This is a genomic window from Methylocella sp., assembly GCF_044226135.1.
Lineage (GTDB): Bacteria > Pseudomonadota > Alphaproteobacteria > Rhizobiales > Beijerinckiaceae > Methylocapsa.
On sequence record NZ_JBGAHM010000001.1, the window covers coordinates 165,087 to 220,353 of the forward strand.

53 protein-coding genes and 4 tRNA genes (2 of these 57 only partly in view) are annotated in these 55,267 nt (G+C 65.2%); 32 read left to right on the forward strand and 25 right to left on the reverse strand.

The window, feature by feature from the left end; genetic code table 11:
* The 3 genes from ACILRB_RS00820 to ACILRB_RS00830 form a co-directional block, all read left to right on the forward strand.
* Positions 1-17, forward strand: the final stretch of a protein-coding gene (locus ACILRB_RS00820; RefSeq protein ID WP_395664404.1) for an alpha/beta hydrolase. It extends 874 nt beyond the left edge of the window; 17 of the gene's 891 nt are visible here — the last part of the coding sequence; its start codon lies beyond the left edge, outside the window; its stop codon occupies positions 15-17.
* Positions 18-372: 355 nt separating this feature from the next.
* Complete coding sequence (locus ACILRB_RS00825; RefSeq protein WP_395664405.1) at positions 373-525, forward strand: hypothetical protein; 153 nt, start codon at positions 373-375, stop codon at positions 523-525.
* Positions 526-1,119: 594 nt separating this feature from the next.
* Entirely contained in the window at positions 1,120-1,407 is a 288-nt protein-coding gene (locus ACILRB_RS00830; protein WP_395664406.1) for a hypothetical protein, read from the forward strand.
* Positions 1,408-1,794: 387 nt separating this feature from the next.
* Here ACILRB_RS00830 and ACILRB_RS00835 read toward each other — a convergent pair whose 3' ends face one another.
* Positions 1,795-2,217 carry a MarR family winged helix-turn-helix transcriptional regulator gene (locus ACILRB_RS00835; protein WP_395664407.1) on the reverse strand — a complete coding sequence of 141 codons (423 nt, stop codon included), beginning with the start codon at positions 2,215-2,217 and terminating at the stop codon, positions 1,795-1,797.
* An 86-nt stretch (positions 2,218-2,303) separates the two neighbouring features.
* On the opposite strand from ACILRB_RS00835, the gene ACILRB_RS00840 reads away from it, so the two are divergent.
* The 4 genes from ACILRB_RS00840 (at position 2,304) to ACILRB_RS00855 (ending at position 3,975) form a co-directional block, all read left to right on the forward strand.
* Positions 2,304-2,675 (forward strand): VOC family protein, encoded by a 372-nt coding sequence (locus ACILRB_RS00840; protein ID WP_395664408.1) that lies wholly within the window; start codon positions 2,304-2,306, stop codon positions 2,673-2,675.
* A gap of 73 nt (positions 2,676-2,748) precedes the next feature.
* Positions 2,749-3,264, forward strand: coding sequence for a hypothetical protein (locus tag ACILRB_RS00845; RefSeq protein ID WP_395664409.1), 516 nt, complete (start codon positions 2,749-2,751; stop codon positions 3,262-3,264).
* A gap of 22 nt (positions 3,265-3,286) precedes the next feature.
* On the forward strand, positions 3,287-3,517 hold the full coding sequence (locus ACILRB_RS00850) for a hypothetical protein (protein WP_395664410.1): 231 nt from the start codon (positions 3,287-3,289) through the stop codon (positions 3,515-3,517).
* A gap of 11 nt (positions 3,518-3,528) precedes the next feature.
* Entirely contained in the window at positions 3,529-3,975 is a 447-nt protein-coding gene (locus tag ACILRB_RS00855; RefSeq protein WP_395664411.1) for an EVE domain-containing protein, read from the forward strand.
* Positions 3,976-4,351: 376 nt separating this feature from the next.
* On the opposite strand, the gene ACILRB_RS00860 is transcribed toward ACILRB_RS00855, so the two are convergent.
* Positions 4,352-4,441: transfer RNA gene (locus ACILRB_RS00860), tRNA-Ser, on the reverse strand.
* Positions 4,442-4,630: 189 nt separating this feature from the next.
* Between ACILRB_RS00860 and ACILRB_RS00865 the strand changes: the two genes are divergently transcribed.
* The 3 genes from ACILRB_RS00865 to rimO all read left to right on the forward strand — a co-directional run bounded on the left by ACILRB_RS00865 (position 4,631) and on the right by rimO (position 8,024).
* The gene (locus tag ACILRB_RS00865) at positions 4,631-5,365 is read left to right on the forward strand and encodes an outer membrane protein (RefSeq protein ID WP_395664412.1); all 735 of its coding nucleotides are present in this window, start codon (positions 4,631-4,633) and stop codon (positions 5,363-5,365) included.
* Between the two features lie 389 nt (positions 5,366-5,754).
* Entirely contained in the window at positions 5,755-6,537 is a 783-nt protein-coding gene (locus tag ACILRB_RS00870) for an outer membrane protein (protein ID WP_395664413.1), read from the forward strand.
* A gap of 128 nt (positions 6,538-6,665) precedes the next feature.
* Entirely contained in the window at positions 6,666-8,024 is a 1,359-nt protein-coding gene (gene rimO / locus ACILRB_RS00875) for a 30S ribosomal protein S12 methylthiotransferase RimO (RefSeq protein WP_395664414.1), read from the forward strand.
* A gap of 31 nt (positions 8,025-8,055) precedes the next feature.
* Here rimO and mltG read toward each other — a convergent pair whose 3' ends face one another.
* The 5 genes from mltG to fabD form a co-directional block, all read right to left on the reverse strand.
* Positions 8,056-9,966, reverse strand: coding sequence for an endolytic transglycosylase MltG (mltG, locus tag ACILRB_RS00880; protein WP_395664415.1), 1,911 nt, complete (start codon positions 9,964-9,966; stop codon positions 8,056-8,058).
* 218 nt (positions 9,967-10,184) lie between these two features.
* Positions 10,185-11,447, reverse strand: a complete 1,263-nt coding sequence (gene fabF / locus ACILRB_RS00885) for a beta-ketoacyl-ACP synthase II (protein ID WP_395664416.1) — start codon at positions 11,445-11,447, stop codon at positions 10,185-10,187.
* Between the two features lie 245 nt (positions 11,448-11,692).
* Positions 11,693-11,932: an acyl carrier protein gene (locus tag ACILRB_RS00890; protein ID WP_012589934.1), complete on the reverse strand. Its 240-nt coding sequence runs from the start codon at positions 11,930-11,932 to the stop codon at positions 11,693-11,695.
* Positions 11,933-12,186: 254 nt separating this feature from the next.
* Positions 12,187-12,924 (reverse strand): 3-oxoacyl-[acyl-carrier-protein] reductase, encoded by a 738-nt coding sequence (gene fabG / locus ACILRB_RS00895; RefSeq protein WP_395664417.1) that lies wholly within the window; start codon positions 12,922-12,924, stop codon positions 12,187-12,189.
* 20 nt (positions 12,925-12,944) lie between these two features.
* Complete coding sequence (gene fabD, locus ACILRB_RS00900; protein ID WP_395664418.1) at positions 12,945-13,907, reverse strand: ACP S-malonyltransferase; 963 nt, start codon at positions 13,905-13,907, stop codon at positions 12,945-12,947.
* Between the two features lie 400 nt (positions 13,908-14,307).
* Here fabD and rpsF point away from each other — a divergent pair, with 400 nt between their 5' ends.
* The 4 genes from rpsF (at position 14,308) to rplI (ending at position 16,769) form a co-directional block, all read left to right on the forward strand.
* Entirely contained in the window at positions 14,308-14,745 is a 438-nt protein-coding gene (gene rpsF, locus ACILRB_RS00905; RefSeq protein WP_395664419.1) for a 30S ribosomal protein S6, read from the forward strand.
* Positions 14,742-14,984: a 30S ribosomal protein S18 gene (gene rpsR, locus ACILRB_RS00910; protein ID WP_395664483.1), complete on the forward strand. Its 243-nt coding sequence runs from the start codon at positions 14,742-14,744 to the stop codon at positions 14,982-14,984. Before rpsF ends, rpsR begins: the two co-directional genes overlap by 4 nt.
* Before the next feature lie 197 nt (positions 14,985-15,181).
* Complete coding sequence (locus ACILRB_RS00915) at positions 15,182-16,165, forward strand: hypothetical protein (RefSeq protein ID WP_395664420.1); 984 nt, start codon at positions 15,182-15,184, stop codon at positions 16,163-16,165.
* Positions 16,166-16,199: 34 nt separating this feature from the next.
* The gene (gene rplI, locus ACILRB_RS00920) at positions 16,200-16,769 is read left to right on the forward strand and encodes a 50S ribosomal protein L9 (RefSeq protein ID WP_395664421.1); all 570 of its coding nucleotides are present in this window, start codon (positions 16,200-16,202) and stop codon (positions 16,767-16,769) included.
* Positions 16,770-17,049: 280 nt separating this feature from the next.
* Here the strand turns inward: rplI and ACILRB_RS00925 are convergent, their stop codons facing one another.
* Positions 17,050-18,705: a porin gene (locus tag ACILRB_RS00925; protein ID WP_395664422.1), complete on the reverse strand. Its 1,656-nt coding sequence runs from the start codon at positions 18,703-18,705 to the stop codon at positions 17,050-17,052.
* Between the two features lie 382 nt (positions 18,706-19,087).
* Here ACILRB_RS00925 and ACILRB_RS00930 point away from each other — a divergent pair.
* The 5 genes from ACILRB_RS00930 (at position 19,088) to ACILRB_RS00950 (ending at position 20,955) form a co-directional block, all read left to right on the forward strand.
* Positions 19,088-19,181, forward strand: a tRNA-Ser gene (locus ACILRB_RS00930).
* A gap of 157 nt (positions 19,182-19,338) precedes the next feature.
* Positions 19,339-19,962, forward strand: a complete 624-nt coding sequence (locus tag ACILRB_RS00935) for a hypothetical protein (protein ID WP_395664423.1) — start codon at positions 19,339-19,341, stop codon at positions 19,960-19,962.
* Between the two features lie 24 nt (positions 19,963-19,986).
* Positions 19,987-20,406 carry a hypothetical protein gene (locus ACILRB_RS00940; protein ID WP_395664484.1) on the forward strand — a complete coding sequence of 140 codons (420 nt, stop codon included), beginning with the start codon at positions 19,987-19,989 and terminating at the stop codon, positions 20,404-20,406.
* Positions 20,403-20,660: a hypothetical protein gene (locus ACILRB_RS00945; RefSeq protein ID WP_395664424.1), complete on the forward strand. Its 258-nt coding sequence runs from the start codon at positions 20,403-20,405 to the stop codon at positions 20,658-20,660. Before ACILRB_RS00940 ends, ACILRB_RS00945 begins: the two co-directional genes overlap by 4 nt.
* Positions 20,661-20,799: 139 nt before the next feature.
* Complete coding sequence (locus tag ACILRB_RS00950; RefSeq protein ID WP_395664425.1) at positions 20,800-20,955, forward strand: hypothetical protein; 156 nt, start codon at positions 20,800-20,802, stop codon at positions 20,953-20,955.
* 220 nt (positions 20,956-21,175) lie between these two features.
* Here the strand turns inward: ACILRB_RS00950 and ACILRB_RS00955 are convergent, their stop codons facing one another.
* Positions 21,176-21,397, reverse strand: a complete 222-nt coding sequence (locus ACILRB_RS00955; protein WP_395664426.1) for a hypothetical protein — start codon at positions 21,395-21,397, stop codon at positions 21,176-21,178.
* Between the two features lies 1 nt (position 21,398).
* Positions 21,399-22,061: a DNA methyltransferase gene (locus ACILRB_RS00960; protein ID WP_395664427.1), complete on the reverse strand. Its 663-nt coding sequence runs from the start codon at positions 22,059-22,061 to the stop codon at positions 21,399-21,401.
* A 381-nt stretch (positions 22,062-22,442) separates the two neighbouring features.
* Here ACILRB_RS00960 and ACILRB_RS00965 point away from each other — a divergent pair, with 381 nt between their 5' ends.
* Positions 22,443-22,973 carry a hypothetical protein gene (locus tag ACILRB_RS00965; RefSeq protein ID WP_395664428.1) on the forward strand — a complete coding sequence of 177 codons (531 nt, stop codon included), beginning with the start codon at positions 22,443-22,445 and terminating at the stop codon, positions 22,971-22,973.
* A gap of 2 nt (positions 22,974-22,975) precedes the next feature.
* Here ACILRB_RS00965 and ACILRB_RS00970 read toward each other — a convergent pair whose 3' ends face one another.
* From ACILRB_RS00970 to ACILRB_RS00990, 5 genes are read right to left on the reverse strand one after another with little or no spacing between them, the layout of a single operon-like run.
* Positions 22,976-23,209 carry a hypothetical protein gene (locus ACILRB_RS00970; RefSeq protein WP_395664429.1) on the reverse strand — a complete coding sequence of 78 codons (234 nt, stop codon included), beginning with the start codon at positions 23,207-23,209 and terminating at the stop codon, positions 22,976-22,978.
* Complete coding sequence (locus ACILRB_RS00975; protein WP_395664430.1) at positions 23,209-24,003, reverse strand: hypothetical protein; 795 nt, start codon at positions 24,001-24,003, stop codon at positions 23,209-23,211. Before ACILRB_RS00975 ends, ACILRB_RS00970 begins: the two co-directional genes overlap by 1 nt.
* The gene (locus ACILRB_RS00980; RefSeq protein ID WP_395664431.1) at positions 24,000-24,791 is read right to left on the reverse strand and encodes an AbiJ-NTD4 domain-containing protein; all 792 of its coding nucleotides are present in this window, start codon (positions 24,789-24,791) and stop codon (positions 24,000-24,002) included. The genes ACILRB_RS00975 and ACILRB_RS00980 overlap by 4 nt, the downstream gene beginning before the upstream one ends.
* Before the next feature lie 16 nt (positions 24,792-24,807).
* Positions 24,808-28,002 (reverse strand): SIR2 family protein, encoded by a 3,195-nt coding sequence (locus ACILRB_RS00985; RefSeq protein WP_395664432.1) that lies wholly within the window; start codon positions 28,000-28,002, stop codon positions 24,808-24,810.
* Positions 27,999-30,158 carry an AAA family ATPase gene (locus ACILRB_RS00990; protein WP_395664433.1) on the reverse strand — a complete coding sequence of 720 codons (2,160 nt, stop codon included), beginning with the start codon at positions 30,156-30,158 and terminating at the stop codon, positions 27,999-28,001. Before ACILRB_RS00990 ends, ACILRB_RS00985 begins: the two co-directional genes overlap by 4 nt.
* A 2,175-nt stretch (positions 30,159-32,333) precedes the next feature.
* Here ACILRB_RS00990 and ACILRB_RS00995 point away from each other — a divergent pair.
* The gene (locus tag ACILRB_RS00995) at positions 32,334-32,708 is read left to right on the forward strand and encodes a hypothetical protein (RefSeq protein ID WP_395664434.1); all 375 of its coding nucleotides are present in this window, start codon (positions 32,334-32,336) and stop codon (positions 32,706-32,708) included.
* 674 nt (positions 32,709-33,382) lie between these two features.
* On the opposite strand, the gene ACILRB_RS01000 is transcribed toward ACILRB_RS00995, so the two are convergent.
* On the reverse strand, positions 33,383-33,955 hold the full coding sequence (locus ACILRB_RS01000; protein ID WP_395664435.1) for a recombinase family protein: 573 nt from the start codon (positions 33,953-33,955) through the stop codon (positions 33,383-33,385).
* Positions 33,956-34,141: 186 nt separating this feature from the next.
* Between ACILRB_RS01000 and ACILRB_RS01005 the strand changes: the two genes are divergently transcribed.
* The 3 genes from ACILRB_RS01005 to ACILRB_RS01015 are packed head-to-tail and all read left to right on the forward strand — an operon-like array spanning position 34,142 to position 36,379.
* Positions 34,142-34,729: a hypothetical protein gene (locus tag ACILRB_RS01005; protein WP_395664436.1), complete on the forward strand. Its 588-nt coding sequence runs from the start codon at positions 34,142-34,144 to the stop codon at positions 34,727-34,729.
* Positions 34,704-36,137 (forward strand): type IV secretory system conjugative DNA transfer family protein, encoded by a 1,434-nt coding sequence (locus ACILRB_RS01010; protein ID WP_395664437.1) that lies wholly within the window; start codon positions 34,704-34,706, stop codon positions 36,135-36,137. The genes ACILRB_RS01005 and ACILRB_RS01010 overlap by 26 nt, the downstream gene beginning before the upstream one ends.
* Before the next feature lie 5 nt (positions 36,138-36,142).
* Positions 36,143-36,379, forward strand: a complete 237-nt coding sequence (locus ACILRB_RS01015) for a hypothetical protein (protein WP_395664438.1) — start codon at positions 36,143-36,145, stop codon at positions 36,377-36,379.
* A 7-nt stretch (positions 36,380-36,386) separates the two neighbouring features.
* On the opposite strand, the gene ACILRB_RS01020 is transcribed toward ACILRB_RS01015, so the two are convergent.
* Positions 36,387-36,620, reverse strand: coding sequence for a hypothetical protein (locus ACILRB_RS01020; protein ID WP_395664439.1), 234 nt, complete (start codon positions 36,618-36,620; stop codon positions 36,387-36,389).
* Positions 36,621-36,681: 61 nt separating this feature from the next.
* On the opposite strand from ACILRB_RS01020, the gene ACILRB_RS01025 reads away from it, so the two are divergent.
* From ACILRB_RS01025 to ACILRB_RS01035, 3 genes are all read left to right on the forward strand, one after another.
* A complete protein-coding gene (locus tag ACILRB_RS01025; RefSeq protein ID WP_395664440.1) occupies positions 36,682-37,152 on the forward strand; it encodes a hypothetical protein in 471 nt (156 codons plus the stop codon).
* A 123-nt stretch (positions 37,153-37,275) separates the two neighbouring features.
* A complete protein-coding gene (locus ACILRB_RS01030; protein WP_395664441.1) occupies positions 37,276-37,650 on the forward strand; it encodes a hypothetical protein in 375 nt (124 codons plus the stop codon).
* Positions 37,647-39,227, forward strand: coding sequence for a recombinase family protein (locus ACILRB_RS01035; protein WP_395664485.1), 1,581 nt, complete (start codon positions 37,647-37,649; stop codon positions 39,225-39,227). The genes ACILRB_RS01030 and ACILRB_RS01035 overlap by 4 nt, the downstream gene beginning before the upstream one ends.
* Here ACILRB_RS01035 and ACILRB_RS01040 read toward each other — a convergent pair.
* Both ACILRB_RS01040 and ACILRB_RS01045 read right to left on the reverse strand, forming a co-directional pair.
* Positions 39,178-39,254: transfer RNA gene (locus ACILRB_RS01040), tRNA-Arg, on the reverse strand. The genes ACILRB_RS01035 and ACILRB_RS01040 overlap by 50 nt on opposite strands.
* Before the next feature lie 299 nt (positions 39,255-39,553).
* Positions 39,554-40,570 carry a transporter gene (locus tag ACILRB_RS01045; protein ID WP_395664442.1) on the reverse strand — a complete coding sequence of 339 codons (1,017 nt, stop codon included), beginning with the start codon at positions 40,568-40,570 and terminating at the stop codon, positions 39,554-39,556.
* Between the two features lie 248 nt (positions 40,571-40,818).
* Between ACILRB_RS01045 and gshB the strand changes: the two genes are divergently transcribed.
* The 5 genes from gshB (at position 40,819) to ACILRB_RS01070 (ending at position 46,959) form a co-directional block, all read left to right on the forward strand.
* Positions 40,819-41,775 (forward strand): glutathione synthase, encoded by a 957-nt coding sequence (gene gshB, locus ACILRB_RS01050; protein ID WP_395664443.1) that lies wholly within the window; start codon positions 40,819-40,821, stop codon positions 41,773-41,775.
* 140 nt (positions 41,776-41,915) lie between these two features.
* Positions 41,916-44,642 (forward strand): [protein-PII] uridylyltransferase, encoded by a 2,727-nt coding sequence (locus ACILRB_RS01055; protein WP_407070195.1) that lies wholly within the window; start codon positions 41,916-41,918, stop codon positions 44,640-44,642.
* Between the two features lie 116 nt (positions 44,643-44,758).
* Positions 44,759-45,328, forward strand: coding sequence for a nucleotide exchange factor GrpE (gene grpE, locus ACILRB_RS01060; RefSeq protein WP_395664445.1), 570 nt, complete (start codon positions 44,759-44,761; stop codon positions 45,326-45,328).
* Positions 45,329-45,427: 99 nt separating this feature from the next.
* Positions 45,428-45,583: a hypothetical protein gene (locus ACILRB_RS01065; protein ID WP_395664446.1), complete on the forward strand. Its 156-nt coding sequence runs from the start codon at positions 45,428-45,430 to the stop codon at positions 45,581-45,583.
* 191 nt (positions 45,584-45,774) lie between these two features.
* Positions 45,775-46,959 (forward strand): glycosyltransferase, encoded by a 1,185-nt coding sequence (locus tag ACILRB_RS01070; protein WP_395664447.1) that lies wholly within the window; start codon positions 45,775-45,777, stop codon positions 46,957-46,959.
* Between the two features lie 128 nt (positions 46,960-47,087).
* On the opposite strand, the gene ACILRB_RS01075 is transcribed toward ACILRB_RS01070, so the two are convergent.
* The 6 genes from ACILRB_RS01075 to selB form a co-directional block, all read right to left on the reverse strand.
* The gene (locus tag ACILRB_RS01075) at positions 47,088-47,717 is read right to left on the reverse strand and encodes an ABC-type transport auxiliary lipoprotein family protein (RefSeq protein ID WP_395664448.1); all 630 of its coding nucleotides are present in this window, start codon (positions 47,715-47,717) and stop codon (positions 47,088-47,090) included.
* A gap of 172 nt (positions 47,718-47,889) precedes the next feature.
* A complete protein-coding gene (locus ACILRB_RS01080) occupies positions 47,890-51,057 on the reverse strand; it encodes a multidrug efflux RND transporter permease subunit (protein ID WP_395664449.1) in 3,168 nt (1,055 codons plus the stop codon).
* A 142-nt stretch (positions 51,058-51,199) separates the two neighbouring features.
* Positions 51,200-52,453 carry an efflux RND transporter periplasmic adaptor subunit gene (locus ACILRB_RS01085; RefSeq protein WP_395664450.1) on the reverse strand — a complete coding sequence of 418 codons (1,254 nt, stop codon included), beginning with the start codon at positions 52,451-52,453 and terminating at the stop codon, positions 51,200-51,202.
* Positions 52,454-53,663: 1,210 nt separating this feature from the next.
* Positions 53,664-54,224 (reverse strand): GNAT family N-acetyltransferase, encoded by a 561-nt coding sequence (locus tag ACILRB_RS01090; protein ID WP_395664451.1) that lies wholly within the window; start codon positions 54,222-54,224, stop codon positions 53,664-53,666.
* A gap of 199 nt (positions 54,225-54,423) precedes the next feature.
* Positions 54,424-54,519, reverse strand: a tRNA-Sec gene (locus tag ACILRB_RS01095).
* Between the two features lie 8 nt (positions 54,520-54,527).
* A protein-coding gene (selB, locus tag ACILRB_RS01100; protein WP_395664452.1) for a selenocysteine-specific translation elongation factor crosses the window boundary here: on the reverse strand, positions 54,528-55,267 show its 3' end. 1,219 nt of this gene lie beyond the right edge of the window; the window shows 740 of its 1,959 coding nt (coding positions 1,220-1,959); its start codon lies beyond the right edge, outside the window — the gene reads right to left on this strand; it ends in the stop codon at positions 54,528-54,530.

Consider the following 55,267-nt stretch of genomic DNA (forward strand, 5'->3'; position numbering starts at 1 on the left):
TCCGCAGGCGTCTTTGAAGGCCCGGCGTCGCGCCGGCCCCAGGGCCGAAACGCGTCCGCCCGCCGCGCCCCGCCCTTTTTCCGCCGCGCGGATGGCGATATGACGCTTCCGGCCATGGGCCGAACGAACGTGCGAGCTTTTCTTTTCATGCGCCCAGCGCCTTTCGCCCCGGCAACGGGTCTCGCACGGCTTTTCCGCCGGCTCGTCCCGGCCGCCCTTCCGCTCGTCGCCCTCCTTGCGGCGGCTTCGGCCGCGCGCGCGCAGGGCGTGGCCGATCCATCGACCGCGCCCATGCCTCCGCGACGGCCGGCGAGCCTTGGCCGCGCGCCCGCGCCCGCCCCGCCGCAGGAGCCGGCAATCGGACCAAACGACATGATCGACGACGGCCGCGCCTTCCGCCCCCTGCCCGCAGCGCCGCGCGCGCGCATGCGGGCCTGCGGCGAGGAATGGCGCACGATGAAGCGCGACGGCGCCGCCCGCGACAAGAACTGGCGCGACTTCGCCGAGACCTGCCTGAAGCGATAGGCGCGGGGCCGGCGCGCCAGCCTGACGGGCGCCGGCGTCGCACGCCGGCTTCAGAGCGCCGAATGGCGGTCGCGCGCCATTGCCGCGCCTGCGCCAATTAACCGCGGCCCGACGTTCTTTCGCCAGCTTGAACATAAGGGTAAATACCGGTGTGGCGTGCATTGAACGCGACGCTGGCGCGGCTGGCTTCCGGTACGACCGAGGCCAGCCGGCCTGCCCACACTCTCCCGGGCGCCGACGAACAGCCTGCGCGTCACGCCGGACGCGTCTCCTCCCCCATATCCGCAGCCGTTCAGGCCGGGCTCGACGCTGGCGTCCTGGCCCGATCGCACTTTTCACGATCGGGCGGACCCCTTACGACAGAGGCGAAAGTCTCGCGTCAGGGCCACGCATGCTGCGGCTTGATCCTATCCGTCTCGCCCTCGCCGCCGCATGCGGCCGCTTCGACACGGGCGAGACGCCTTGCGTCTTTCCGCGCCGCGGGCCGAAGGGCTTCGCGGCGTTTTGCAAGCGCGCCGTCGGCAAGATCGACGGCGCCTGCGTCAAACGCCGCGTCGCTTTCGATGTCGGCGAAGCGCCGCCGCGGCCCGCGCCATGAGCGCGGCGTCGCATCTCGCCGAGGTCGTCGCCGGGATCGACCCCGTGATCGCGCTGGGCGTCGTCTTCGCCACCGCCGCCACCGACGCCGTCTATGTCATGTTCACATCGGCGGTGGTGCGACGCCGGCGCTTCGCCGCGGCGAACTGGTCGAGCTGCTGGTATCTGCTCTCGTCCTTCGCGGTCATCAGCTACACGGAAAACTGGGCCTATGTCGCCTTCGCGGCGCTCGGCTCCTGGCTTGGGGCTTTCATCACCCTGACCTTCCTGAGGCGGCCGGAATAGACCCGCGCTCCGACGCGACACGCGGGCCGACACGCGCTCAAGCAGCGCCCGCCGGCGGCAAGCCGTTTGCAGAACAGGGGATTTAAGACAAGGCGGCGGACGGCGCCTGACGAAGACGAGCCCTATGAGATCGCCATAAGCCTTTGATGATTATGGAGACACCCGACATTATGCGGCTATTGGCGGGTTTCGGCGGCGTTTGGGTGGCAAACGGCGGCCGTTTCGGATGTTTGACGGGGGCATTTCCCACTTCGCCCGCTGATCGCCATCATGCGGCGGCTCCCTGAATGCGCCCGCTCGTCCATCCTGCGTGACGGCTCGACCCAACCTCGGCGACCGGGACTCTTCCGTCTGGCTGCTCTTGCTCGCCAGTCGGGAAAGCCGCCGCTATCGGAGGGCGTTTGCCAGCCGCATGAGCATGGTTGCGACAAGCTCGGGATCGAGCGGCGCCGCCGCCTCGACAAGGCGCTGTTCGGCGTCGGCGACGATGGCGGACGCCGCCTCCAGGACCTGATCCCCCGCAGGCGTCAATTCGGTTTGCTGAACGCGTCCGTGCGCCGGATGCGGCGTACGCTTGATGTAGCCTGACTTCTCGAGCGTGACGAGAATCGCCTGCATCGTTTGGGGCGTGACGAAAGCGTGGCGCGCCAGCGCGGCGTTCGAGGCTCCCGGTTCGGCCTTCAAGTAGACGAGCACCGCATATTGCGGCGTGGTCAGGCCGATCTGGCGCAACTGCGCATCCATGCGCGTCCGGAGCGCCTGTTGGGCCTGCTTCAGCGCAAAACCGATCGTGGCGTAGGGGTCGTCCATCAGCAAGCCCGCATTAACATATCAGTGTCCTTATATCATATAAGTACACTGATATTATGGAATCCGGCAATCAAGGGAAACCCGTCATGCCGCATCTGATCGGACCCGATTTCATTGGCGTTCAAGTCAAAGACCTTGATGCCGCGCGCGCCTTCTACACCGATGTCGTCGGGCTCCAGCCCGCGCCGATGAGCCCGCCGGGAGCCGTCGTGTTCGAGACCAAGCCGGTTCCCTTCGCCGTCCGCACGCCTGCCGTAGATCTGAGCGCGACCGATAAGCTCGGCTGGGGCATCGCCCTCTGGTTCGGCTGTGACGACGCCGATGCGCTGCACGATCATCTCGTCAATCAAGGCGTCGAAATCGAGTTTGCGCCGAAGGACGGGCCGTTCGGCCGCTATTTCGCGTTCCGCGATCCGTTCGGCTACGCCATCACGGCCCATACGGTCGTGAAGTCCTGATTTTTGCACCGTTGGTCGAAGCTTGAGACGCTATGCCTAGCAGCGCAAACTTCGCTTTCGCGTGGAGGACGTGATGCGCAAGCTCCCTAATGCATATCTTGTTCTGGCAACCGGGTTCGTTCTGACGGCCCCAGCCAGCGCACAAACGATCTCTTTCGTATCAGAAGCCCTGTATGATAACTTTCTCAAATATGATTATGCAGAAACGAAAGATCTAGCAAAGAGCTTCCTGACATTGACGTCTGCAATCTTGGTATTCTCTCTGACCTTCGCTGAGAAAATAGTCGACTTCCAAAAATCATCACTCCGGATAAAGTCTTTAATGCTAGCCGCGTGGGGTATGTTCATCATAACAATAAGCCTTGCAGGCTTATCAATATGCTTTATTGCACTTGCTGGTGGGAGCGCTGCTTATCGACAGCCAGTATATCTCGATCAAGCCACTTCTGCTTGGATGCTATTGGTTGTTGCTGGTGCAATATTCGTACTTGGTCTCCTCACGCTCGTGATCGCAGCTGGCTTGTCAGCGTTTGCTCCGAAGCCCAACACAATTAGTTCGGATGCCCCACCGGCGGTGCATAAATCTTGATTTGGCGACCGAGGAAAACGACATGACAAACGCCAGCCAGCCCCGGCTGTTTGTCACCGGCTCGACCGGAAAGCTCGACCGCCTCGTGATCGCAGAACTCATCAAGAGAGTTCCGGCGAACCGCATCGTTGCGGGCGTCCGGTCGGTTGGCTTCCGGCTCAACGCGCTGATTGACCGCCCGACGACCGATGATCGTCAGGTGGCTGGAAAGACTGTCCGTGACCTCGCACAATTTCACCCAGCCGGCGCCTGAGGGATTGGATCATGACGTTCTGGATGGGTGTCGCATCGGCGGAGCACGCGCGCGGCGGTCGTGACGGCGGCTTTGCCCAACTTGGGCATGGCAAGCACATCGCGGTGAAGGCTCTCAGGAAAGGCGACTGGATCGTCTATTACTCTCCGCGCGAGGGCATGGGCAAAGGCGCGACGGCGCAGGCGTTCACGACAATCGGCCGCGTCACTTCGGACGCGCCATACCGCTTCGAACAGGCGATGGGCTTCAATCCGTACCGCGTCGACATGGACTATCTGAAGACCGCCAGGGCGGCCCCGATCAGGCCGCTTCTGGGCGAGTTGCGGCGAACGCGCGATCGCGGCGCCAATTGGGGCGTTGTGATGCGTGGTCCGAAGCGGCCGCTGCACGAGGAGGACATGCGCCGAATCGCGGAGGCCATGGGCGTTTTGTCGGAATTCGACGCTCGCCAAGCCTGACGTCGCACAGAGCGGCCGTAGGCAGATCAATGCGACGCCTTGCCCTTCTCACAGAAGCCGGTCAGGACGTGCAGCGCGGTGTCGTCCTTGAAGGTCAGCGTCGGACTGCCGCCGCCGGCGACTGAGACGGCATCGTAATCATCGACCGAGTTCGTGCTGATCGGGAGCGCGCCCTTGAGCGTCGCTCCGAACCCCGGATGATGCGCGAAGCCAAGACTGATGAGATCGTCGCTACAGGCGTCGCCAGGAGGCGCGGATCGCCCGGCGCGTCGAGGTCGCCGATGGCGAGGTTCGGATCAGGGGATCGAAGACCCGGCCGCTTCAGGCGCTTACCGGAAAAAGAGGCGTAAACTCAGTGCCCACTCAGGGACTGAAGTGGCGGAAGGGGTGGGATTCGAACCCACGGCAGGCTTGCGCCTGCGGCGGTTTTCAAGACCGCTGCCTTAAACCACTCGGCCACCCTTCCCTGCGGCGCGCGCCCTCATGCTGCGTCGCGCGGCCAACCCTTAACCTCTCGTTAGGCATGTTTCGAGAGCCTTTCGTAAATTTTGAGTTTTATTCGGAGGCTCATGGCGAACGCCGGCCCATGCCCCGGGCCGCCGCGGCCCGGCGTCGCGCCCCCGCGCGTCCCGGACCGCTTCAAGGAGGTGAAACAATGCTCCGCAGAGCGCTTCTGACGACTCTCGCCCCCCTTTGCGCCGGTCCCTTTTGCGCCGCCGCGCTTTGCGTCGGCGCGGCGCAGGCCGCGGACCTGCCCTATGGAAGCGAGCCGTCCTATGCGCCGGCGCCGCTGTTCACCTGGACCGGCTTTTATATCGGCGGCCAGATCGGCTACGCCTGGGGCCAGGACGACATCAACGGCTGGAGCCCCTATTACGCCTTTTCGGGCGTCAGCTATTCGCCGAGCGGCGTCGTGGGCGGCGCGCATGTCGGCTACAATTACCAGATCAACCGGTTCGTGCTGGGCCTCGAAGGCGACGTCGAAGGCTCCGGCCTCTCGAAGAACTACGCCTTTGGCGGCGTGATCTACGGGACGTCGATTCCGGTGCAGGGCGGCGTCCGCGGCCGCCTTGGCGTCAGCTTCGACAAGGCGCTCCTCTATGTGACCGGCGGCGCGGCCTTCGCCGGCGTCGACACGACCTATCAGTCCTGGTCCGGCTATACGTCGCAGACGTCGACGCGCGCCGGCTGGACGGTGGGCGGCGGGCTTGAATATGCGATCACGCCGAACTGGTCGGCGCGCGCCGAGTATCGCTACGCCGATCTCGGCTCCTTCACGAACCAGGTCTATGCGGCCGGCGTCGGCGCGAGCGTGAACCATCATCCGACGACGCAGACCGTGCGTCTCGGCTTCAGCTATCGCTTCGGTTCGACGCCGTTCTGGCAATGACGGAAAAAAAGAGGCGGCGCGGCGCGTAAACGTTGCTGCGAGGCCACACCCCTCATGAATAACGCGTCCCATGCCCGCATTTTTCGCCCGCGCGCGTTTGTCGGCGGTCCGAATCCGGTTAAATTGGACGCAGCTAACGCCTAGCCGGGATGAGAGAAGACCCTACCCAAAGGCGGCGGCATAAAGCCCGGCTATTCGCGCCGGGCTTTACTTTAAGAAATCAGTAATAACTTCCGGTCCTCTCACGGAAGCTTGAAATCGACTGTGACAATCGCGCCACGGTCGGAGGAATAGAGGGATCTTCGCCGGTCTGATCGTCGAAGATTGGTTGCGCCGCTGACGAAACGCGGTAGCTTGCGAAAGCTTTAGATCCAAGGGAGAAAGCAAAAATGTTACGTCGTGTGCTTCTGGCTTCGGTCGGCGCTGTCGCGCTCGCTGGAACCGCTATGGCCGCCGACCTGCCGTCGCGCGCCGCTCCGCCGGTTTATGTCCCGCCGGCTCCGATCTTCACCTGGACCGGCGTCTATATCGGCGGCCAGATCGGCTATGGTTGGGGCACCTCGAACACCACCGTCGGCGACGCTCTCGGCGGCTACACGAGCTTCAGCACCAACAACAACGGCGTCATCGGCGGCGCCCATGTCGGCTATAACCTGCAGCTCAACCAGTTCGTCGTCGGCCTCGAAGGCTCGGTCGACGGCTCGAGCATGTCGAAGTCGGCCAGCGGCGGCTATTACATCCCGGCCGTCGACGCCTCCTTCCCGGTCACCGTCAGCGGCAACATGAACATCCAGGGCTCGATCCGTGGCCGCGTCGGCTACGCTTGGGACCGTGTTCTGGTCTACGCCACCGGCGGCGTCGCCTTCGCCGGCGTCAATGGTTCGGTCCAGACCCCGTTCGGCTACACCAGCACCTCGACCACCCGCGTCGGCTACACCGTCGGCGGCGGCATCGAATACGCCGTCACCAACAACTGGTCGATCCGCGCCGAGTACCGCTACAGCCAGTTCGGCACGTCGAACATGTACGCCACCAATTTCTACATGGACCCGGTGCTCTCGACCATCGGCGCCTATGGCCGCCGCACCATCAACCAGAACCAGGTCCAGGTCGGCTTCAGCTACAAGTTCGACATGGCTCCCCCGCCGGCTCCGGTCGTCGCCAAGTACTGATCTTAAGACGCCTCGCGTCTTATGCGGAAAGCCCGGCGCAAGCCGGGCTTTTCTGTTTCGGCCCCGGCCTGTGCGGCTCCTGCGTCCTGCGCCCTTGAAATCCGCCGCGCGTCATGGCACTCGGCGGCATGATCACGACCGACGACGCCAACCGCCCCGCCCCGCCCGCTGTCCCGGGCGAAGCGCCGAAAATCGCCTTCGTCTCGCTCGGCTGCCCCAAGGCGCTCGTCGACAGCGAGCAGATCGTCAGCCGGCTGCGCGCCGAAGGCTATGAGATCTCCAAAAACTACGAGGGCGCGGCCGCGGTCATCGTCAACACCTGCGGCTTTCTCGACAGCGCCAAGGCCGAATCGCTCGAGGCGATCGGCGCGGCCCAGGCCGTCAATGGCAAGATCATCGTCACCGGCTGCATGGGCGCCGAGCGCGCCGACATCGACGCGCGCTTTCCCGACCTCTTCCGCATCACCGGCCCGCAGGATTTCGACGCGGTGATGCAGGCGGTGCACGCCGCGGCGCCGCAACCGCATGATCCGCGTTTCGACCTCATCCCGCCGCAGGGCGTCAAGCTGACGCCGCGCCATTACGCCTATCTCAAGATCTCGGAAGGCTGCCGCAACCGCTGCAGCTTCTGCATCATCCCGAAGCTGCGCGGCGACCTTGTCTCGCGGCCGGCGGGCGACGTCCTGCGCGAGGCCGAAAAGCTCGTCGCCGCCGGCGTGCGCGAGCTGCTCGTGGTGTCGCAGGACACGAGCGCCTACGGGCTCGACCTGCGCTACGCCGAGAGCCCGTTCCACGACCGCGCCGTGCGGGCGAAATTCGTCGACCTCGCGCGCGAGCTCGGCGGCCTCGGCGCCTGGGTGCGGCTGCACTACGTCTACCCCTATCCGCATGTCGACGACGTCATCGAACTGATGACTCAGGGGCTCGTCCTGCCCTATCTCGACATCCCCTTTCAGCATGCGAGCCCGAAGGTGCTGCGCGCCATGCGCCGGCCGGGCGACCAGGACAAGACGCTGGAGCGCATCCGCTCATGGCGCGCGGCCTGCCCCGAGCTCGCCATCCGCTCGACCTTCATCGTCGGCTTCCCCGGCGAGACGGAGGAGGATTTCGAGCTGCTGCTCGACTGGCTCGAAGAGGCGAAGCTCGATCGCGTCGGCGCGTTCAAATATGAGCCGGTCATGGGGGCGGACGCCAACACGCTCGGGCTTCCCCCGGTCCCGCCCGAGGTTCAGGAGCGCCGCCATCGCCGCTTCATGGAGGCGGCGCAGAAGATCAGCGCGCGCCGGCTGAAGGAAAAGGTCGGCCGCAGGCTTCAGGCGATCGTCGACGTCGGCGGCAAAGACGCGGTTGGCCGCGGCAAGGCCGACGCGCCGGAGATCGACGGCAAGATCTTCATGTCCGCGCGCCGGCCGCTGCGCGTCGGCGAAATCGTGAACGTCAGAATCGAGCGCGCCGACGCCTACGACCTTCACGGCGTCGCCGTGTGAGCGCGCCGGCGAACAGGCGCGGGCGGGCCGGTCAGTTCGGCAGCATCATCTGCTTCGCCGTCGGGACCGTCTTCGCATAGTTCAGGTCGTAGGTCTTGTCTTTCAGCGGATCGAGCGCCGTGCCTTCGGACACGTCATAGATCTTTGGCCGAAGCGCGCCGCCTTCCGCCTGCGCCGGCAGGGAAAGATCAAGCGCGGGCTCGACGCGCGCCGTCTGCGCGGACCGCGGCTCGACCGGCGCCGGCGTCTCGGGCGCCGCCGCGAGCGCGGCGTTGAGAGCGATTTCCGGGTCCGCGCGATCTGAAACGACGCCTGGCGCGTCGGAGTCCGCGGGCGCGGGGCTCGCCGGGGCCACGCCCCGCCGCGCCGCGCCAAAGGGATCCGGCGCCGTTCTGTCGCGCGCGGCGAGGGTTTCCGCGGGCGCAGCTTCGTCGGAGCCGTCGAGCACGGCCTCTGCCGGCGCGCCGCGCAGCGTGAGCCCCAGTTCATCGAGCCCCGGCCCCAGCGCAAGGCCCGTCTCCGCGCCCGCAAATCCGCCGTCGTGGCCGCGTTTGCCCGTGCGCGATTTGGTGGCGAGCCTGAGATTGGCGCTCCAGGGCGCGTTGAGCGACAGCGGGTCGCCGACGACGCTGAAGGCGCGTTCGAACTCCGACGGCGCCGCGGCGGCCTGCGTGGATCGCTCGGGCAGCGCGCCATAGATGGAGCCGCCGCCCTTCGCGCCGCGCTGGTCGGGTTTCGGCGCGGCGCGCCCGGCCGGAGCGGCCGGCGCCGCCTGCTCGTCGTCCGGCGTCGCGCCCGCCTTGTCCTTCGAATCGCGCTCGATCTGGCGCCAGCGCTGCACATTGCGGCTGTGCTGGCCGAGCGTCTCCGAGAACACATGGCCGCCCGTTCCATCGGCCACGAAATAGAGATCCTGCGTGCGCGACGGATTGGCGACGGCCTCGAGCGCGGCGCGGCCGGGATTGGCGATCGGCCCGGGCGGCAGGCCGTCGATCGTATAGGTGTTGTAGGGCGTCGGCCGTTCGAGCTCGCTGCGGGTGATGCCGCGCCCGAGCGTGCCCTTGCCGCCGACGAGGCCGTAGACGATCGTCGGATCGGACTGGAGCCGCATGCGCTTCGACAGGCGGTTCATGAAGACGCTCGCCACGCGCGGCCGTTCGTCGGCTTTGCCGGTCTCCTTCTCGACGATCGAGGCCAGGATCACCATCTCATAAGGCGAATGCAGCGGCAGGTTCGAGGTGCGCTTCGCCCAGATCTGGTCGACCGCCTTCTTCTGGTCGTCCTGCATCTTCTTCAGGAGATCGCCGCGCGACCATCCGCGCGTCACCTTGTAGGTGTCGGGCATCAGGCTGCCTTCCTTCGGCGTCTCGCGCACCTCGCCGGTGAGCACGTCGCTTTCCAGCAGGCGTTCGACGATCTGCAGGCTGGTGAGCCCCTCGGGAATGGTGATCGCGTGCAGCACCTGCTTGCCGCTGACGAGCGTGTCCATCACTTCGCGCAGGCTCGCGCCCTGCTTGAAGAGATATTCGCCGGCCTTGACCTTGGAGCGCTTGCCTTCGACGAGCAGCGCGACGTTGAACAGGAAGGGGCTGTCGATCACGCCCTGCCGGTCGAGCTCGCCGATGATCTCGGGCAGGTCGGTGCCCGGCACGATATAGAGCACCTTGTCGGCGGCGAGCGGCCCCGGCGCCTTGATGCGCTGCTCGCTCCACACCACGCCGAGGACGCCGGCGAGCGCCACGATGAGCAGGAAGGACAGAAAGCCGCTGACCGCCGACATGATCGGCCGTCTCCGGCTCGGCGGCACGGGCGGCGGCGGCGGCGCGACCTCGGGCTGGAGCGCCTCGTTGGGGCTCTGTGGCCCGGCGCGATAGGCCGGGCGCCCGGCCTGCGGGGCCTGCCGCTGCGTCGGATCGGATGAATTGGGCGGAGGCGCGGCCATGGCTCGTTTCCCGTTTGGACCGCAAGGCGGCTCGATCCGAACCCGTCTCGGCCGCGGTCAGGAGGCGTCCGCCGCCTGATTTTGCGACCGGAGTTCCAACCAGAAAATTATGGCGAAATCGGGCGCCGGGCGAGTCGCGGGACGCGACCGGCGCCGCCGGTTCGCAAACATGCGCCGTCCGTCCCAAGGCGCGTGCGCCTCTGGCCGCCGGAGCGGCTTCAGCCAGGATGCTTCAGGATCAGGCAGGCGTTGGTGCCGCCGAAGCCGAAGGAGTTCGACAGCACGAATTCGATCTCGCGCTTGCGCGCGTTGTGCGGCGCGAGGTCGATCGGGGTTTCGACGGAAGGGTTGTCGAGGTTGAGCGTGGGGGGCGCGATCTGGTCGCGCAGCGCGAGCGCGCCGAAGATCGCCTCGACGGCGCCGGCCGCGCCGAGAAGATGGCCGATCGCCGATTTGGTCGACGACATGGTGAGATTCTTCGGCGACTCGCCGACGAGCCGGTGCACCGCCTGAAGCTCGATCTCGTCGCCGAGCGGCGTCGAGGTCCCGTGGGCGTTGATGTAGTCGATGTCTTCGGGCGCGATTCCGGCGCGTTTGAGCGCGGCGGCCATGGCCCGATAGGCGCCGTCGCCGGTCGGCTGCGGCGCGGTGATGTGATAGGCGTCGCCCGAGAGGCCGTAACCGACGATTTCGGCGTAAATCTTCGCCCCGCGCGCCTTTGCGTGCTCATAGGATTCGAGCACGACGCAACCCGCGCCCTCGCCGACGACGAAGCCGTCGCGGTCCTTGTCATAGGGGCGCGAAGCGGCTTTCGGACGGTCGTTGAAGCCGGTCGACAGGGCGCGACAGGCGGCGAAGCCCGCGACGCCGATGCGGCTGATCGGCGATTCGGCGCCGCCCGCCACCATGACCTCGGCGTCGCCGAGCGCGATGAGCCGGGCGGCGTCGCCGATCGCATGGGCGCCGGTCGAGCAGGCGGTGACGACCGCATGGTTCGGGCCGCGCAGGCCATGCTGGATCGAGACATAGCCGCCGGCGAGATTGATCAGCCGGCCAGGAATGAAGAAGGGCGAGACGCGACGCGCGCCCTTTTCATGCAGGGTCACGGCGGTTTCGGCGATGCCGGTGAGGCCGCCGATGCCCGAGCCGATCAGCACGCCGGTCGAGATCTGCTCTTCATAGGTCGAAGGCTTCCAGCCGGCGTCGTCGAGCGCCTGCGTGGCGGCGGCGACGGCGAAGACGATGAACGGATCGACCTTGCGCTGCTCCTTCGGCTCCATCCAGTCGTCGGCGTTGAAGGCGCCGTCGGAGCCGTCGCCGCGCGGCACGGGCATGGCGATCTTGCAGGGGATGTCGGACACGTCGAACTCGTCGATCGTCCGCGCGCCGCTCTGCCCGGCGATCAGCCGGGCCCAGGTCTCCTCGACGCCGCAGGCGAGCGGCGAGACCATTCCCATCCCGGTGACGACAACTCTACGCATGGTCTTGCGATCCGGCGAAATTCGCGAGTCGGCCAACGCCCTTGGCGCGGCCTTGGAAAAGGCCGCGCTCGACGCCTGGTCCGGCGCGCGGTCCGGCCTCGGGGCGAGCCTCCGGCCGGCGAAATGACGCGCGAAGTCTCAACTCCGCGCTTCCGCCCGCTCCGCCGGCGATCGCGCCGGACGGAAGGAGCGGCCCTCAACGGGCGCGCGTGGGCGAGCCGGCGAAGGCGCGCCCGGCGCCCCGGTCAGGCGGCGGTGGCCTTTTCGAGGAAATTGACGGCGTCGCCGACGGTGACGATCGTCTCGGCCGCGTCGTCGGGAATCTCGACGCTGAATTCTTCTTCGAAGGCCATCACGAGTTCGACCGTGTCGAGCGAATCCGCTCCGAGATCCTCGATGAAATTGGCGTTGTCGACGACTTTGTCGGCGTCGACGCCAAGATGTTCGATTACGATTTTCTTCACCCGCTCGGCGACATCGCTCATGGCGTTTCGATCCTTGTCCCTTAAAAATTTGCCGATTTCCGCCGGCGTCGACGCGGCCCCGAGGCCGCCCTGTCGCCGCGCCGGGAGCCGCGATCCGTCGGGCTCAGCGCGGCGGACGATTTCTTCGCGCCTCCCCGAGGCCCTTGAAACCGCGCGAATATCGCGTTTCCCCACAGTTGACGCAGGCTTGGTAACACGTTTCAATCCCCTTGGCGAGAGCTTGCGCGCCCCCCGGGAAATTGACCCTAAGCCCCTCAGATCATTGCCATTCCTCCGTTGACGTGCAAGGTCTGGCCGGTCGTGTAGGAGGCTTCCGCGCTGGCCAGATAGACCACCGCGGCGGCGATTTCGGCGCCGGTTCCAAGGCGCCCCATGGGCACTGCGGAAAGCGCCGCCGCGCGCTGCTTCTCGTTGAGCGCGTCGGTCATCGGGCTCTCGATGAAGCCCGGCGCCACGCAATTGACGGTGACGTTGCGGCTCGCGACCTCGGCGGCGAGGCTCTTGAACATGCCGATCATGCCGGCCTTCGAGGCGGCGTAATTGCCCTGTCCCGGATTGCCGACGACGCCGACCACCGAGGTGATCCCGATGATGCGGCCGAAGCGCTTGCGCATCATCGGCTTGAGGCAGGCGCGCGCGAGCCGGAACGTCGCGGTCAGATTGACCGCGATCACCGCGTCCCATTCCTCGTCCTTCATGCGCATGAAGAGATTGTCGCGGGTGACGCCGGCGTTGCTGACGAGAACGTCGAGTCCGCCGAGCGCCTTCTCGGCGGCCGGCACGAGCGCTTCGACCGACGCGGCGTCGGAGAGGTCGCAGGGCAGGATCTCGACGCGCCCGCCAAGTTCGGCGGCGAGCGCCTCGAGCGCTTCGCGGCGCGTGCCCGAAAGACCGACGCGCGCGCCCTGCGCGTGGAGCCCCCGCGCGATCTCCCTGCCGATGCCTCCGCTCGCGCCCGTGACGAGCGCGGTCCTGTCGGTCAGATCAAACATGAAAACGTCTCCGGAGCGCTTCAGGCGAGCGCCTTGTAGGCGGGAAGGTCGGCCGGCGTTCCGACGGAGATCCCGCCCGCGGCCGCGCAGACGCGCTTGACGAGGCCGGCCAGCACCTTGCCCGCGCCGCATTCGACGAACGTCGAGACGCCGCCCTCGGCCATGAAGACGAGGCTTTCGCGCCAGCGCACGGCGCCCGTCGCCTGGCGCACGAGCAGGCCGCGGATCTCCTCGGGATCGCTCACGGATTTCGCCACGACATTGGCGACGAGCGGAACGGACGGCGCGAGGATGTCGACGCCGGCGAGCGCCTCCTTCATCTTTTCGGCGGCCGGGGCCATGAGGCGGCAGTGAAAGGGCGCGGAAACCGGCAGCAGGACTGAACGGCGCGCGCCTGCCTCTTTGGCGATCTCGATCGCCCGGGCGACCGCCGCGGCCGTGCCCGAAACGACCACCTGGCCGCCGCCATTGTCGTTCGCGACCTCGCAGACCGCGCCTTCGCCGGCCTCGGCGGCGGCTTGCGCCGCGACCGTCGCGGCGGCTTCGGCGTCGATTCCGAGCAGGGCGGCCATGGCCCCCTCCCCGACCGGCACCGCCGCCTGCATCGCTTCGCCGCGCGTGCGCAAAAGCCTCGCGGCGTCGGCGACGCCGAGCGAGCCCGCCGCGGCCAGCGCCGAATATTCGCCGAGCGAATGGCCGGCGACGAAGGCCGCGTCGCGCGCGAGGTCGAGCCCCGCCTCAGCTTCAAGAACGCGGATCGTCGCGAGGCTCGCGGCCATCAGGGCCGGCTGGGCGTTGGCGGTGAGCGTGAGTTCGTCCTGCGGGCCTTCGAACATCAGCGTCGACAGCTTGCGGCCGAGAGCTTCGTCCACTTCGTCGAGCAAGGCGCGCGCGACGGAAAACTCGTCGGCCAAAGCCCTGGCCATGCCCACGCTCTGCGAACCCTGCCCCGGAAAGATGAAAGCCCTCGACGTCCCGCTCAACGCGCCATCCCGAATTCGTCAGATCGTTGCGGCGGCGAAGTGACATCGTGACGCTGGTCTGTCAAGCGGACGGCGCAATTCTTTTGCGCGCCCGCCGCGGCCGTGGCGGGCGCCATGCGTCGCCATGCGTCCCCGGCATGGCGAGAGGCGGATGGCGAGGGGCGGATGCGCTCATGAAAACGCTCCTGGCGGGTTGCGCCCTGACGTAAAGACGTTATAAAGCGCGCTTCGCGGTCCCGGCTGGGGGCTGAACGGAAAAGCGCGCCCGCGCGCAGGAGCCAAGGCTCCGTTTTCCCGTGTCTCCGCCTTCGTCTGTCTCGTCGAGCCTTTCCGGGGCTCGAAGGGCTTTGCGCCGGGACGCGACGCCGAAATCTTCGGCCCGTCACGAAAGGCAAGAGTCATGGCTCTTTACGAGCACATCTATCTTGCTCGCCAGGATATTTCCGCGCAGCAGGCGGAAACCCTGACCGAGCAGTTCAAGTCGGTTCTCGAATCGCTCGGCGGCAAGGTCGAGAAGGTCGAATACTGGGGCGTGAAGACGCTCGCCTACCGCATCAAGAAGAACCGCAAGGCGCATTTCACCCTGCTCAACATCGACGCCCCGCCGGCCGCGATCGCCGAGATGGAGCGCCAGAGCGGCATCAACGAGGACGTGCTGCGCTTCATCACCATCCGCGTCGACGCGCTCGAGGCCGGCCCCTCGGCGATGATGCGCAAGCGCGACGACGACGACCGCGGCGAGCGCGGAGACCGTGGCGATCGCCGCGGGCCGCGCCCGGACCGCGGGCCGCGCCGCCCGCGTGAAGAAGCCCCCGTCGCCGAAGAAGGGAACGCCTGATGTCCACCGCCGCTCCCCGCCGTCCCTTCTTCCGCCGCCGCAAGACCTGCCCCTTCTCCGGGCCGAACGCGCCGAAGATCGACTACAAGGACACGCGCCTGCTCTCGCGCTACATCTCCGAGCGCGGCAAGATCGTGCCCTCGCGCATCACCGCCGTCTCGGCCAAGAAGCAGCGCGAGCTCGCCCAGGCGATCAAGCGCGCGCGTTTCCTCGGCCTTCTGCCCTACGTCATCCGCTGACTTAAGGCCGCGCCGGCGTAACGCCCGGGCCTTCGCACGCCGGCTCCAAAGCTTCCCCGTCGCGCCGAAAAATTCAGGAGCGGCGGCTTCGCCTCCGCTCCTGCGATTCACGCCGAAGCGGGCTCCCAGATGTTGGGACGGGCGGGCTGTTCAGAGCCTGACCCCTCTCTAACCGCCCCGCGCGGGACAGCACGCCGATGGCCGACCGACACTCCTTTTTGCCGCCGCCCGCCGTCGCCCTCGGCGCGGGCCTCGCTTCGGCGCTGCTGTTCGGCCTCGTCAGCACGGCGAGCACGCTCGCCGTCGGCCTCGCCTATCTTTCCTCGCTGCCGCTGATGCTCGCGATGATCGGCTTCGGGCCGGCCGTCGGGCTTGGCGCCGGCCTCGTCGCCTGCGCCTCCATCGGGCTCGCGGGCTTCTTCCAGGCCGAGACAGGCGCCGTCTTCGCCGGCCTGACCTCGTCCGCAATCTTCATCTTCGCCCTCGCCGGTCCCGCGCTGTTTCTATCCTATCTGCTGTGCCGGGGGGCGCCGGTCGACCGGATCGTCGGCCTCGCCGCAGCCTGCGCGGCGGCGGTCGGATTCGCCATTGCGCTCGTCGCGACGGCGCGTTACGGCGGCTTCTACGCCGCGCTCGATCGCGTCGACGCCGTGCTGACGCCGGCGCTCGAAGCGGTGATCGGAGAGGCGCAGCTGCCCGACGGCGTCGACCTGCGCCGCATCGCGCGGGCCATTGCGCTCGCCGCGCCGCCGGCGGTCGCGGCGTCGACCCTCCTTATGCTCCTGATCAATCTCTGGCTCGCCGCGCGGGCGGCGCAGGCGTCCGGGCAATTGCCGCGGCCGTGGCCGGATCTCCCCTCCACGCTCGGCCTGCCCTTCGTCTGCGCGCCGATCTTCGCCGCCTGCCTCGTCGCCGCCTTCATTGGCGGTCTGCCGGGCCTCGCCGCGGCGATCGTCGCCGCGAGCCTGGCCATGGGCTTTGCGCTCGAGGGGCTCGCCGTGGTCCATGAGCTGACGCGGGGAAGCGCCTATCGCGGGCCGGTCCTGACGCTCGTCTATGTCGCGCTTTTCGTGGTCGTTCCGCCCTGGCTGCTCGGCCTTTTCGTCTTCGTGGGCCTCGCTGAACAGCTCGTCGGCCTGCGCGAACGCCGCCGCCGGTCCCGCGCCGCGGCCCTTCGATAATCCACCCTTTGACTTTTCAGAAAGGACAAACACGATGGAAGTCATTCTCATGGAGCGCGTCGCCAAGCTCGGCCAGATCGGCGACGTGGTGCGCGTCAAGGACGGCTATGCGCGCAACTATCTGCTCGCCACAGGCAAGGCGCTGCGCGCGACCGAGGCCAACAAGTCCCGCTTCGAAGGCCAGCGCGCTCAGCTCGAAGAGCGCAACCACGAGCTCAAGACGCAGGCCGAAGCCATCGCCGAGACGCTCAACGGCCAGACCTTCGTGATCGTCCGCCAGGCCGGCGAGACCGGCCACCTCTACGGCTCGGTGTCGCCGCGCGACATCGCCGAGGTCGCCGCCGCCGCAGGCTTCGCAATCACCCGCAACCAGGTGGTCCTCGCCACGCCGATCAAGACCATCGGCCTCGTCGAGGCGCCGGTCCATCTGCACCCGGAAGTCGTCGCGACGGTCACGATCAACGTCGCCCGCTCGCTCGCCGAGGCCGAACGCCAGGCGGCGGGCGAAGAGGTCAACACCGTCGAGGAAGCGTCGATGGACGATCTCGGCCTTGAAGTCGGCGCGGCGCTGGCCGACGCCGGCGGCAGCCTCGGCGACCGCTGACGCGTTCGGGCCTGCCCGACGGGAGACGCGCGGCGCGCAAGTCCCGTCGCGCTCCGGGCTATCCGCGCCGCCACGAAACGGCCGGACGACGCGCAAGGCCCGGACCGCGAGCCGGACAGACAAGCGCCGACAAAAAGCTCCCGCCTCACGGCGTGGGGCTTTTTTATTGCGCCGCCCCCTTCAGGCGGCGGGCCGAGCGCTCGCGTCCTGCGCGTCTAGGCTCCAAAAGAAAAGGCCCGGCGCGAGCCGGGCCTTTCCAATACAATGAAAGATCTTTCGATCAGAAGGCGCGCTGCACGCGCACGCGGCCTTCGTACTGGTTGCTCGAGCTGCGGTAGCCCGGCAGGCCGACCGAGTTCAGCACGGCGTCGGGCGCGAGGCCGGCCGGACGCGTGGTCGCGACGTTCACGTACATGAACTCGGCGCCGACGTCGAAGCCCTTGACCGGGGTCCAGACGAGGTTGGTGCCGACGCGGGCGGTGCTGATGTTGGAGACGCCGACGGCGCCGCCGTAGCCCTGCAGGGCGTTATAGGAGTAGTTGACTTTGGCGTAAGAGCCGTACACCGCCGAGGCGAGGGTCGGCAGCCAGTAGTGCTTGTAGGCCGCGACGACCGACCAGCCCGTCTGCTGCTCGCAGGCGCCGCTGAGCGTGAAGACGCAATCCGCGATGTTGTTCGGGTTCCAGTTGGCCGAGGTGTCGGCCGGGGTGAAGCCCGAACCCTGGAAGCGCAGGCCGTTCACCGCGCCGTAGCTCGAGGCGAGGTTGTTGCCCCAGATATAGCTGACCGCGCCCTGCTCATAGGCGGCCTGCAGCCACAGCTTGTCGCCCGGCGAGAGGTAGTCGACGTTCAGCTGCACGCCGCCCTGGATCGCCCAGCCGTAGGTGTCGTCGGTCGCGGCGGGCGCGCCAAGCATGTTGAAGTTGGTCGCGCCGGAAGCCCAGAGGCTGGCGCGCGCCTGATGGCCGGCGGCGGACAGCTGCGCGGAGCCCCATTTCTGGTCGATGCGGATGTTGCCGACGATGTCGGGCCAGCGCATGCCGGCGGGCTGGGCCGTGAAGGAGGTGCCGGCCATGCCGTTGAGGGAGGCCGCGGTCAGGGCGCCCGCGGCGTTATAGGCGCCGGAGACGGTGCTGCCGATCGCCGTCGAACGCGCCGCCTGGTCTTCGATCGAGACCGTCGCCGACCAGCCGTCGCCGAAGCGATAGGTGTAGGCGAGGAGCTGGGTCGTGGCGTTGGAGCCGGCGAGGTTCTGATAGTTGTAGGCGCTGGCGTAGAAGTCGAACATCGACTGCGCGCGGCCGGCGGTGAGGCCGGCGAACTGGATGAACGCCTTGTTGACGATCGTCGTCTCGCGGACGGCCGAGTTCATCGTGTTGTTATAGAGGCCGGAGGCGAAGCTCGAGCCGCTCTGCAGGCTGCCCGTGTTCGCGAAGCCCGTGCCGACGTAGGAGTCGACGCGCAGGAACGAGCGCAGCGTGCCCCAGGGCGTTCCCGTGCGGGCGTCGAGCTCGATACGGCCGAGGGTGTTCCAGCCGTAGGCGTCGCGCGTGCGGGCGTTGGTGTACTGGGCGCCGGTCGGGATATAGCCGAAAGTCGAGGCGCCGCCCGTCCCGCGGATCGCCGACGCGGGCAGCGTCGGGTTCATCGCCGCCGTGGAGGAGCCGAGGCCGGTCGCCGTGCCGGTCGCCTGGAAGGAAGCGCCGTTGACCTGATACGAGGCGTCGTAGAAACGAACTTCGCCCAACACCAATCCGCCGACCTTGAGGCAGGTGTCGGTGCCGGGGACATAGAAGAATCCGGAGCCGTAGGCGTCGCAGACGCGGACATATTCGATCGGCGCGGCCTGGCGGGCCGGCAGATCGGCGGCCTTGGCGCCGGACACGCCGACGACGGCCGCGGCGGATCCAAGGAGAAGGCCCTTCAACGCTTTCATCTTAAACCTCCGAGTAACTGACCCGATCAGGGACGGTCCTGACCTGCGCGCCGGCGATCCCCTTCGCCGTCCTGAAAAAGGCTTGCGCCGATCGGCCAGGCAGCCGTCGTCCCGTTCTTTCCGGACCGGAGCGCCTGTCATGAGGCCGCCTCGCCGTTCCGGGGTCACGATCGGGTTGGCCCCCCTCTCGTTCGCAGGTCGACATTAGCTTCGGGGCCAGATTTGGAAAACACGATTCGCGCCCGTTTCTCGCTTAAGCGACCGACTGTTGCAGGCGAGCAACCCTTTGGGCGCCGGCATGGCGGCGTGACCGCTTGCGTTCGCCCGCCGCCTCGGGCATATGTCCGCGACGCGGCGCCGGAACGATCGCCTGCGTCCGAGCGGAGACGTGGCCGAGAGGCTGAAGGCGGCGGTTTGCTAAACCGTTATAGGGTTGTAAAGCCCTATCGAGGGTTCGAATCCCTCCGTCTCCGCCAAATCTTCACACGAAGCTTCTGTAATCATTGTCGATTTCAGAATCGGTCTGTCCGGTCGAACACGCGGCCCGGCGTCGTGACGGCGTGCCCGGGCCAAAGGGCTCTCAAGGCTTGGCCCTGTAGCATCCAGGCGAGGTCGCGGCGGCCATCGCGTGAAATGTCGAAGAAATCGCCGGGCGGCGAACCGAACATGGCGAGCATGCCTTGCCCATGCGTCGAGCAACCACTCGTCGTCGTCGATCGCCCGACTCCAGGTCGCCTCATCGATCCCGGCAGGCCGCCGCAGTTGCAGGCCCACCCAGCCGCTTCATGCGCGACGCTTTCTTACAGGAGAGGCATGCGCCGACGAGCCAAAGCGAGCGTGCGCCTCGTTTCGATGACGCAGAATGTGCGCGATGATCCCACTGGCATTATGATCCGTCAGGGTTTCGCGCTGTTCGATGAGCGCCCGTCAGCCGAGATACGCAAACACGTCAGCGGCTCGATGAACAGGAACGCCCGACAGGTCTTCTGGAATGGCGCGGCTCCGCCCTGTGGCTATACGACCGTCGTGGTCGAACAGCGCGGCGCGCGCATGAAAAGGAAACTCGCCATCGACCCGGTCGAGGCGGAAATCCGCATCCACGGTCGCCGGAGCGTTCTGGAACGTCTTGTTACGGTCAGCGAGGCGGCTCCGGTCGGAGCGCCCGGTTTTATTCGTAAATGGCGCGCCTCGGAGGAGAAAGTTCGAACATTCTCTTTGAGACGCTGGAAGAATGGGAGCGCCATCTCGCGCAGCTAGACCCTAAGGGTCTGCGGTGCGGTGATGACAAGCCACCCTCGCCGTGATTTCCGGAGAGCGGCGGGCGCGACCCCGCTCAAGGCCCCGCCGCCCTTCTCGCTGCGGCTGACCGCCGCCGAACGGGCGCGGCTGGAAGACGACTCGGCCGGCAAGGCGCTCGGAGCCTACATCCGTGAGAGGCTGTTTGGCGGGGACGTCGCCCCGCGCAAGCGCCTGGGCGGCTTTCCGGTCAAGGACCATGAAGCGCTGGGGCGCGTCTTGGGGGCGCTGGGCCAGTCCCGGCTGTCCTCCAACCTCAACCAGCTCGCCAAGGCCGTGAATACCGGCTCGTTGCCGGTCACGCCGGAGACCGAGGCTGAACTTAAAGAAGCCTGCGGCGCGGTGTCGGCCATGCGGGATGAGCTGCTGCGCGCCCTCGGCAAGTCGCCCGGGGGCGGACCGTGATCCTGAAAGCCAAAGAGCGCGGGGACGCTCCGCAGCTTGCCCGCTATCTGCTCGCGCTGCGCGACAACGATCATGTCGAGCTGCATGAGGTGCGCGGCTTTGTCAGTGCCGACCTCGCCGGGGCGTTCGCCGAAGCCGACGCCATCGCCAAAGGCACGCGCTGCAAAAACCACATGTTTTCAATGAGCCTTAATCCGCCCCCGGGCGCAGCGGTCATCCGGCCTTTCATTTCCCGGTCTGACAGACAGGGCTGAAGCCGACGCAACCCCGTGCTGCGCGGGGTCCTCCTCTGCCGTTGCGGTCCTGCGGATGCGTTCTGCCGCCCTGTCCCTCCTTCCGGGATGGCATGAAAGGTCCGGATCGGCCGGACCTGAAAACCGAAGGAGGAAACTCATGATCTCACTGAAAGCCGCATTCGGCTCGGCCGCCGCAGGCGAGCGGAGCCCCCGCGTCTTCTGGCTGTTGGTCTGGGCGCTCGTCGTCCTCGATCCCAACTATCAACCGCCCAAGCCTGGTCCCGGCGTCGCGTACCCGCCGCCGACGCCCTAGCCGCAACGCTCCGGCCCCACCGGGCCGGAGCGTCCTGCCAGATCGGATGGTTCGGTCGGCAACGGCGGGCTGTTGATTCCGGTAGGGCTGGCGCTGCGCGAAGGCGCGGGGGATGCCGGGTGGGCGGGGCGAACCGGCGGGGGCTCGCCCCCAAGAGGGGGTGAATTCAGAAATTGGAAACCGGAAGCCTGAACGAAGAGTCCGGCTTCCGGCGTTGCGATCACGGCCCTCCGTCCCGATGGAATATCAGGGCGGCGGCGTAGAGGGCCGCTGCGTTCTGTAGCATCTCGTCAATACCAAGGGCGGTACCGATGGCCTGATTCTGCTCCCCGGCCTTAATGACGTTCTCGGCCTCGGTCGCCCGCTCCAGCGCCTCCGCGAGGGTGGCGCGAAGGGCGGAAAGGTTGGCGAGAATGATTGCCTGTCCGGTTGTGCTGTTCATCTCAAGCCGCCTTTCTGTCGGTGTAGCGGGCGACGCCTGCAAGGCGCTTGCGGGCAAGATCGCAATAGGCCCCGTCCAGTTCGATTCCGACATAGCGGCGGCCTGCCAAGGCTGCGGCGACGGCGGTGCTGCCCGAACCCGCGAAGGCGTCCAGCACGATGTCACCCGGCTTTGAGAAGGCCCGGACAAGCGGTGAAAGGATGCCAACCGCCTTTTCGGTCGGGTGCGCCCGATTCCCCGAGTATTCCCACGGCTGAACGTCGGCAAAGGGCTTTGCGGGCCGTGCAGGGCTGCCCTTGGCCAGCAAATAAGCCTGCTCGTGCCGGTATTCCAAAAGTCCGACCCGTGACGCATAGCCCTTCTGCCAGACGATATGCCCCACCGGGCGAAATCCTGCCTGCCGCCATGCGCTGAAAAACTCGTCAACGCGGCTCCACCCGTAGAAACAGACGCAAACGCTGTTGGGCTTTAAGACCCGGTACAGGTCCGAAAACGCCCCAAGAAATTCAGGGCTGCCGCCGTCGTTCTGGACGCTGCGCCCGCTCCTGTCGCGATAGTTCACGAGGTAGGGCGGATCGGTCACGACAAGATCAACGGTGCTGTCGGGAAGGGATTTCAGGACCTCCACACAGTCGCCTTGAACAATCTGGTTGGTTGGTAACATTGGCTTTCTCCTAGTCTGTTTTTGCGGTTGCGCATGCAACCGCACTAGGCCCGCGCCAATGAGCGGGGGGAGGCCGTCAAGACCGCAGACAGCGGAGGGGGATCACCCGCCCTGCACAAATGAAATGCGGAAGGGCGGGGAAACCGCTGGCTGCGCCCGTAGCGCAGCGGAGGGCTTGGTCTTGACGGAGGAAGGGGCCGCAGGCCCCTGAACAAACGAAGGCTCACGGGCCGACAGGTCCGTTCCTTCGGGTGGCTTAAGCCGCCCACTGCGCGAGGGATCGTTACCGAATGGCGGAGATGACTCATGCAGCTTCGTGAGCGCAGCGAGTAGAGCTCGGTCGGCCATGCCGGACGCGCTGCAAAAGTCTATAATGCTGCCATGAACGATGATTCACCACTGACACCCGGCTATCGCCTGAACTCAGCGACTGTCCTGCGCGATCTGCACCGGCTGCTATCGGCATTCCTGGCCTATTCGCCGATCCTCGCCATCGCGGAAGGCGAGAACGATCCCCTGCGCGAGCTGCAGGAGCGATTCACCGAGGACGAGATCGTGCATCAACTCGTCAGCACGGCCATTATGAACCGCCTGCACATGGAGCATATGCGCAAGCTTCGGGAGAACCCGGACGAGCTGAGTTTCAAGCCTGTCGAGGCCGTATGCGGCGAGCTCTACCCAGAGGCCGACAAGGATGAGAAAGTTCCGCTCGAATTTCGTGAAACCTGCAACAAGATCATCCACGCGGAAAGTGTCGAAATCTTCGACCCCGATAAGCCGGTGCTGCGGCTGCACGGGCGGCTTGGCAAAAAGGAGTGGATTGCGTTCGTCGAGGTGATCGACTACGTGCGCGCCTCGGTAACGAACTTTGAGGATGCTCTATGGGAGGCTGAAAGGTCTCAGCCTGAGTGAGTTCAGATTGAATAGTAGCGATAGTGATGCCGTCCACGGTGTTTTACCTTGGACACCGATATTCCGCCCATCAGCGGCATGCCAAAAATATCGACGCCATCCTGACGCTGGCCCTGTCGGCCGTGGCGGTACAAGTCGGTCGAGTTCCATCTCAGCTTGGCCGCCGAAAGCGCACTCTCTTCGAACTCGTCCCATGAGCCGGGCGGCGGCAGGACCAATCCTGTGAGCGTCGGCATCAGGCTAGCGCCCATACTGCGAGCGCAAGCCCCACGATGCTTGCAAGACCAGCCACCACCTGGAAAGTCTTGTTCTCGGCCATCCAGATCAGTGCAGTCCGCACCCTGCCGCCGTGCATCTCCCACCAAGTGGTGTTGGTCTTCAGATTGCGGTCATGCGCGCGGCCCGCGATGTTGGCGATAACATCGACCTTCCGCAACGTTGATTGGTGAAGGGCGGCGAAGTTGCGCTCTTCGAATGCTTTCGCCTCCTCGGCCCCATTCAGGAAATCACGCGGCGCGATGTGGTTCTTGGCGAGAAGCTTCTCCATGCGGGGATGATCGATATAGCCGACGCCATAGATGTCGATCAGCAGTCGGGACAGGTCGTACTTCTTGTCGTCCTCAACGACGTAGGCAGGCTCTTCGCCCAGCACACGGAACCGGTGCTCGATGGCCTGGAAACCATAATTCACGTCCCTCATGTTCCAGTGCAGGTATTTCATTCCCCGGTGGCTGCCGAGATGACCGAAGAAGGCCGCGAGCATCTCCTTCTCAAGATCGTCGTAATGCTGCTCGATTTGGTTGAACGGAATTTGCCGCCGCTCGGCAACCTGATGGATCGAGAACGAGACCGTCTGCGCGGAATCGAGTTTGCGCAGCGCTACTGACGTGATCCGTGGAGAACGCCCTTCCACCCGGTCGTAGAAGCTTTCGCAGGAATAATGGATGACCCAGACATTCGCGGCATCGGCGAACAGTCTGTCGAGCGTGGTTAGGGCGACCCTTTGCCTTGCCGGGTTCGGCGCTGTCATGACCGGTCCCGCTTTGAGAGAAACGTGCAGACAGCGCAGGCTACGCTGACGACAAGTTCGGCCTCTTCCGAGGAAACTGCCTGTCCCTCGCGGACATGGCGCGCGCGCTCTGACGCGTAGCCCCAAAGCTTCTCGACCGCCGTATCCAGGGGCGGCGTGAGCGCCAGGCGCGGCACGAGACGCCCCAGCGTGAGGTTCGGCTCCCCCGTCACATCGCGGGCGGTGCATTCGAGCGCGGCGATGGAATGTTGGACCGCGCCGGTTATGTCCGGCTTCGGCCGCCGCGAGATATCGGCAAGCGCTTCGTGGACTTCGTTCGCCGCTGCGCTGCGCCCGGTCTGCGCGAGGACGGCGGCGGCCTCGCGGGTCGCTTCGGCAAAGGCTTCCGAGCCTCGGTAGACGATCCGGCCACCTGTCATCTGCCAGCCGATCCCATTCTCACGGAAATAGCTGTTCAGCCGATCCTGAAAGAGGTCAGCTCCATCGGAGTATCGCGCGGCTAAGGCGGCATGTATCGCCTCTGCAACGTCGTACACCTTGAACCAGGGGCAGTCCCCGATGAGCCCGTTAACCTCATCCCAGATGTTCGGGTAGTCAGACCAGTTTGACGGGTCGGCCCGGACCAGCAGGACCCCGCAGATTACCCGGCGCATCGTGTCGGGACTCATCCCAGCATCCTGTGCGATCAGCGGAATGGCGAAGCGCAGCCCCTCCGGCGCTTCCTCGCGGACGGCGATCTCCTGCTCAGTTCCGCGATATCCGTGTCGATCTGAAAAACGTCCCTGCATGCCTTGTCCCGCGTCGTCAGATGAAGAGGCGATAATCATAGGAGGAAGCACCGAACCGCTGGAGCAGCGAACCGATGCGGGCGATTTCGCCGGACGATTGAAGGGTCGCCGGGAACTTGGTGTAGAGGTCGAACGTGTTCCAGTTCATTTTGGAAAGGCCGAGTATCTCCGCCGCTAGCTGGTCGAGCGGCGTCGCCCCGGCATGCCGCCGCAGCGTGAGCGGCGCGGGAATCCGCCTCTTGCCTTGAAAATACTTCAAGCTCGGATTGACGGCAGCGGTCGCGCCGTGGACCCACAGCAATGCCGTGAAGTCGTCGAGCTTCATAACAGTGCCGCGTCGCACCGGGTAATTGTCCTCGTCGATGGTTCCATCACGGCGCGGCATCGACGCGACGTATCGCTGGGCGTGATCTTCGACAATTTCCAGCATGTCGATAGCGGAGACGCCGCCGAGCCCGTCGAGCAGCCCTTCACGCTCGTCCTTCAGAAACGGCGTGCGCTTGTGTAGCACGACGTGTCGGGGAAGCTTCATGCGGGCATCGAAGAAGAGCTGCCGAATCGTCTCTCCGGTGCGGCGCGCGTCGTCCCGTGACATGAAGGGGTTCTTGCCCCGCATGATCGGGTTCTCGACCTTGCTTAGCCGGTATTGCAGGCCCTCGCCCCGCGCGCTGTAGATGTGGCTGCAACCTAGGACAACGTGGTTGCCCTTTACGGCGTTGCGGTCGATGCTGAAGCCGAGCCCAACATAGGCCGTGTCTTCGTCAAGGCCACTCAAGACCCACGGGGTGCGCATCCCCTTGACATAGAGAGCAAGCGAGAGCCACCACCACACCCGGCACTGCTGGGTATCTGAGAGCGTATCTTCGGTCAGGAACTGCGTCGCAACCCCCCGTTGGACAGCGTAGGCCTTCACGAAATCATGCACGTCGAAGCGCTCGTGCTCGTTCCGGTAGCCACGTAGATGATCCCAGCGGCGCGGGAAGAAAACGAGCACGACATGCGGCGCATAGGAGGAGCGCAGCGCCTCGATGGAACCGGTGATCTGCTGCGCGACGGACAGCGCTCCCGTATGCCCGCCGGTGCCGGACGGCTCGGCGCAGTAAGCCCAGCCAGGCGCGCCGGGCTCGGGAATCTCGATGGGCAGGCCATAGGCCTGCTGGAACCCCGGAAAGTCGACGAGGTAATCCCGCTCTGAATCGGCGGGACGCTGCCCCTGGTTGGCCTTCTGAAGGTAGCCGCGCACCTGCGGGGCTTCGGAGCGCGGGCAGATGACGCCGATGCGTAGCGACGGCGCAAGCCCCTTGAGTGTGAGCGGGTAATCGAAAGGACGGCTCGCCGCGAGGCCGCGCACGGGATGCGTGTCGGTATTCGTCCCTGTTCCCCGCTTATCGCAGAACAGAAGCGTCGGCTCCGCCAGCTGAAGCCCATTGTACTTAATGAGGGGACGCAGATTCTGCGTAATTTTGGCTGACGGACCGCCGTGCGGCAGGCCGATCTGCGCGAAAACCGGCGAGCGGCGGGCGCGAAACATAAAGCTCGATCCAGAGTTAGTCGGGAACTCGAAAAGGGACGGCTTGTCTTTCGGGAAAAGTAGACCGCGCCATTTATTCATGGCAGTGTTGAATGGTTTGTTGTGTTGGTAGCCGAGAATGCCAAGCTTCACCGGTCCGGCAACCTCGTAGGGCACTTCCGCTCCGTTCTGGTCCAGCACTCTTATTGACGGCCTGAGGACGACGTACTGCGTACCGCCGACGCGGCGCAGGAACACGATGACGGATTCATGCGCATGACATTGCAAATTGTCCTGCCGCACCTTCTTGAGCGGGGCTTTCAGCCAAAGCTCGGACTGGCCGTCCGTTTCAACCCCGGCGGCATGCGCCATAGAGCGCACGAGAGCTTCGCGCATCAGGCCGACAATAGCGCCGTCCTCGTAGCGCAGCTCGTCGGGACTGATCGGAGTTCTCTCTACCGGTCCCTTGATGTTCTCGCCAAAGCAATCCTTGATATCGTCCACCGTGCCGAACGCGAGGATCTTCCCCTTGAAGGGCACGGCGACGACCGGGCGCGCGCCGGTCTGCTCCCGTACCCAGGTCCAGACTTTCTCTGGCGGCCAAGCTTTGAGGTTGAACGAAAGCACCTCCGCCGGGCAGTCGATCTCAAAGGCGTTACTCTTGATAAGGGTGTTCGCGCGATGCTCCGCCACCTGAAAGGGCTGGCGCGCGAGAAGATCGTCGGGGGCAAGCGCGGCAACATCCTTGCGTGCGGCCTCGCGCCGCTCGGACTCAAGACAATGCAGCGCAAGCCGGGTCATCAAATCATCGAAGCCAAGCGCGGGAACATAGAAGGCCTGCCTGCCGCGCGCTCTCGCGTGAGCGATCAGGCGGGCCACCGGCTCGGGAACATCGCCGTCGCCGTAGCCGCACCAGTACAGCGCGCCCGTGCCCTGCTCTGCGTAGGCGGCCTGAAGTGCCTCCATGATGGAATGGTCGCGCCCGCTATAGCCGCAGACGATCAGCGTCCGCTGGCGCAGCTCGTCGATCAGCGCGGCTCGCAGGGCCTCTTCCTGGCGCTGGAGTTCCTCGGTCGTGTTCTTGAGGTCGTCGTAACGGTAATCGCCATGAAGCGAGACGCACAGCAACTCGCCGGTGTTCGCCGGACGGGCAACGCGGTCCTGCGTGTCGATCCCGACCTCGAACGGCGTAAGACTGAAATTGGCGGCGGCGCGCGCGGGCAGCCCGTCGAAATTGGTTGACCAGACCGAGCAGATCAGGTCGACCTTGGCGAGATGGCAAAGTAGCCGGTAGCCGATATGCGGCTGCGCCCCACGCACCTTCTCCTGAAAGAAGGCGCGGCGGTCGTCGGCGATGGGAAAGCAGGCGCGGATATAGAAGCCGTACTCGTCGTCCGCGCCTTCCTGCGGATAGGTGCTCTGCGCGTCCAGCCACTGCTGGACGCGGCGCTGCACGCTGGGCAGCGACAGCTCCGCGAATTGCTCTTCAAGGCCGGGATTATTGGTGACGAAGAGGTCTCGTTTCCACTCCCAGATACAGGACTGCGCGGAAGGGATACCAGAGCTGACCGATGCGCCCGCCCCCAGAAAGAGCGCATGCGGTGCCGCCCGCCTGACGCCGATGGAGCGGACGAAAGCGTCGAGTGAAAGAGAAACGTCCTCTTTCTCGCGCGGGGCTGCTTTAAGCGGTGCGGCCGTCATGATCTGCCCGCACCTGCACGTCGTTTCTCGGGAGCGGCATGGACGCCGGTCGAAACGCCGGAGCCAAATCGTGCGGCAACTTGCCTGAACAGCGCCTCCGCCGGGGCGAGCACGGCCTCCGGCAGCTTGGTACCCTTCTCCGCCCACTCCGAAACCAGATAGATGGCAACCGAGGCCTTCCAGCCGTCCGGCAGATCATGGCCGAGCCGCTTGGCAGCGGCCTTGATCGCACTCGGCAGACTGCCCGCCTTGCGGTCCGCCTCGGTCAGTTTGATCGCCTTGCCGATCACAGCTTTGACGGCGGGGAGGAGGATTTCTTCGCCGATTATATCCTCGACTTCGACTTCCTCACCCGCGCGGCCGAGCACCTCGTCCAGCATCAGGACAGCGCTGTCATGCCCTGCGTAAAGCTCCTTCATCAGCGCATCGCGGCGGACGCGCCCCGCGTCGTCGCCGTCGAGCAGCACGAGCGGGCGCACCTCCTGTGCGAGGAAAAGAGAGGCGAACTGGCCGACAAGCTTCGTGCCGCCGCAGGCGGTCACATACACGTCGGCAGGAAGGGAAGCGCGTTTCGATGCCGCGCATTGCTGCGAGAGAGCGTGAAGATAGTAGTAATCGCTCATGCCCTCGACGAGGACGTTCCGGCGGTGCTGGAACAGGCCACGCACCATCGCGTAACCGGCGGCGGCTTGCAGCGGGAAGATTGTCTCGCGGTCCTTTGGCCAGGTCTCGACGCTGATACGCGAATGACCCGTTTCGTCCTCCGTCACCGGGCGAACGCGGTGCAGATGCTCGCCGTCGATCAGGAACGGCGAATGCGTCGAATAGAGAACCTGGTTCTTCTCGGAGAGGGTATCGAAGAACGCGATCAGCTCCTGCTGCGCGGTCGGGTGCAGGTGCATGCCCGGCTCATCAAGAAGCAGGATCGCATCCTTGTGCCCTTCCTCGGACTCGACAAGGAACACGAGGTAGAACGAGAAGAACCACTGGAAGCCTTTGCTGCGGGCCTCGAGCTCGATCTCAACATCCGGCCTCCGGTCATCGGCGATCCAGACGCGGAAGTAATCGCCGTCGGCGTGGTAGCGGATTTTGTGCCTGCGCTGCGACCACCACGCGGAGAACCGTCTGCTGATGTCGAGCGAAGCGGAATTGAGCCGGATCGCCCGCTCTTCCTTCCGCCGCTGGTCGTTCGCGATCATCTCGGGCGTCGGTTGCTGCCCACTGCGGCGATGGTTCTGCGCCTCTTCGTTGCCAAGTTCGGTGATTTCCTTCGGATCAAGCCCGACATGCCGGAACATCGCATCGATGGTACGCACTCGCGCGTCGGTCGGAGTGCGTTTCTGGTCTTCAAGGAAGCGTGGAAGCCAGATGGCGCTATCCAGAATGCCGTAATTCTCGAAGTAGATGAGTACCGGAAGCCGGGCCTCGATCAGTGCGTTCACGCGGTCAATGACTGGACCGGCCTTCGCCACGTCCAGCACCGGGGCGAGCGCTTCCTGTAGCGCTTCGACCATATCGGCGGTCTGCGGGTTGCTCTTGCTCTCGGCCTCGCTCCCCAGCGTGCCGATCAGCTTCGCGCCCTCCGCATCGCAAAGGTCTGCAATGCCCTTGAGCTTGTCCTGCCAGCCGGTTGCCCACGCCGCGAGCGCAGTACGCTGGGCTGTGGTCGCCTCCTCCTGTTCGAGCGCGGGGGCCGCAAGGCGGCGGGCGGCGCTTGAGAACGCGGTTAGTGCCTTGACAACAGGTTCCGGCGAAAGAGGCTGGTCCTGTAGCGCCGGTTCGTAGGCGAAGGAGAGCGAACCGTCGTAATAGCGGGTCAGGATGGCTTCGAAAGGGGGCTCCTGGCCCTTGCCGAGTATCCCGGCGATCTCCGTCTTCGCATCGTTGGGAATGGCGAACGCCACCGAACACACCGGCCACTCGCCCCCTTTCGAGCCTCCAGCTACATAGTCGAGGGTGTAGCGGTCGCGCGGGAACTCCCGCTGCGGATCGTAGGGCTCCGGCGTCGCCGGGTTGAACTTGTGAAACGCCTTCAAAAGGGTCGTCTTGCCCGACTCGTTTCGCCCCACGAAGTTCGTCACACGTTCCAGCGGAATCCAGCCGCTGTCGTCGATGTTTCTGAAGTTCTGGACGCGGAAGCGAGCGGCCTTAAGCATCAATTTCCCCCAAATATTTCCCTATTTCCCATATCTACGTCAGCGGCGCTTCGTTATTACTTCGGAAGGCGACAGGCTCGGCTGCTTGTCAACGGTATGCTCGGCGACATACCTGCGCATGAACTCCCGGAGCACCTGAGCGGCTGGCCGGTCTTGTAGCTGGCACGCCTCCAGGAACTTGTCTCGGAGCTCGCGCTCAACGCGAATCCGTAGTCCCACATCCTTGGTTTTCATGCGGGGAGTGTAGCCAACGGAGACACGGATGTGCATCCATTTTTTGATTTTGTCCACGACGGAAGCGGATCTAGTGCTGATGCGCTGGCGGGCTTCAATCCGCGCAGGCTGTTCAATGGGAGGTCCAGTGAGGGGAGCGAAGTCGCCCCTCCTGGTCAGGGTTCCAAGGGGCTCGAAGGCTCATGGGTCGATGGGATGGGTCCAGGACAAGGGGAGCGCGAAAGCGCCCTTCCCTGGTCTCGATGAAGTCGTCTCCATGAAGCGGTCATGGGGGTATCGGTGGGCAGCAGGAACGCTCCCCTGATTGCCGGTCAAGCGGGCAGTCGGTTGTGCATGGTCCGGTGCAGGTGGAGAGGCATATCTCCTGGCCCTGCGAGTGCGGTTCGGGGGCGGCGATACGCCCATGACCGGGTCCAGCGCCGACGCGCTGGCGGCATCCAATCGGCGCACGGTTGGTCAGGATTGCACAAGGGCAGGAACGCCCTTTGCTCGTGGGTTCAGGGGTGCGAAAGCTCCTGACGGCATCCAATCCGCGCAGGGTTGGTCAGGGGTCCAGGGGGCTCGAAGGCTCCCCGGTCGATGGGATGGGTCCAGGGCAAGGGCGGCGCGAAAGCTCCCTTCCTGGTCTCCATGAAATGGTCAGGGGCCTTGGGGTAGGAGCGCCCCAAGTCGATGGGTGCAGGGAGAGTGAAATCTCCCTGCGAGGGATCAACCGGCGATACGGTTGAATGGCTCTGGAACGGGGTCGATCCCCTGGAAGAGCCAGGGCCGGGGGGATGCAACGGGGGCGCGCAGCGGGCCCCCTTGCCAAGATGGTGTTGTAGTACAACACACATCTTGCGTGCGTGAGGGAGCGTCAGTGGATGGTTGAGACACTCTTTCGAGGCTCGGTGGGAGTGTCAGGAATCTTGTGCGCGGGGCCGGGTTTTCATCATGCCCTGACGAAGCGCTCGCCGAACATGATTGGGGAGTGTCCGCCGCAAAACGCACTTCAACATGCCCATGGGACGCAATTCCTCGCGATACGGTTAAAGACTGCGTAGACGGATTATCAAATCCCTGCTTGGATAATCTATTCGTCAAACGCCAGCTTTGTAGCTAGAGCAAGCATCGTGCCAGAATGTAGCTCCATGGGGACGCGTGTTCAATGCTTCCGCCGCCTTTAACTCGCTTACGACGCCACCCTGGATGGAAAACCGTGGTCGGTGCTTTCACAGCAGGAAGCGCCATAAGCAGCTACATCGAACACTTAAATTCGGCAAAAGACGCGTACACTGCGATAACCACTATTGGCGATACCTATCGATCTATATCGCATGCTATTATTCATATACTATCTTTTATATCTTTTATAGTAGGAATATATCGGTCTATCGTATATCCAGTATTCGGATTACTATATATCCACATCGATCCGATATTTATTGATGCTTTTATGGTCGTTTTGTCGTCTTTATTTATAGGGAGACTATACGGCACACTGTTCCCGACGCCGTATGACGCAGAATTACGACTTTTACGGGATGTCTCGATGGTGGCCGCTAAACGAAAATTAATGATCTCAAAATTTCCTACTCGTCTTCTTCCGCAGATAGATAAGTTTTATGCACTTAGTGGTTGGCGTCTGAACGCCACAATATTAATTAGATATACACACTTTATGATTTGGAGACACAATAACAAGCAGCTGAAAAAATTATCAACTGTGGACCTTTTCAAAATTGCGCCAGATGGTATCATAATATATCTTGGACTTATGATGACATCGATCTCATCTATTGGCCACGTGTTTGGTAACAACCTATATCCGCTACGAGTAAAGCAGCTTTCTGGGCATGATATGGTTATATGTTCTTTGTCATCTGTTTTATTGCTGCTTACGATATTTGAGTTTGACATAATTTATTCGAATTTCCGATTCGCATGACAGGAATTAGCACAATGGACAAAACAAATCAGATACTTTCTAATATATATGTCATTTTGACTGTAATTTGCTTTGCGCAAATCGCAGCATTAATTATACGCTTCGTTGGATTTATGCTCAAAAATAAAGTAAACATAGTAAGCAAAGCTCAAGACGACTTTAACAATTTACTTAGTGATTTGTTCAGGCGAGACGAGCTTGAAGATATTAAAAACATAGCAAATGAAAAAATCAAAACTGAAAAAAATAATATAACGGCGCTGTTGTGGCTGATGCGCGTCGCTCATAAAGAGGGCAAACGGAGACAGGCCGCACTTTACGCTGAAGATATTATAAATATAGACCCTTCATATTCTGATTATGCCAAAAATTTTATGGATATAAAATAGTTTGACAACGCCATGCGCGCTTATATATAGTGAGATATGTCATTAAAACTAGCTTTTAATATCGCCTGCGCTGGATTGAATGCTGCCGGAATAGTCCTCGGTGTTTCTTCCGCAAATCCGGTTCTGGCGTCATTGTGCTCGTTTGGATTTGTTGCTAATAGCAGCCAAGTTATCGATGAGCTAAGAATGTCTTAAAGGTTTATACTTGGAAAATAGTGCGATGCGGGATGTGGGAGATCCGGCCGACGTCATGCGTCGCTTGGGCACCGCCGCCAACTCGATGGTTTTGACCTCACTATCGCGCATAAATGAAACCCTCTTACGCAGCCGGCTCGGCCCGCGCAACCTGCTGAAAAAAAGAGCTGAATTGTGCACGTAGGGCGTGCAACAAACGGCCCTTTCAGCGGGGGCCTCGGTAGTGCTCGGTCGGGATAGGACGAGCCGTCCCTATGGATGTGTCATCGCCCTTGCGGGCGCAGCCACGCGTTGCGTTGCCTTGCCGCGATTGCACGGGGCCGACGCCCTGACGCTCTTTGACGCCTATCACGCCGTTCGCACGGGGCCGTGTCACTCCGCGCTCTGGAGTGTTTCCGGGTCAGTCAAAATGTGGGTCAAAACACACCTCCATCCTTGGCTGACCAGCCTTCAGATAGGACGTCGCCGGCGGAGCGGCGCTAGCCGGCCGGCGGGGTCCTATCCGGCCGTCGCAGCGACCTTGTCAGCGTCCACGGCGCGACGCCGAGCTGGCGGGCGATGCGCGTCGTAGCGGCGCTGTCGCAGGAAAGAATCTGGCGGGCGTGGTCGAGCTGGGCCTTGCTGAGCTTGGGCGGCCGGCCGAGGCGGATGCCGCGCCGGCGGGCGGCGGCGAGGCCTTCGCGGGTGCGCTGCGCCAGCATGCGGCGCTCGAACTCGGCGAAGGCGCTCATGATGGTGTAGACCAGCATGCCGGAGGGGGTCGCGGTGTCGACCTGGAGGTTGACGATCTCGAAGTCGATCCCCTTCTGGCGGAAGCGCTCGGCCTGGGTGACGGCGTCGACGACCGAGCGGAAGGCGCGGTCGAGGTCCCAGACGACCAAAGCGTCGCCAGGCTCGAGGCGGGCGAGCACGGCCTCATAGATCGGCCGGCGCGGGCTGACGGCGGAGAGGGTTTCGAGATGGAGCTCATCGCAGCGGCTCCGCAGGCCCTCGATCTGCCGGTCCGGACGCTGCTCCTGCGTCGACACGCGTAAATAGCCGACCTTTTTCATGCTCAATCAGTCTGTTGGCTCTGCCATACGATAGCAGGCGCTCACAATGGACCCTTTTCGCGACTCCGATTTTAGCCTCTCGCGCCGTGGCGGCGGGAAAAGCCAAATCGCACAAATTCAATCAGATGCACTATAATCATAGCATAGTTGGCGCGATTACGACAAATTAAACGTAATCGGTCCTTTATGAGCTTCACAAGCCAGAACAAATACGCGGCCTGTCTGTCCAGTGCGTTGGCTATTCTTTCCGTTATGACCTCATCTGCGGGCGCGACCGATGTCACGGCGAACGCCGTGATGGAAAAAATGCCCGCCGATGAACGCGCCCCTTACATCGCCGGGGTGGTCGAGGGCGTCGCCTTCGGGCGTTATCTGGCGGGCGGCAAGAAGGTCGAAATTCTCGACTGCATCTACGACTGGTTCACCGGCAAGCCGAACGCCTACGATACGATTTACGTAGCGTTCGGGCGGTATTCCTGCCTCGCCATCAACGGCCAGGGGCTGGTTGGAAGCTTCTGCGCCCTTATCGCCTGGTGGGCGTGGCCCGTGAGCGCCGACTGGGCCGTAATGGCCTTCCCCAGCGTGCTGTTCGGGATCGTGGCCCTGATCGCCTTCTGGAACATGTTCCGGGCGATGCTCGCGATCTACGAGCGCGAGCGCGCCGCTGCGGAATTCGAGGCCCTGGGGCCTGCTCCCAAATCCGCGCGCCTCGCGTCCGACGACCTTCTCGATCGCCTGAATATGTTCGATGAGGAGATGTTCGATGACAGATAAGTCTTGCCGCCGCATCCTCGGCCTGACGCTCGACGGCAGGCCGCTCTTCGAGCCGCAGGCCAACGCCTCGTCCATCGTCTATGCCGCCATGGGCGGCGGCAAAACGACCTGCGTCGCTGTGCCGACCCTCATGAGCCTGATCGCCGACCGCGATCAGGCCGTCGTCATCAACGATGTGAAGGACGGCGAGATCGCGGTGCAGATCGCCGGCATGTGCCGCAAGTACGGGCGCAAATTCGCGATCCTGGACGATTTCAACGTCCTCGGCGCAAATAACCCGCACAAGATTTCCCTGAACGCCCTCGGCGCGGCACAGGCGGGCGCGGAGGCCGCGAGCGTCGACCTGCCTTTCACCGTCGAAGCCGGGATGCTCGCCCTGATCGAGGAGCCGTCGAACGATCAGCGCAACTTCTACTGGCGGGAGTCGCCGCGAAGCTTTCTCGAAGCCGCGCACAATATGCTGCTCAGCCATACGCCGCGTCTGGCCACTCCAGGCGGTCTCGCGGCGTTCCTGTCGGACCCGGTCTTATTCACGAAGGCGCTCGAAGCGGAAACGAAGGCGGCGTCTTCGCCGCACCGGCATGCGGCGGCGCAAATTCTCGATATGAAGGCCTGTAACCCGGAGCATTACACGCAGCATCTTCGCGCGGCGCTGTCCGCTGTCAAAATCTTCGCGGTTCCGCCGCTGAGCGACGCCGGCCGCATGACGGACATGACCCACGCCCGGCTTCTGCGGGAGAAATATGTCGTCTGTCTCGTCAATCCGGTCCGACATGCGGATCGGCTCGGCCCGTACTTCGCGCTGCACCTTCTCTCGTTCATGCACGCGCAGCTCGCCGGCGCGACGGGCCGCACCTGCATGATCCTCGACGAATATTGCAACGCGCCACTGAAGGAAGTCATCAACCGCATCACGGTCTTCCGCGCCTACGGCCTCAAATGCCTGTTCATCGCACAGTCGCGCATGGACAGCGTGCGGAAATACGGCGAGCGCGAGACCGCGATCTTGGAAGAAAACTGCACCGTGAAACAGTGGCTCAAATTCTCGAACTTCGAGGAGGCCGAGCGCGTCAGCCGCGCCATGGGCGAGGCCGTCCACGTGTCGAAAAGCATGAGTTTCAGTTCCGACCGGCTCGACTTTTCGGAAACGATGAATCTCACCAAGGAACGGCTGATGACCGCCGCCGAGCTGATGAGTCTGCCCGATGACGAGCAGATCATCCATATCGCCGGCGTCGGCTTCATCCGCGCGAAGAAAGTCCGGCAGAACGAGATCGCGCCCTATTGCTTCGACCTGGCGGACAATCCCCTCGAAGGGGGCCGATTGCCGCCCAATCCTAAAGTGCGGCTCGCGACGCCGGAGAAGGACCGCACAGATCGCCGGAAAACACGGGAGACAGGTCGATGAGGTCCGTGCCCTTTCTACGTCCCACCTACCTCCTCTGGACCGTTGCGCCCGCCGGCGTCCTCACGATCTGGATGACGATCGGCGCGCCGCATTTTATCTGGTCCTATTCCTGGCGGGAGACCAACGCGCGGCACGACTTCAGCAGCCGCTATTACGTCCGTTGCACCTATGTCGGCATGGGCGGCAACATCACGGAATATCCGAACGACGGAAGATGCGGCTGGATACGGTTTGGCAGGTGATACGATGTCAACTCGCCCACAGCCAGCGCGGGGGCAGTTTCCAGTTGGCGACGAGCCAGCTCCGGATCATGGCCTTGACCACAACCAGCACATCCTCCGCATCCTGCCCGTCGCGAAGATAAGAATCCCACAAGTCGCGGGACAGCGCCTCCGGCGCGACCTTGCCGAGCTCCCGCCACACTTCCTCATAAGTGAGCGGAGCAAGCCAATCCTCGACGTCCTCGGCATAGCGAAACTGCATCGTTCAAGCATGCCTGATCCGCCGTCGACTGCGCAAGCTTTTCAAATGTGGAGAAAGACTAATGACTGAGGCGATTAATGGAGAACTGCGGCAGGCGTTCGAGCTGCGCGCCATGCGGATCGAGCTCGATCAGTTCACCAATAAGGTTCACCTCGAACAGGCACGAGCCATCGTAAACCAAGCTGAAAAAGCGCGGGACACCGAATATGAAGATTTCCATAGAAATTATGACAAGCGCCTCGACGCCGCGCAACGTAAACTGATCGATGAGGCCGGCAGGAAAAATCTCGATCATACCCCGTCATGGGCGAGGCCGGATCGTTTCAATCGGCAGAACATTCGCCTTCGGGCCGAACACGCCGTTCGATGCGACTACGAGCGGAGAATGAATGCGATCGACAAGGCCGAACACCGGGACTTAAGCGCCCTCTACAGCCAGGCGAAGCAGGCCCGTGAAGCGAAAGGTCTGGCGCGCGATAGTTTCAAACTGGCGAATGAAGACCAGCGGGGACCGCACGGCCCCCATCGTTAGCGCCATGACGCCGTGTAGCGTCGACGCGTCGATGTTGGCGGCTTTACGAAAGCATACCTCTACAGCGTGCGAAAGTTTGCGAACCTACCACCAATGGATGTATACTAAAGAAAGGAGTACATTATGCTGCGTGATGGTAAGACTGGCGGAAACAAAGACGAAACCAGCGTCTTCGGGGATGACAGGCTTGCCGCGAGCTTCGATGCGTCGGCGCGGCCTATCGTTACGGTCGATGTCAGGAAATACCAGTCCTACCTCGACGAATCCGGCCTCAGCGAGGAAAAGAAAGCAGAATTTCTGCAAGCGCTGTGGTCGATCGTCGTGGCGTTCGTCGATCTCGGCTTCGGGGTCCACCCGCTGCAAGAAGTCTGTGGGCAGAATTCCGAACCTGCTTCTCAGGGGCCGAAAGAGGGCTTCGATCTGCTAGCATCAAAGGGATCAAACAACACTCAAATCATTGAAGAGTCCGGCCTGACGCATGGCCTGGAGGTCGAATGAATTCGCAAGAGAAACACGGCCAGGCGATCGGGAAAGCCGTCATATATTGCCGCGTGTCGAGCGCCAAGCAAACGGTGCGCGGCGATGGGCTTTCCTCGCAGGAGACCCGCTGCCGCGAGTTCGCCAAGTACAAGGGCTATGAAGTGGTCGACGTCTTCCGTGACGACACCTCTGGCAGCCTGACGTCCCGACCCGGCATGCAGGCCATGCTGTCCTTTCTCAAAGGGCGGCGGAAAGAGCCGCATGCCGTCATCATCGATGATATCAGCCGGCTCGCGCGGGGCCTGATGGCGCATTTCGAGCTGCGCGTGAAGATCGGCGACGCCGGCGGCGTCCTGGTCAGCCCGTCAATCGAGTTCGGCGAGGATTCCGACTCGCAGCTTATCGAAAACCTGCTGGCCTCGGTGTCTCAACACCATCGCCAGAAGAACGGCGAGCAGACCGTCAACCGGATGCGCGCGCGGATACAGAACGGCTATTGGGTCTTTCAGGCCCCTGTCGGCTATCGCTACGAGCGCGAGAGCGGGCACGGCAAACTGCTTGTCCGCGACGAACCGAACGCCTCGATCCTGGAAGAGGCCCTCGAAGGATACGCCTCCGGCCGCTTTGCGACGCAGGTCGAGGTCAAGCGCTTTCTGGAGCGCCAGCCGTCCTTTCCGAAGGATTTGCCCGACGGAGAAATTCGCAACCAGCGGATTTATGATTTTCTGACGCGGGTGGTCTACGCCGGCTATGTTGAAGCGCCCCATTGGGGCGTCGGCTTGCGCAGGGGCAAGCATGAGGGCCTTATCAGCTTCGAGACCTTCGAGAAGATACAAGCGCGCCTCAAAAGCACCGCCAAGGCTCCGGCGCGCAAGGACATCAATGCCGATTTTCCGCTGCGCGGATTCATCCTCTGCAATGACTGCGGCAAGCCGCTGACAGCCTGCTGGTCGCAAGGCAAGCACCGCAAATATCCATATTACCTGTGCCCGACCGAGGGTTGCGCGAGCTATCGCAAGTCGATCAAACGCGAAGAGCTTGAAGCTGCGTTCGAGGACGTCTTGCAGCAACTGCAGCCCTCCGAAAGCCTGTTCGGGTTGGTGAAGGCCATGTTCAAGGACGCCTGGGACATGCGCCTCGCCCAGGCCGCCCAGGCGGCGAAAGCGCTAAAGGCCGACATCGCGCAGATTGAAAAGGGCGTCGAAGCGCTGCTCGACCGCATCGTCGAATCTGGCAATGCGTCGGTCATCGCCGCCTACGAGAAGAGAATCAACAAGCTGGAACGGGACAAGGCGCTCGCCGAGGAAAGTCTGGCGTTAAGCGGCAAACCAAGGCTGAGGTTGGAGGAGTCGTTCGAACACGCCCTCCAGTTTCTCTCAAGCCCTTGGTTTATGTGGAAGAATTCCGACCTGACAGCCAAAAAGACAGTCCTCAGGCTGGCGTTCCTGGAGCCTCTGGCGTACTGCCGAAAAGAAGGACTTCGAACACCTAACTTCGCCTTCCCATTCAAGGCGTTACGTGAGTTTTGCAGTGGAAAATGCGAGATGGCGCGCCCGAAGAGATTCGAACTCCTGACCCCTAGATTCGTAGTCTAGTGCTCTATCCAGCTGAGCTACGGGCGCGCTGACGACGATGCGGCGTCGCGGACAAGATCCGCGCCGCTCGCCGGCGGACGCAGACTTAGCGGCTTGCGGTCTGGCTTGCAAGAGGCCTCCGCGCCTGTCTGACGATTTCTTGACGTCCTGACCGCTCCCCGGCTTCGCCCGGATGCGGGCGGCGCTGAATTCGCGCCGCGTCTCAACGCGTTACGCCAGTCTGACGGAGGCGTTCGCGCGCTGTGGACAGCCCGGCCGGGCCTTCGCCGCCAGGCGTCAGGGCTGAAGGCGTGGCCCAAAACGTCGCCGCCGCCCGGGCGGCGGCCTCAGCGGCTCGCCTGGGCCGCGACGGCCGGCGCCGGCTGCTTCCACAAGGGAAACCCGAGCGTGGCGTAGATCATGTCGCCGCGCACGCGGTTCAGGTTGGCGAATTCATGGTACCATTTTGCTGACAGGGTGAACTCCGCCCCCTGCTGCGCATAGCGATAGGCGAGCACCGGCCCCGCCGCCGCGACGCGCCCCTTGAAACCGCCATAGACCGCGCCGGCCCCTGCGTCCGGCGTGACCTGCTGCAGGGCGTAGCCGCCGACGCCGACATAAAGCCCCTGCGGCAGATGCTGGCCGATCGACCATTCGAAATGCAGCTCGGCGCCGCTCTGATAGTCGGTGCGCGAATTGGCGCCGTTGAGCAGGAGGCCGAGCGCCGCCGAGACTTCGAAGCCGGTCGTCGAGCCGAGAAAAGTGTAGGCGCCCTTGACGTCGAGCGCCGTCCGGTTGAGCCCCGTCTGCGCGAGCCGCGACGGATCGTAGTTCCCGGTCGGGAAGAAGCCGCTGACGGTCAGCTTGTAATGATTGTCCTGCGACCGCCAGGACAGGATTCCGGTCAGCTCCGAATCGGCGAAGCCCGAGACGCCCTGCTGCGCGGCGAAGAGCCTCGGCGCGCCGAGCCCGTCGACGCCCCAATAGGAGGTTCCCGTCGTCTCGGAGCCGATCGCGTTGGTGGTCGCGACGCCGATGCGCCCGCCGAGAAGCTCGATGTCCGAATACCAGGCGAAGATCGCGATATTGGCCGAGATGTCGTAGGACACGCGCGCCGGGGACGGATGGGCGGCGTGTTCGTAAAGATTTCCGGCGCCGTGATAAAGCAGGTAGGTCGTCCAGAAATAAAAGCCCGGCGCCGGCGCGACGGCGGCCGAGGGCGCGACGAGGCCGAGCTGGTACAGGCTCAGCCCATACTCGACGCCGCGCGCGCCGGTCGCGCCGAACAGCGGCGCGACGACGCAGATCGACGTTGCGAGCGAGCGGGCGAAGACGATGAGCGTCGGATGGCGGCGCTGCGGCATGAATGAGGAGGCCCGCGAAATCTGGAAAGCGGCCCAATCTAGGGCGGCCGGCGAGCCGTGAGGAGGAAATCAGCGCGTCTGACGACGAACGCCGAATGATTTTGAATAATTGTCGCAATTTGGCGACAATGGCGTTCGCCGCTTCGAAGCGGCCGAGGCTTTGCGGCGGCGCGCGGCGCCTCTAAAAGAAGGCTTGATGGAAACGCTCCGCGACGCGCCTTCGCGTCGCCGCCTTGAAAGCCAAGACCATGCCGCTCGCCGTCGCGGTCCAGATGGACCCGCTCGAAAACATCAACATCGCCGGCGACACGACCTTCGCCCTCATGCTCGAAGCGCAGGCGCGCGGCCATCGCCTGTTCTGCCACACGCCCGACAGCCTGACGCTGCGCGGCGACGGCGGCCTTTTCGCGCGCGCGCGCGAGGTGCGGCTGCGCGACGTCAAGGGCGATCATTTCTCGGCGTCGGAGCCGGCTCCGCTCGACCTGCGCGAGATGGACGTCGTCCTGCTGCGCCAGGACCCGCCCTTCGACCTCGCCTATGTCGCCTCGACCCATCTTCTCGAGACGATCGCGCCGCGCGTTCTCGTGATCAACGATCCGGCGAGCGTGCGCGACGCGCCCGAAAAGCTCTTCGTGATGAAATTTCCGCAGCTCATGCCAAAGACGCTGATCTCGCGCGACAGGGCCGAGATCGAGGCGTTCCGGCGGGAGTGCGGCGAGGTGGTGATGAAGCCGCTGTTCGGCCATGGCGGCGCGGCGGTGTTCAAGGTCGCCGAACGGGACGCGAACTTCGGCTCGCTGTTCGACCTGTTCGCCGTGACCTTCAGGGAGCCGTGGGTGACGCAGCAGTTCCTGCCCGCCGTCAGCCGCGGCGACAAGCGCATCATCCTGATCGACGGGAAGGCCGAGGGCGCCGTCAACCGCGTGCCGGCCGAAGACGACATCCGTTCGAACATGGTGCGCGGCGGCGCCGCGGCGGCGACGCAGTTCACCGAGCGCGAGCGCGAGATCTGCGAGACGATCGGGCCGGAACTCAGGGCGCGCGGCCTCGTTATCGTCGGGATCGACGTGATCGACGGATTTTTGACCGAAATCAATGTAACGTCCCCCACGGGAGTCCGCGCGGTCAAGCGCGTGGGCGGACCCGATCTTGCGGTTTCGGCGTGGGACGCCATCGAAGCACGCAGACACGCCAGCGCCTCATGAGCCGCCCCCCCGCCGCAAGGGGCGCGCCGGCGCGCCCAACCGGAAACTCGAGCTTGACGCTAGACGCCCTTCCGCCCACGGCCCCGCGCCGTCGCCGGTCTCTCTCCGCGCCGCACGCGGCCCTGTTCGACAGACAGGGCGTGCGCTCGCGCCTTCTCGCCCTGCGCGCGACCGACGCGCCGCCCGAATCGACCCGTCCCGCGGCGCTCGCCATCCTGCGCGAGGCGCTGGAGCGCGGCCGGGCGCGGGCGCGGGCGCGGCTCGAGGCCAAGGGCCGCGGCCTCGTCTGCGCCGGCCAGCTCGCCCAGATCGAGGACGAGCTCATCGGCGCGATCTACGACTATGTCACGACCGTGCTTCATCCAAGGGAGGCGGACGCGCCGGAGGCGCCGCTGGCGCTTGCGGCGGTCGGCGGCTACGGCCGCGCGACGCTCGCGCCGGGCTCCGACATCGACCTCCTGTTCCTGCTGCCGGGGGAGCCGACGCCGCGCCGCCAGGCGATCGTGCAGGCCATCCTCTATATTTTGTGGGATCTCGGCCAGAAGGTCGGCCATTCGGTGCGCACCATCGAGGAATGCGTCGAGGAGGCGCGCGCCGACTTCACCGTCCGCACCGCCCTGCTCGAGGCCCGGCTGCTGTTTGGCGACGCGGCCGCCTTCGAGGCCATGCGCGCCCGCTTCGAGCAGGAAATCGTGCATGGCACCGGGGCGGAATATGTGGCCGCCAAACTCGCCGAACGCGACGCGCGCATCGCCAAGGCCGGGCGCTCGCGCTATCTCGTCGAGCCCAACGTCAAGGACGGCAAGGGCGGGCTGCGCGACCTCAACACGCTGTTCTGGATCGCGAAATACGTTTATGAGGTGCGCGACGCCTCCGAGCTCGTCGCCGCCGGCGTGTTCTCAAAGGCCGAATACCGCCTGTTCCGCCGCTGCGAGGATTTTTTGTGGCGGGTGCGCTGCCACCTGCATTTCCTGACCGCGCGCGCCGAGGAGCGGCTCACCTTCGACCTGCAGCTGCCGATCGCCGGCCAGCTCGGCTATTCCGAGCGCGGCGGGCTCGCCAGCGTCGAACGCTTCATGAAACATTATTTTCTGGTGGCGAAGGACGTCGGCGACCTCACCGCCATCGTCTGTTCGGCGCTCGAGGAGCGCCACGCCAAGCCGGCGGCGATGCTCGACCGGTTCGGCCCGTTCCTGCCGCGGCCGACGGCCATTCTCGCCGGCGATTTCGCGATCGAGAACGGGCGCGTCACCGTCTCGTCGATGGACGTGTTCGAAAAGGACCCGGTCAATCTCATCAGGCTGTTCTGGGTCGCCGACCGCAACGGGCTCGCGATCCACCCGGACGCGACCCGACTTGTCACCCGCTCGCTGAAGCGCATCGACGCGAAACTGCGCGCCGACCCGGAAGCGAACCGCCTGTTCCTCGACGTGCTGATTTCGCGCAACACGCCCGAGATCGTGCTGCGCCTGATGAACGAGGCCGGCGTGCTCGGGCGCTTCGCGCCGGAGTTTGGACGCATCGTCGCCCTGATGCAGTTCAACATGTACCACCATTACACGGTGGACGAGCATCTCCTGCGCGCGGTCGGCAACCTCGCCGACATGGAGCAGAACCGCTATTCGAGCGAGCATCCGCTGGCGAGCGAGATTTTGCAGTCGATCTCGAACCGCACCGCGCTCATCGTCGCCCTGTTCCTGCACGACGTCGCCAAGGGACGCATCGAGGATCATTCCATCGCCGGCGCGCAGGTGGCGCATGAGATATGCCCGCGGCTCGGCCTGTCGCCGTCGGAGACGGACCTTGTCGCATGGCTGATCGAGAACCATCTCGTGATGTCCGACACGGCGCAGCGGCGCGACCTCGGCGACCGCCAGACCATCGCCACCTTCGCCCAGAAGGTGCAGACGCTCGAACGGCTCAAGATGCTGTTCATCCTCACCGTCTGCGACATCCGCGCGGTCGGGCCCGGCGTCTGGAACCACTGGAAGGGCGAGCTGATGCGCACCCTCTACTGGGAGACCGAGATGGTGCTGGCCGGCGGCCACTCCACCATCGACCGCCGCCGTCGCGTCGCCCAGGCCCAGCTTGAACTGCGCCGTGGCCTGCCGAACTGGTCGGACCTCGACTTCGAGGCCTATGCCCAGCGCCATCCGCCGGCCTACTGGCTGAAGGCCGACCTCGACCAGCAGATCCTGCACGCCAAGCTGCTCAACATGACCGAGGTCGAGATGCGCGCGCCGGTGACGCATATCGTCATCGACCCGCTGCGCGGCGTGACCTCGCTCACCGTGATCGCGCCGGACACGCCGCGCCTCCTGTCTGTCGTCGCCGGGGCCTGCGCGGCCTGCGCCGCCAATATCGTCGACGCGCAGGTCTTCACCACCACCGACGGCATGGCGCTCGACACCATCGTGATCTCGCGCGAGTTCGACTTCGACGAGGACGAGCTGCGTCGCGCGAGCCGCATCGCCTACGCCGTGGAGAAGACGCTCGCCGGCGAGATGACCCTCAAGGAGTTGGTCGCGGCGCGGTCGGGGCCCGTCGCGGTGCGGCTCAAGACCTTCAAGGTCCATCCGGAAGTCGTCGTCGACAATTCGCTCTCGAAGCTCTTCACCGTCGTCGAGGCGTCGGGGCTCGACCGCCCGGGGCTTCTGTTCGAGCTGACGGCGGCGCTTTCGGAGCTCGACCTCAACATCGGCTCGGCCCATATCGCGACTTTCGGCGAGAAGGCGGCGGACGTCTTCTACGTGACCGAGCTCGAGGGCGGCAAGATCGAATCGCCGCGCCGGCAGGACGAGATCAGGCGCAAGGTCCTCGACGTCTTCGCCCTGCCCGAGATCGACGGCGACGGCCCCGCGACCTGACCTCGGGGACAGGCGCGCCGGCGCCGAAATGGGCGGCGCGCTTGATTTTTCGCCGCCAAGGCTGATATCCGGGGCGGCGCGGGCGCCCGCCCGGCCTTTCGACAAAAGATTGAGCCATGAACGATTTTAAGAACGCCGACGACTCCGCCGACGCCGGGCGCTCCGACGCCGAGACGGCCGCAGCGGCGAAGGAGCAGGATCCTTTCGTCGTGCTCGAGGCGCTCAAGACCGAGAACGAGGGTCTCAAGGACCGTCTCCTGCGCACGCTCGCCGACATGGAGAATCTGCGCCGGCGCACCGAAAAGGAAGTCGCCGACGCGAAATCCTATGGCGTCGCCAATTTCGCGCGCGAGATGCTGACCGTCGCCGACAATCTGACCCGGGCGCTCGCCAGCGTGCCGGCCGAGGCCCGCGCCGGGGCCGAAGGCGCCTTCAAAACGCTGATGGAGGGCCTCGAACTCACCGAGCGCGACCTCGCCTCGCGGCTCGAGCGCTTTTCCGTGAAGAAGATCGACCCGGCCGGTCAGAAGTTCGACCCCAACCTGCATGAGGCCCTGTTCGAGCAGCCGAACGAATCGCTGCCGAGCGGCACCGTGACCCAGGTGGTCGAGCCGGGTTATGTCATTGGCGAGCGCGTGCTGCGCCCGGCCAAGGTGGGGGTCTCCCGGGGCGGCCCGCGAGCCTGACCCGGCGCCGGACGCCGCTTGACGCGAATTTGAAAGCTGTCGCCGAAAAAACGCCCGCGCCGTGAGCGCCAGGCGCGGAAACGCTCCGGATTCAGAAATATGCGCGTGGCCGGCCCGTTCGCGCCGAGCGGCGCGGGCGCCAATCCGGCGACCCCGCCGCCGCCGTGGCGCTTCATGCGCGCGCGCCGCGTCGGCGGCGATATTGACCTTCAACGCTTTTTGCAGCAAACGCTCGAAAGCGTCTGTTTATTTTGAAGCGTTATGTAATCGGACGCCGCTATTCAGGAGCCGTCGCCGCGTTGCGGCGTGTCTTCGACAAAAGCGAATTAACAATCCGCGGTAGTTCTTATCGGCGACTTCGCCCGTGGGCGCGAGAGGACCATGATTCTTAGCGAAGCCGTGTCCGCGCCCCGCGCCGTCCGCCCCCTCGCGCGAGGAGCGCGGCGATGAGCAAACGCGCTGTCGTTTTCGTCTGGGAGAATTTCGGCCCGGTCCATACGGACCGCTGCGACGCCCTCGCGGTCCGTCTCGGCCGGTCACGCCGGGTCGTCGGCGTCGAGCTCGGCGGCGCGAGCTCCGTTTATGACTGGCGCCCCGAGGATGGGATTCATTTCGAGAAGCGCACCCTCTTCACCGACGCGCAGATCACCGAGGTGCCGCTGCGCCGCAAGATCAGGGAGCTGGTCAGGGCCTGCTTCGCGCTGCGGCCGGCCGATTTCTTCTTCTGCCACTACGAGACGCCCTATGTGTTCCTGACGGCGCTGCTGCTGCGCCTTGCCGGCAGCCGGGTCTTCGTGATGAACGATTCAAAATTCGACGACTACAAACGCTATGTCGGGCGCGAGATCGTCAAGAAGCTGTTCTATCTGCCCTATAGCGGCGCCATCGCCGCCGGCACACGCTCGGCCGATTATTTCCGCTTTCTCGGCATGTCCGAGAAACGCATCGCCCTCAACTATGACGCGATTTCGACCGACCGCATCCGGCGCCTCGCCGGCGTCGACCGCGCGCCGGGCGGCCCGGCTTTCGCGGAGCGCGACTTCATCATCGTCGCGCGCATGGTCCCCAAGAAAAACATCGCCATGGCGCTCGAAGCCTATGCGCTGTACCGCGCCGGCGCGGCGCGCCCGCGCAAGCTGCGCCTGTGCGGCTCGGGTCCTCTCGAAGCGGAGCTGAAGGCCCACGCCGAGCGCCTGCAGATCGCCGACGACGTGATCTTCCACGGCTTCCTGCAGATCGAGGAGGTCTGTCCCCTGCTCGGCTCGAGCCTCGCCCTCATCCTGCCGAGCCTGCAGGAGCAGTTCGGCAATGTGGTCATCGAGGCGCAGGCGCTCGGCCTGCCGACCATCGTGTCCGAGAATTGCGGCGCGCGCGACCTTCTCGTGCGCAATGGCGTCAACGGCTTCGTGGTCGAGCCCGACAATCCGCGCGGCCTCGCCTTCTTCATGAGCCTGCTCGACCGCGACGAGACGCTCTGGCGCAACATGGCGCTCGCCACCGCGCCCTATTCGGCCCTGGGCGACGCCGCACGCTTCGCCGAATCCGCGCTGGCGCTGATCGGCGAGGACGCCGACGAGCGGCGCGTCCCGGCCGGCGGCTCGGCGAGCCCGTCGATCGCCGACCGTCTCTGAGGCTTCGCCGCCAGATCTTCCGTCCCGCGAGAGCGCGTTCGGCGTCGATCGAGTCGTGGACGCGCTCTAACATCTTGCTTTTACGCAATCTCTTCACGTAAAAGTCTGCAACTTTGACTGAAAATGCTCTAGATCTTCGGGGCGGTCCAGAGCACGATCTGGCGCATGACGTCGGCGCTCGCGGCGTTGAGCGCGGCGACGACTGCGGCCGGGTCGCCGCCCGAAGCCGGCGCCGTCGCCACAAACACCTTTCCCGCCACGATGCGCCCGGCCGCGCCGAAAATCTGGACCGCGATCTCGACCTCGGCGACGCCGCGCGCGGCGTCATAGTCGAAGCGGCGCAGCTGGCTGCGCAATTCATAGTCGGCGACGAGGCCCGGCGCGACCACGGCGCGGATCAGGCTCGCGTTCTGAAAACTCGCGATCAGCCGCGCCTGCAGCATCTGCGGCAGGCGGTTCGACCATTGCGCGCCGGACAGATAGGCGACCTCGGCGTCGGAGCGCCGCACCACGATGCGATCGCCGTCGAGCAGCGGCAGCGCGGCGGGCTCCGCCACGGCGATCTGCGCGCGGCGCGCCTGGCGCGCGCCATAACCGCCCCGCGCCGCCTCGAGATCGAAGGCCGGCGGCGGCGCCGAGGCGCAGGCCGACAGCGCCAGCGCGACGAGCAGCGCGCCGGTCAGCCCGCAGGAACGGCCCCGGGAAACGCCGTCGCGACGCGAAAGACCGGCGCGGCGCGGCTTCGTCCCGGTCGGCATGGAGTCTCCTTCAAGGGCGTTCGGCCGCGCGCGCGGCGACGCGAAGCCGCAAGCCCGCCGGAGCCGGGGGCGCGTCCAGAGCTTTTCCGACATCCCCCGCCCAAACGCAAGCTGCGCCGACGTCGCGCCCGTCGGAGCGGGCCGCCCGCCGCACGCGCGGGCGGCCCGGGCCTCAATGCGTCGGGACGTGCGCCGACGCCGCCCCGTCCGGCCCCGCCTCCGCCGGCGGCGCGCCGCCCTCCTCGCGCGGCTTCGCGCGGAAGACGCGCATCACCACCACGAAGAACACGGGCACGAAGAGCACGGCGAGGAAGGTCGCCGACAGCATGCCGCCGAGCACGCCCGCGCCGAGCTGCCGCTGGCTCATCGACGACGCGCCGCTCGCCACGACGAGCGGAACCACGCCGAAGATGAAGGCGAGCGAGGTCATCAGGATCGGGCGAAGGCGCAGCTTCGCCGCCTCGACCGTGGCGGCGACGAGATCGACGCCCGGCCGCCACAGGTCCTTGGCGAATTCGACGATCAGGATCGCGTTCTTCGCGGCGAGGCCGATGACGGTGATGAGGCCGATCTTGAAATAGACGTCGTTCGGCGCGCCCTTGAGATAGACCGCCGCGAAGGCGCCGATGATCCCGAGCGGGATGACCAGCATGACCGACAGCGGGATCGACCAGCTTTCATAGAGCGCGGCGAGACACATGAACACCATGACGACCGACAGCAGGAGAAGCAGCGTCGCCTGCGACCCCGCCTCCTTCTCCTGCAGCGACTGGCCGGTCCAGGTGTAGCCGAAGCCCTTCGGCAGCTCCTGCATCAGCCGCTCCATCTCGGCGATCGCGTCGCCAGTGGTGCGGCCGGCCGCCGGCTCGCCGGTGAAGCGCACCGACTGATAGCCGTTGAAGCCCACGATCTGCGCCGGGCCGACCGACCATTTGACTTCGGCGAAGGAGGACATCGGCACCATCGCGCCCTGCGCGTTGGGCACGGAGTAGTTCAGCAGGTCGTCGGTCGTCAGGCGCTGCCGCTCGTTCGACTGGACGATCACGCGCTGCATCTTGCCGCGGCTCGGGAAGTCGTTGACATAGACCGAGCCGAGATTGCCCTGGATGGTGTTGTTGATGGCGTCGAAGCCGACGCCGAGCGCCGCCGCCTTCTCGCGGTCGACGACGAGCTCGGCCTGCGGCGCGGGCGGAAGCCCCTCGACGAAGACGTTTTGCAGCACGGGGCTCTTGCGGGCGAGCGCGAGCAGCTGCTCCTGCGCCGCGGTCAGGGCCTCATAGCCCTTCTGCCCGCGGTCCTGCAGACGGAAGCTGAACCCGGAGCTGTTGCCGAGATTGTCGACAGGCGGCGGCTCAAGCGCCTGAATCGTCGCGTCGCGGTAGTGGGCGAGCGCGCGGTTGACGCCCGCGGCGAGCGCCGCCGCGGAATTGGCCTTGTCGCGCTCGCTCCACGGCTTCAGCGTGACGAAGGCCTGCGAGGTCACCTGTCCCTGTCCCGAGAAGGAGAAGCCGTTGACGATCGTCACCGTCGCCACGCCCGGCTGCGCCAGCAGATGGTCTTCGAGCTTCTTCACCGCGGCGAGGGTGCGGTTGAAGGAGGCGCCCGGCGGCGTCTGGATGTCGACCGTGAAGAAGCCCTGGTCCTCGACCGGCAGAAAGCCCTGCGGCGTGCGCCAGAAGGCGTAGCCGACGCCGAGGCAGATGACGAGATAGACGAGCATCATCCGCCCGGCCTTGCCGATGGCCGTCGAGGTCGCGCGGCCATAGCCCGCCGTGACGCGCTCCATGCCGCGGTTGAACCAGCCGAAGAATCCGCCCCGCGCATGGCCGTGGCCCTTGGCGACCGGCTTCAGCAGCGTCGCGCAGAGCGCCGGCGTCAGCGACAGGGCGAGAAAGGCCGAAAAGGCGATCGAGGTCGTCATCGCCATCGAAAACTGGCGATAGACGATGCCGGCCGAGCCCGGGAAGAAGGCCATGGGCACGAACACCGACACCAGCACCACGGTGATGCCGATGATGGCGCCGGTGATCTGCCCCATCGCCTTGCGCGTCGCCTCCTTCGGCGGCAGCCCCTCCTCATTCATGATGCGCTCGACGTTCTCGACCACCACGATGGCGTCGTCGACCAAAATGCCGATCGCGAGCACCATGCCGAACATGGTCAGCACGTTGATCGAGAAGCCCGCGAGCAGCATGACGGTCACAGATCCAAGCAGCGCGATCGGCACCACGATGATCGGAATGAGCGTGTAGCGGACGTTCTGCAGGAACACGAACATCACGAGGAAGACGAGGCCCACGGCCTCGATCAGCGTCATCATCACCTTTTTGACCGAGGCCTCGACCGTCGGGGTGATGTCGTAGGGGATGTCCCATTTGACGTTCGAGGGGAAGAACTCGGAAAGCTCCTCCATCTTGGCGCGGATGGCCCGGGCGGTCGCCAGCGCGTTGCCGTCCGGCGCGAGCGTGACCGAGATGCCGGCCGCCTCGCCGCCGTTGAGACGGGTGGTGAACTTGTAGTCCTCGCCGCCGAACTCGATGCGCGCCACGTCGCGCAGGCGCACGTTGGAGCCGTCGCGATTGGCGCGCAGCACGATGGAGCCGAACGCCTCGGGCTCGGTGAGCTGGCCGCGCACCACGATCGGAAAGTTCATGGGGTTTGTGGGCGGGCTCGGCTGCGCCCCGACCGCGCCCGAGGCGACCTGCACGTTCTGCGTCTGGATCGCGCGGGTGACGTCGGCGACGTCGAGCGAGAGGCCGCGCAGCTTGTCGGGGTCGATCCACACGCGCAGGCTGCGCTCGGTCGAATAGAGGGTGGCCCGGCCGACGCCCGGAATGCGGCGGATCTCGTTGATGACGTTGCGGATCAGAAAATCGCCGAGCTGCACCTCGTCCATCGTCCCGTCGGTCGAGACGAGGGTGATGATCTGCAGCGTCGCGGCCGAGGCCTCCTCGACCAGAATGCCCTGCTGGCGCACTTCGGCGGGCAGGCGCGCCTCGACGCGCTTCAGGCGGTTCTGCACCTCGACCGAGGCGTAGCCCGGATCCGTGCCAGGCTTGAAGGTCGCCGTGATCTCGACCACGCCAAAGGAGTCCGACGCCGATTCGAAGCTCTGGATGTTGGCCGCGCCGTTCAGCTCGTCCTCGATCAGGCGCGTCGTGCCCGTGTAGAGGCTTTCGACGGTCGCGCCGGGATAGGCGGTCGAGAGCGCGATCGAGGGCGGCGCGATGATCGGATATTGCGCGACGGGCAGATTGGGAATGGCGATCGCTCCGCCAAGGCAGATGAAGAAGGCGATCACCCAGGCGAAAATGGGTCTGTCGATGAAAAAGCTGGCCATGCGGCGCCTTGTGAGCTGGAACGGGCCCGCGGCGGGGCCGCGGCGGAGGCCGACGCGCGACGAGGCGAGCCCCTAAGGCCGCCCGCGCCGCGCCGGCGCTCCTTGAAGGAGATCTCGCGGGACGACGCCCGCGCTCAGGAGGTCAGGGCGACGGCGCCGCCGGATGCGGACGCCCGGCGAGCGTCGTCTCGCCCGGCGTCTGCGGCGCGGCGGTCGCGTCGGCCTCGGCCTGCTGCGTCACGGCGCGCACCTGCGCGCCCGCGGTGATCTTCTGGAAGCCGTCGACGACGATTCTCTGCCCGGGCCGCAGCCCCGAGCGGATCACCCAGTTCGCGCCGACCACCTGGCCGAGTTCGACCGGCTGCAGCATCACGCGGTCGTCATCGCGGATCACCCAGACCTGCGAGCGGCCGTCGGCGGTGCGCTGCACCGCCTGCTGCGGCACGATGATGGCGTCGGCGTCGATCGCCTGCTCGATGCGGGCGCGGACATACATGCCCGGAAACAGCTCGCCGTCGGGGTTCGGGATCTTGACCCGCAGCGTCACCTGGCCGGTGCTCGGATCGGCGGTCACGTCCGAGAACAGGAGCCTGCCGCGCTGCTGATAGACGCCGCCGTCGCTCAGCGCCAGCTCGACCGAGGCCGCGCCGTCGGCATGCTGCGAGAGCTCGCCCGAAGCGAGGTCGCGGCGCAGCTTGATGAGGTCGCCCACCGACTGGGTGATGTCGACATAGATCGGGTCGATCTGCTGGATCGTCGCGAGCGGGGTCCCGCTGAGCGCTTCGACGAGCGCGCCTTCGGTGATGAGCGCGCGGCCGATGCGTCCCGAGATCGGCGCGCGCACGTCGGCGTAGCCGAGGTTGAGCATGGCGCGGTCGCGCGCGGCCTTTGCGCCCGCGACCTCGGCTTCGGCCTGCGCCTGCCCCGCCGCCGCGACGTCATATTGCGCCTGGCTCGCGGCCTGTTTCGGCAGCAGCGCGGCGAGCCGCTCGGCCTGCTGGCGGGCGAGCGTCAGCGCCGCCTCGGTCTTGGCGAGACTGGCCTGCGCGCTCGCAAGCTCGACCTCGAACGGGGCGCGGTCGAGGCGATAAAGCAGGTCGCCTTCCTTGACCACGCTGCCCTGCTCGAAGGCGCGCTCGACGATCAGTCCGGTGACGCGCGCGCGCACCTCGGCGACCCGGGTCGGCACCACGCGGCCCGGCAGCTCGCGCACATGCGGAAGAGGCTCTTCCTTTGCGACGACATAGCCGACCTCGGGCGTGGCGAGGGCCGCGCCCGGCGCCGCGCCGGGCTTGGCGGCGTCGTCGCAGGCGGCGAGCGCCAGAGCGGCGGCGGCCGCGAGAAGTCCGGTTCGGAGCCGTTTGAGAGGGGACGAAGAAATTTCAAGGAGTCGCACGGGGTCGCTCGCCTTTGCGCTTGACGGATGAATCGTTCGGGAGAAGCGGCGCAGGCGCAAGAGGCGCGCGCCGCCCGGAGCGTTCAATGACGACCGGCCGCGCGTCTCCCCTGAACGGGAGGCGCCGCCGTCGGGTCGTCAGTCAGCCTTGGGCGCGGGGCGGCCTGTCATGCGGCGGAACGCCCCGGGCGGCCGACGCCTCGAAGCGGACAAGGACGAGGCGACGGGCGGAGCGTGCGCGCAGACCTTCTTCAAGGCCAAGCGTCGGCTCGCCGGCTTCATCGGGGGCCGCCGACAGCGCCGGCGACAGAAGCGCGCCGCCTTCGTCGACGGAGCGGCTCAGGGTCGGCGCCGGTTCGCCCGCAAGCGCGGACGCGGCGGCCGTCGGGACGACCCGGAGGCCGCCTCCAAAAACGCCCTGCGGCCCGATGTGCGCGCCTGAGCCGCCGGCCCAGGCCGAAAAGGCCGCAAGGCGCGACATCGCCTCGACGGAAGATGTCTGCTCGAGCGACGACGTCTGGAGGAGACCGGCCTGCTGGACGGCATGGGCCTGGGTCGCGGCGTTTTGGGAAGACGGCTGAAGGCAGAGCCAGACCAGCCCAAAAAGGGCCAGAAGCCTCAAAAAAGCGCGTCCAACATGTGTCGCGCGTCCATAAGTCTTCACAGGGGCGGACATGCCTAAAGCTACGACATTTCGCACGGCGAGGCAACAACGTCGCCGAATAAGGGCGTCCTCGCAAAGCTGAGCTTCGCGTGGCTGCGCCGGTCGCGCTGGATATGCGGGGCGCCGCCGCATTCTACAAGAGCCGCCTTGAAATTAAATTTACCTTTCCGGGCGGGGCGCGCCGATGGTCTTGTCCCCCTGACCGTTTTTCTTGCCGAGCCTGGGCCGCGTGCGCAGGCCGCACGCCGTTTCAAGACCCCAGAACCAGTTTCGACCTGCGTTTCGCCAGCGACGCGCCATGCCTCCGGCCGCCCGGCGGCGTCGGCGCCGAAGTCTGCGGCCCGCTGCTGACGCCTGACGGCGAAACCCTGTTCGTCACGGCGCAGCCTCCAGGCGAAGACGCGACTCCCGGCCGGAACTCGGCCGGCCGTCATATTATGAAGACCTGTCGACCCGCTGGCCCGATTTCAGGAACGACATGCCGGCGCGCCCCTCCGGGCTCGCCATAACCAGAATCGGCGGCGGCGGGATCGGCGGCTGACCGCCTCAGTCGAACGCCGGGTCGGGCGCGATCGAGACCGGCGGCGTCTCGTCGGCGTCGCCGATCGGGCGCTGCAGCAGGGTCGTGTCGCTCCAGCGCCCGAAGCGATAGGCGACCGACTTCAGGACGCCGACGCGCTCGAACAGAAAGCGCTCGTGCAGACGCAGCGACGGCGCGTTGGCGCTGTCGACATAGCAGATCATCTGGCGAAAGCCGGCCCGGGCGCTGGCGTCGATCAGCGCTTCGAGCAGAAGCCCGCCGACGCCGGCGCGCTGATGGTCGGGACGCACATAGATCGAATGCTTGACGGCGAAACGATAGGCCGGCCGCTTGAGAAAGGGCACGGCGTAGGCGTAGCCCGCGACCACGCCGCCCTTCTCGGCGACGAGATGCGGCAGCCGCTTCTTCATCATCGCCTTGCGGCGGCGGCGGATGTCCTCGACGGAGGCGCGCGCCGTCGGCTCCTCCACGCCATGAGCGACGTGATAGGCGTAGATCTCGACCATGGCGGGCACGTCGCTTTCCGTCGAGACGCGTATGATGACCGGAGACGGCTGATCGAGCATGAAGGGTCCTTCCGCGGGATGCCGCCACCAAAGCGCCGAAACATGAAGGTTTTTTGACCCTTGGCCGCGCAAACGGCGCAGGCGCGGGCGCGGCTGGCGCACATCCGGTCCGCGCGGATGAAAGTGGCGCAGACGAAACTGGCGCAGACGAAACTGGCGCAGACGAAACTGGCGCAGACGAAACTGGCGCAGACGAAACTGGCGAAGGAGAGCGGGAGTCGAACCCACCTGAGACGGTCGTCCCGCCCCACCCGGATTTGAAGTCCGGACGCCCCACCAGGAACGCTTCTCCTCCCCGCCGCTTCAGCCAGCTTGCGCCTTTTCGTCCCCCGGCTCAAGAGGAGCGAAGAGATCGAGCCGCCGTGGATCGACCCGACGCAAGTCGCCGCGTCTCGTCGTGACGCCGTGACGGTCGAAGAATTCGAGAATCTGGATCGCCACCTTGCGCCCGTTGTCGAGCCTGTCGCGCAGCTCCGCCGCCGTGAACTCGCCGTCTTTCGCGCCGGCCGCGACATCTGTGATGATTTTCGTCATCTCATGTGTCGTCGACCGCATGAAAAAATGGTCATGCGCGATCTCGTCGACGCGGCCCATGCGCGAGGCGGTTTTGAGCACGCGCCGCACGTCGGCCTCGGGCGTTCCCGTCGCGCCCGCAAGATCGCGCACGCGCGGCGGGCGAAAGCGCTCAGCCCCGCCAAGCAGCGGGACGAGCCGCGCCCAGACGCCGTCGTCCCTGGCGGCGAAACGCGCCTCATGGCCCGGCGCATGCGCGAAGGAGCCGACAAGCCCCAGCGCGCCCCGCCGGGCCAGAAGCCGCAGCGCCGGCAGAAAGACGCGGGCGGGAAGGCGCGGCTCGACCGCCACGCGAAGCCGCTCCTTGCCCATGCCCTGCAGGTCCGGATTTTCGGCGTGGAAGGCCTGAAGCGTCGCCGCGACGGCCGCTTCGAAGGCGCTCCAGCGCGCGCCGGAGAGCGCGATCCGCGCCTCCTTGTCCTCAAGCACGACGCGGCCCTCGGCCTCGGCGAGCGCCTGCGTCTCGGCCG

What these genes read in the sequence shown, in the direction of transcription:
- ACILRB_RS01065 (WP_395664446.1), top strand. Translation starts at nt 45,428, where the DNA reads ATGCGCGTGGCCGGCCCGTTCGCGCCGAGCGGCGCGGGCGCCAATCCG.
- ACILRB_RS00840 (WP_395664408.1), top strand. Translation starts at nt 2,304, where the DNA reads ATGCCGCATCTGATCGGACCCGATTTCATTGGCGTTCAAGTCAAAGAC.
- rpsF (WP_395664419.1), top strand. Translation starts at nt 14,308, where the DNA reads ATGGCTCTTTACGAGCACATCTATCTTGCTCGCCAGGATATTTCCGCG.
- ACILRB_RS01090 (WP_395664451.1), bottom strand. Translation starts at nt 54,224, where the DNA reads ATGCTCGATCAGCCGTCTCCGGTCATCATACGCGTCTCGACGGAAAGC.
- ACILRB_RS00965 (WP_395664428.1), top strand. Translation starts at nt 22,443, where the DNA reads ATGAACGATGATTCACCACTGACACCCGGCTATCGCCTGAACTCAGCG.
- ACILRB_RS01005 (WP_395664436.1), top strand. Translation starts at nt 34,142, where the DNA reads ATGAGCTTCACAAGCCAGAACAAATACGCGGCCTGTCTGTCCAGTGCG.
- ACILRB_RS00825 (WP_395664405.1), top strand. Translation starts at nt 373, where the DNA reads ATGATCGACGACGGCCGCGCCTTCCGCCCCCTGCCCGCAGCGCCGCGC.
- ACILRB_RS00870 (WP_395664413.1), top strand. Translation starts at nt 5,755, where the DNA reads ATGTTACGTCGTGTGCTTCTGGCTTCGGTCGGCGCTGTCGCGCTCGCT.
- ACILRB_RS00935 (WP_395664423.1), top strand. Translation starts at nt 19,339, where the DNA reads ATGTCGAAGAAATCGCCGGGCGGCGAACCGAACATGGCGAGCATGCCT.
- ACILRB_RS00975 (WP_395664430.1), bottom strand. Translation starts at nt 24,003, where the DNA reads ATGACAGCGCCGAACCCGGCAAGGCAAAGGGTCGCCCTAACCACGCTC.
- fabG (WP_395664417.1), bottom strand. Translation starts at nt 12,924, where the DNA reads ATGTTTGATCTGACCGACAGGACCGCGCTCGTCACGGGCGCGAGCGGA.
- ACILRB_RS01025 (WP_395664440.1), top strand. Translation starts at nt 36,682, where the DNA reads ATGACTGAGGCGATTAATGGAGAACTGCGGCAGGCGTTCGAGCTGCGC.
- ACILRB_RS00915 (WP_395664420.1), top strand. Translation starts at nt 15,182, where the DNA reads ATGGCCGACCGACACTCCTTTTTGCCGCCGCCCGCCGTCGCCCTCGGC.
- ACILRB_RS01035 (WP_395664485.1), top strand. Translation starts at nt 37,647, where the DNA reads ATGAATTCGCAAGAGAAACACGGCCAGGCGATCGGGAAAGCCGTCATA.
- ACILRB_RS01080 (WP_395664449.1), bottom strand. Translation starts at nt 51,057, where the DNA reads ATGGCCAGCTTTTTCATCGACAGACCCATTTTCGCCTGGGTGATCGCC.
- ACILRB_RS00890 (WP_012589934.1), bottom strand. Translation starts at nt 11,932, where the DNA reads ATGAGCGATGTCGCCGAGCGGGTGAAGAAAATCGTAATCGAACATCTT.
- ACILRB_RS00835 (WP_395664407.1), bottom strand. Translation starts at nt 2,217, where the DNA reads ATGGACGACCCCTACGCCACGATCGGTTTTGCGCTGAAGCAGGCCCAA.
- ACILRB_RS00845 (WP_395664409.1), top strand. Translation starts at nt 2,749, where the DNA reads ATGCGCAAGCTCCCTAATGCATATCTTGTTCTGGCAACCGGGTTCGTT.
- mltG (WP_395664415.1), bottom strand. Translation starts at nt 9,966, where the DNA reads ATGGCCGCGCCTCCGCCCAATTCATCCGATCCGACGCAGCGGCAGGCC.
- ACILRB_RS00865 (WP_395664412.1), top strand. Translation starts at nt 4,631, where the DNA reads ATGCTCCGCAGAGCGCTTCTGACGACTCTCGCCCCCCTTTGCGCCGGT.
- ACILRB_RS00980 (WP_395664431.1), bottom strand. Translation starts at nt 24,791, where the DNA reads ATGCAGGGACGTTTTTCAGATCGACACGGATATCGCGGAACTGAGCAG.
- ACILRB_RS00955 (WP_395664426.1), bottom strand. Translation starts at nt 21,397, where the DNA reads ATGAACAGCACAACCGGACAGGCAATCATTCTCGCCAACCTTTCCGCC.
- grpE (WP_395664445.1), top strand. Translation starts at nt 44,759, where the DNA reads ATGAACGATTTTAAGAACGCCGACGACTCCGCCGACGCCGGGCGCTCC.
- gshB (WP_395664443.1), top strand. Translation starts at nt 40,819, where the DNA reads ATGCCGCTCGCCGTCGCGGTCCAGATGGACCCGCTCGAAAACATCAAC.
- rimO (WP_395664414.1), top strand. Translation starts at nt 6,666, where the DNA reads ATGATCACGACCGACGACGCCAACCGCCCCGCCCCGCCCGCTGTCCCG.
- ACILRB_RS00990 (WP_395664433.1), bottom strand. Translation starts at nt 30,158, where the DNA reads ATGCTTAAGGCCGCTCGCTTCCGCGTCCAGAACTTCAGAAACATCGAC.
- ACILRB_RS01070 (WP_395664447.1), top strand. Translation starts at nt 45,775, where the DNA reads ATGAGCAAACGCGCTGTCGTTTTCGTCTGGGAGAATTTCGGCCCGGTC.
- fabF (WP_395664416.1), bottom strand. Translation starts at nt 11,447, where the DNA reads ATGCGTAGAGTTGTCGTCACCGGGATGGGAATGGTCTCGCCGCTCGCC.
- ACILRB_RS00925 (WP_395664422.1), bottom strand. Translation starts at nt 18,705, where the DNA reads ATGAAAGCGTTGAAGGGCCTTCTCCTTGGATCCGCCGCGGCCGTCGTC.
- ACILRB_RS01075 (WP_395664448.1), bottom strand. Translation starts at nt 47,717, where the DNA reads ATGCCGACCGGGACGAAGCCGCGCCGCGCCGGTCTTTCGCGTCGCGAC.
- ACILRB_RS00950 (WP_395664425.1), top strand. Translation starts at nt 20,800, where the DNA reads ATGATCTCACTGAAAGCCGCATTCGGCTCGGCCGCCGCAGGCGAGCGG.
- ACILRB_RS01045 (WP_395664442.1), bottom strand. Translation starts at nt 40,570, where the DNA reads ATGCCGCAGCGCCGCCATCCGACGCTCATCGTCTTCGCCCGCTCGCTC.
- ACILRB_RS00985 (WP_395664432.1), bottom strand. Translation starts at nt 28,002, where the DNA reads ATGACGGCCGCACCGCTTAAAGCAGCCCCGCGCGAGAAAGAGGACGTT.
- ACILRB_RS01020 (WP_395664439.1), bottom strand. Translation starts at nt 36,620, where the DNA reads ATGCAGTTTCGCTATGCCGAGGACGTCGAGGATTGGCTTGCTCCGCTC.
- ACILRB_RS00855 (WP_395664411.1), top strand. Translation starts at nt 3,529, where the DNA reads ATGACGTTCTGGATGGGTGTCGCATCGGCGGAGCACGCGCGCGGCGGT.
- ACILRB_RS00970 (WP_395664429.1), bottom strand. Translation starts at nt 23,209, where the DNA reads ATGCCGACGCTCACAGGATTGGTCCTGCCGCCGCCCGGCTCATGGGAC.
- ACILRB_RS00995 (WP_395664434.1), top strand. Translation starts at nt 32,334, where the DNA reads ATGGACAAAACAAATCAGATACTTTCTAATATATATGTCATTTTGACT.
- ACILRB_RS01030 (WP_395664441.1), top strand. Translation starts at nt 37,276, where the DNA reads ATGCTGCGTGATGGTAAGACTGGCGGAAACAAAGACGAAACCAGCGTC.
- ACILRB_RS00940 (WP_395664484.1), top strand. Translation starts at nt 19,987, where the DNA reads ATGACAAGCCACCCTCGCCGTGATTTCCGGAGAGCGGCGGGCGCGACC.
- ACILRB_RS00850 (WP_395664410.1), top strand. Translation starts at nt 3,287, where the DNA reads ATGACAAACGCCAGCCAGCCCCGGCTGTTTGTCACCGGCTCGACCGGA.
- ACILRB_RS01000 (WP_395664435.1), bottom strand. Translation starts at nt 33,955, where the DNA reads ATGAAAAAGGTCGGCTATTTACGCGTGTCGACGCAGGAGCAGCGTCCG.
- ACILRB_RS01010 (WP_395664437.1), top strand. Translation starts at nt 34,704, where the DNA reads ATGAGGAGATGTTCGATGACAGATAAGTCTTGCCGCCGCATCCTCGGC.
- ACILRB_RS00830 (WP_395664406.1), top strand. Translation starts at nt 1,120, where the DNA reads ATGAGCGCGGCGTCGCATCTCGCCGAGGTCGTCGCCGGGATCGACCCC.
- rplI (WP_395664421.1), top strand. Translation starts at nt 16,200, where the DNA reads ATGGAAGTCATTCTCATGGAGCGCGTCGCCAAGCTCGGCCAGATCGGC.
- ACILRB_RS00960 (WP_395664427.1), bottom strand. Translation starts at nt 22,061, where the DNA reads ATGTTACCAACCAACCAGATTGTTCAAGGCGACTGTGTGGAGGTCCTG.